General features: G+C 72.4%; 52 protein-coding genes and 4 pseudogenes (1 of these 56 only partly in view). 22 read left to right on the top strand and 34 right to left on the bottom strand.

Annotated features, from left to right (window positions below; genetic code table 11):
• A protein-coding gene (locus B7P34_RS08040; protein WP_106675119.1) for an NAD(P)/FAD-dependent oxidoreductase crosses the window boundary here: on the bottom strand, positions 1-732 show its 5' portion. 546 nt of this gene lie to the left of the window's left edge; only the first 732 of its 1,278 coding nucleotides appear in the window; the start codon lies at positions 730-732; the stop codon falls past the left edge of the window.
• A 179-nt stretch (positions 733-911) separates the two neighbouring features.
• A complete protein-coding gene (locus B7P34_RS08035) occupies positions 912-2,240 on the bottom strand; it encodes a deoxyguanosinetriphosphate triphosphohydrolase (protein WP_106675118.1) in 1,329 nt (442 codons plus the stop codon).
• 161 nt (positions 2,241-2,401) lie between these two features.
• Here B7P34_RS08035 and B7P34_RS08030 point away from each other — a divergent pair, with 161 nt between their 5' ends.
• Positions 2,402-3,100, top strand: coding sequence for a SanA/YdcF family protein (locus tag B7P34_RS08030; protein WP_223267619.1), 699 nt, complete (start codon positions 2,402-2,404; stop codon positions 3,098-3,100).
• On the opposite strand, the gene B7P34_RS08025 is transcribed toward B7P34_RS08030, so the two are convergent.
• Both B7P34_RS08025 and B7P34_RS08020 read right to left on the bottom strand, forming a co-directional pair.
• Positions 3,097-4,044, bottom strand: a complete 948-nt coding sequence (locus B7P34_RS08025; protein WP_223267618.1) for a trypsin-like serine peptidase — start codon at positions 4,042-4,044, stop codon at positions 3,097-3,099. The genes B7P34_RS08030 and B7P34_RS08025 overlap by 4 nt on opposite strands.
• A 147-nt stretch (positions 4,045-4,191) precedes the next feature.
• Positions 4,192-4,980 carry a sulfite exporter TauE/SafE family protein gene (locus tag B7P34_RS08020; RefSeq protein ID WP_106675117.1) on the bottom strand — a complete coding sequence of 263 codons (789 nt, stop codon included), beginning with the start codon at positions 4,978-4,980 and terminating at the stop codon, positions 4,192-4,194.
• A 208-nt stretch (positions 4,981-5,188) separates the two neighbouring features.
• On the opposite strand from B7P34_RS08020, the gene B7P34_RS08015 reads away from it, so the two are divergent.
• Positions 5,189-5,590, top strand: a complete 402-nt coding sequence (locus B7P34_RS08015) for a nitrite reductase (NAD(P)H) small subunit (RefSeq protein ID WP_106675116.1) — start codon at positions 5,189-5,191, stop codon at positions 5,588-5,590.
• A 137-nt stretch (positions 5,591-5,727) separates the two neighbouring features.
• Positions 5,728-6,657, top strand: coding sequence for an oxidoreductase (locus B7P34_RS08010; RefSeq protein WP_106675115.1), 930 nt, complete (start codon positions 5,728-5,730; stop codon positions 6,655-6,657).
• Between the two features lie 8 nt (positions 6,658-6,665).
• On the opposite strand, the gene B7P34_RS08005 is transcribed toward B7P34_RS08010, so the two are convergent.
• Positions 6,666-7,241: a hypothetical protein gene (locus B7P34_RS08005; RefSeq protein ID WP_223267617.1), complete on the bottom strand. Its 576-nt coding sequence runs from the start codon at positions 7,239-7,241 to the stop codon at positions 6,666-6,668.
• A 220-nt stretch (positions 7,242-7,461) separates the two neighbouring features.
• On the opposite strand from B7P34_RS08005, the gene B7P34_RS08000 reads away from it, so the two are divergent.
• The 4 genes from B7P34_RS08000 to B7P34_RS07985 all read left to right on the top strand — a co-directional run bounded on the left by B7P34_RS08000 (position 7,462) and on the right by B7P34_RS07985 (position 12,460).
• Positions 7,462-9,360, top strand: coding sequence for an APC family permease (locus B7P34_RS08000; protein WP_106675114.1), 1,899 nt, complete (start codon positions 7,462-7,464; stop codon positions 9,358-9,360).
• A 73-nt stretch (positions 9,361-9,433) separates the two neighbouring features.
• The gene (locus B7P34_RS07995; protein ID WP_106675113.1) at positions 9,434-10,681 is read left to right on the top strand and encodes an ABC transporter substrate-binding protein; all 1,248 of its coding nucleotides are present in this window, start codon (positions 9,434-9,436) and stop codon (positions 10,679-10,681) included.
• Position 10,682: 1 nt separating this feature from the next.
• Positions 10,683-11,600, top strand: a complete 918-nt coding sequence (locus tag B7P34_RS07990) for a carbohydrate ABC transporter permease (protein ID WP_106675112.1) — start codon at positions 10,683-10,685, stop codon at positions 11,598-11,600.
• 14 nt (positions 11,601-11,614) lie between these two features.
• Positions 11,615-12,460 (top strand): carbohydrate ABC transporter permease, encoded by an 846-nt coding sequence (locus tag B7P34_RS07985; RefSeq protein WP_223267616.1) that lies wholly within the window; start codon positions 11,615-11,617, stop codon positions 12,458-12,460.
• Positions 12,461-12,525: 65 nt separating this feature from the next.
• Here B7P34_RS07985 and B7P34_RS07980 read toward each other — a convergent pair whose 3' ends face one another.
• From B7P34_RS07980 to dusB, 3 genes are all read right to left on the bottom strand, one after another.
• Entirely contained in the window at positions 12,526-13,320 is a 795-nt protein-coding gene (locus B7P34_RS07980; protein ID WP_223267615.1) for an ArsR/SmtB family transcription factor, read from the bottom strand.
• 971 nt (positions 13,321-14,291) lie between these two features.
• Entirely contained in the window at positions 14,292-17,009 is a 2,718-nt protein-coding gene (gene ppdK, locus B7P34_RS07975) for a pyruvate, phosphate dikinase (protein ID WP_106675110.1), read from the bottom strand.
• 390 nt (positions 17,010-17,399) lie between these two features.
• Positions 17,400-18,542 (bottom strand): tRNA dihydrouridine synthase DusB, encoded by a 1,143-nt coding sequence (gene dusB, locus B7P34_RS07970; RefSeq protein WP_106675109.1) that lies wholly within the window; start codon positions 18,540-18,542, stop codon positions 17,400-17,402.
• Positions 18,543-18,642: 100 nt separating this feature from the next.
• Between dusB and B7P34_RS07965 the strand changes: the two genes are divergently transcribed.
• On the top strand, positions 18,643-20,070 hold the full coding sequence (locus tag B7P34_RS07965; protein ID WP_106675108.1) for an MFS transporter: 1,428 nt from the start codon (positions 18,643-18,645) through the stop codon (positions 20,068-20,070).
• Complete coding sequence (locus B7P34_RS39290; protein ID WP_106675107.1) at positions 20,067-20,504, top strand: MarR family winged helix-turn-helix transcriptional regulator; 438 nt, start codon at positions 20,067-20,069, stop codon at positions 20,502-20,504. Before B7P34_RS07965 ends, B7P34_RS39290 begins: the two co-directional genes overlap by 4 nt.
• 69 nt (positions 20,505-20,573) lie before the next feature.
• On the opposite strand, the gene B7P34_RS07955 is transcribed toward B7P34_RS39290, so the two are convergent.
• A complete protein-coding gene (locus B7P34_RS07955) occupies positions 20,574-21,494 on the bottom strand; it encodes a helix-turn-helix transcriptional regulator (protein ID WP_106675106.1) in 921 nt (306 codons plus the stop codon).
• Positions 21,495-21,595: 101 nt separating this feature from the next.
• On the opposite strand from B7P34_RS07955, the gene B7P34_RS07950 reads away from it, so the two are divergent.
• From B7P34_RS07950 to B7P34_RS07940, 3 genes are all read left to right on the top strand, one after another.
• Positions 21,596-23,056, top strand: coding sequence for an MFS transporter (locus B7P34_RS07950; RefSeq protein ID WP_223267614.1), 1,461 nt, complete (start codon positions 21,596-21,598; stop codon positions 23,054-23,056).
• Between the two features lie 184 nt (positions 23,057-23,240).
• Positions 23,241-24,245: an aldo/keto reductase gene (locus B7P34_RS07945; protein WP_106675104.1), complete on the top strand. Its 1,005-nt coding sequence runs from the start codon at positions 23,241-23,243 to the stop codon at positions 24,243-24,245.
• A 506-nt stretch (positions 24,246-24,751) separates the two neighbouring features.
• Positions 24,752-25,339, top strand: a complete 588-nt coding sequence (locus B7P34_RS07940) for a TetR/AcrR family transcriptional regulator (protein ID WP_106675103.1) — start codon at positions 24,752-24,754, stop codon at positions 25,337-25,339.
• Between the two features lie 14 nt (positions 25,340-25,353).
• On the opposite strand, the gene B7P34_RS07935 is transcribed toward B7P34_RS07940, so the two are convergent.
• The 3 genes from B7P34_RS07935 to B7P34_RS07925 form a co-directional block, all read right to left on the bottom strand.
• Positions 25,354-25,989 (bottom strand): response regulator, encoded by a 636-nt coding sequence (locus B7P34_RS07935; protein WP_223267613.1) that lies wholly within the window; start codon positions 25,987-25,989, stop codon positions 25,354-25,356.
• Positions 25,986-27,245, bottom strand: coding sequence for a sensor histidine kinase (locus tag B7P34_RS07930; RefSeq protein WP_106675101.1), 1,260 nt, complete (start codon positions 27,243-27,245; stop codon positions 25,986-25,988). The genes B7P34_RS07935 and B7P34_RS07930 overlap by 4 nt, the downstream gene beginning before the upstream one ends.
• A 151-nt stretch (positions 27,246-27,396) precedes the next feature.
• Entirely contained in the window at positions 27,397-28,764 is a 1,368-nt protein-coding gene (locus B7P34_RS07925) for a glycine--tRNA ligase (RefSeq protein ID WP_223267626.1), read from the bottom strand.
• Between the two features lie 202 nt (positions 28,765-28,966).
• Between B7P34_RS07925 and B7P34_RS07920 the strand changes: the two genes are divergently transcribed.
• The 4 genes from B7P34_RS07920 to B7P34_RS07905 all read left to right on the top strand — a co-directional run bounded on the left by B7P34_RS07920 (position 28,967) and on the right by B7P34_RS07905 (position 32,147).
• Positions 28,967-29,953 (top strand): metal ABC transporter substrate-binding protein, encoded by a 987-nt coding sequence (locus B7P34_RS07920; RefSeq protein WP_106675099.1) that lies wholly within the window; start codon positions 28,967-28,969, stop codon positions 29,951-29,953.
• Positions 29,954-29,973: 20 nt separating this feature from the next.
• A complete protein-coding gene (locus tag B7P34_RS07915; RefSeq protein WP_106675098.1) occupies positions 29,974-30,741 on the top strand; it encodes a metal ABC transporter ATP-binding protein in 768 nt (255 codons plus the stop codon).
• A complete protein-coding gene (locus tag B7P34_RS07910; RefSeq protein ID WP_106675097.1) occupies positions 30,741-31,631 on the top strand; it encodes a metal ABC transporter permease in 891 nt (296 codons plus the stop codon). The genes B7P34_RS07915 and B7P34_RS07910 overlap by 1 nt, the downstream gene beginning before the upstream one ends.
• Positions 31,632-31,736: 105 nt before the next feature.
• Entirely contained in the window at positions 31,737-32,147 is a 411-nt protein-coding gene (locus tag B7P34_RS07905) for a Fur family transcriptional regulator (protein ID WP_030368877.1), read from the top strand.
• Positions 32,148-32,216: 69 nt separating this feature from the next.
• Here the strand turns inward: B7P34_RS07905 and B7P34_RS07900 are convergent, their stop codons facing one another.
• The 3 genes from B7P34_RS07900 to B7P34_RS37365 are packed head-to-tail and all read right to left on the bottom strand — an operon-like array spanning position 32,217 to position 33,948.
• Positions 32,217-33,044 (bottom strand): isoprenyl transferase, encoded by an 828-nt coding sequence (locus tag B7P34_RS07900; protein WP_106675096.1) that lies wholly within the window; start codon positions 33,042-33,044, stop codon positions 32,217-32,219.
• A gap of 29 nt (positions 33,045-33,073) precedes the next feature.
• Positions 33,074-33,820 (bottom strand): DNA repair protein RecO, encoded by a 747-nt coding sequence (recO, locus tag B7P34_RS07895; protein ID WP_106675095.1) that lies wholly within the window; start codon positions 33,818-33,820, stop codon positions 33,074-33,076.
• The gene (locus tag B7P34_RS37365) at positions 33,817-33,948 is read right to left on the bottom strand and encodes a recombination protein O N-terminal domain-containing protein (protein WP_189382569.1); all 132 of its coding nucleotides are present in this window, start codon (positions 33,946-33,948) and stop codon (positions 33,817-33,819) included. Before B7P34_RS37365 ends, recO begins: the two co-directional genes overlap by 4 nt.
• Positions 33,949-34,047: 99 nt before the next feature.
• Here B7P34_RS37365 and B7P34_RS07890 point away from each other — a divergent pair, with 99 nt between their 5' ends.
• Entirely contained in the window at positions 34,048-35,175 is a 1,128-nt protein-coding gene (locus tag B7P34_RS07890) for a hypothetical protein (RefSeq protein ID WP_106675094.1), read from the top strand.
• Positions 35,176-35,204: 29 nt separating this feature from the next.
• On the opposite strand, the gene B7P34_RS07885 is transcribed toward B7P34_RS07890, so the two are convergent.
• Positions 35,205-35,903, bottom strand: coding sequence for a TerB family tellurite resistance protein (locus B7P34_RS07885; protein ID WP_223267612.1), 699 nt, complete (start codon positions 35,901-35,903; stop codon positions 35,205-35,207).
• Between the two features lie 236 nt (positions 35,904-36,139).
• Positions 36,140-37,834: a 2-isopropylmalate synthase gene (gene leuA / locus B7P34_RS07880; RefSeq protein ID WP_223267625.1), complete on the bottom strand. Its 1,695-nt coding sequence runs from the start codon at positions 37,832-37,834 to the stop codon at positions 36,140-36,142.
• Between the two features lie 372 nt (positions 37,835-38,206).
• On the opposite strand from leuA, the gene B7P34_RS07875 reads away from it, so the two are divergent.
• Together B7P34_RS07875 and B7P34_RS07870 are read left to right on the top strand one after the other, a co-directional pair.
• Positions 38,207-39,268, top strand: coding sequence for a M4 family metallopeptidase (locus tag B7P34_RS07875; RefSeq protein ID WP_106675092.1), 1,062 nt, complete (start codon positions 38,207-38,209; stop codon positions 39,266-39,268).
• A gap of 29 nt (positions 39,269-39,297) precedes the next feature.
• Positions 39,298-39,570, top strand: coding sequence for a protealysin inhibitor emfourin (locus B7P34_RS07870; RefSeq protein WP_106675091.1), 273 nt, complete (start codon positions 39,298-39,300; stop codon positions 39,568-39,570).
• A gap of 66 nt (positions 39,571-39,636) precedes the next feature.
• Here B7P34_RS07870 and B7P34_RS07865 read toward each other — a convergent pair.
• The 6 genes and pseudogenes from B7P34_RS07865 to B7P34_RS38320 form a co-directional block, all read right to left on the bottom strand.
• A pseudogene (locus B7P34_RS07865) lies at positions 39,637-39,792 on the bottom strand (KH domain-containing protein); the annotation flags it as partial.
• Between the two features lie 85 nt (positions 39,793-39,877).
• On the bottom strand, positions 39,878-40,819 hold the full coding sequence (gene era / locus B7P34_RS07860) for a GTPase Era (protein ID WP_106675090.1): 942 nt from the start codon (positions 40,817-40,819) through the stop codon (positions 39,878-39,880).
• 133 nt (positions 40,820-40,952) lie between these two features.
• Positions 40,953-41,303 (bottom strand): cytidine deaminase, encoded by a 351-nt coding sequence (locus B7P34_RS07855; protein WP_106675089.1) that lies wholly within the window; start codon positions 41,301-41,303, stop codon positions 40,953-40,955.
• Positions 41,304-41,386: 83 nt separating this feature from the next.
• Positions 41,387-41,785 (bottom strand): MmyB family transcriptional regulator, encoded by a 399-nt coding sequence (locus tag B7P34_RS37360; protein ID WP_223267624.1) that lies wholly within the window; start codon positions 41,783-41,785, stop codon positions 41,387-41,389.
• A 108-nt stretch (positions 41,786-41,893) separates the two neighbouring features.
• Entirely contained in the window at positions 41,894-42,193 is a 300-nt protein-coding gene (locus tag B7P34_RS38325; RefSeq protein ID WP_223267611.1) for a zinc ribbon domain-containing protein, read from the bottom strand.
• A 40-nt stretch (positions 42,194-42,233) separates the two neighbouring features.
• Positions 42,234-42,629: a transposase gene (locus tag B7P34_RS38320; protein WP_223267610.1), complete on the bottom strand. Its 396-nt coding sequence runs from the start codon at positions 42,627-42,629 to the stop codon at positions 42,234-42,236.
• A 511-nt stretch (positions 42,630-43,140) separates the two neighbouring features.
• Between B7P34_RS38320 and B7P34_RS07840 the strand changes: the two genes are divergently transcribed.
• Entirely contained in the window at positions 43,141-43,812 is a 672-nt protein-coding gene (locus tag B7P34_RS07840) for an MFS transporter (RefSeq protein WP_286157455.1), read from the top strand.
• A gap of 68 nt (positions 43,813-43,880) precedes the next feature.
• On the opposite strand, the gene B7P34_RS07835 is transcribed toward B7P34_RS07840, so the two are convergent.
• The 7 genes and pseudogenes from B7P34_RS07835 to B7P34_RS07815 form a co-directional block, all read right to left on the bottom strand.
• Positions 43,881-44,918 carry an alpha/beta hydrolase gene (locus B7P34_RS07835; RefSeq protein WP_223267609.1) on the bottom strand — a complete coding sequence of 346 codons (1,038 nt, stop codon included), beginning with the start codon at positions 44,916-44,918 and terminating at the stop codon, positions 43,881-43,883.
• 237 nt (positions 44,919-45,155) lie between these two features.
• Positions 45,156-46,451 (bottom strand): hemolysin family protein, encoded by a 1,296-nt coding sequence (locus tag B7P34_RS07830; protein WP_106675086.1) that lies wholly within the window; start codon positions 46,449-46,451, stop codon positions 45,156-45,158.
• Complete coding sequence (gene ybeY / locus B7P34_RS07825) at positions 46,448-46,945, bottom strand: rRNA maturation RNase YbeY (protein ID WP_106675085.1); 498 nt, start codon at positions 46,943-46,945, stop codon at positions 46,448-46,450. Before ybeY ends, B7P34_RS07830 begins: the two co-directional genes overlap by 4 nt.
• 7 nt (positions 46,946-46,952) lie before the next feature.
• A pseudogene (locus B7P34_RS38315) lies at positions 46,953-47,255 on the bottom strand (PhoH family protein); the annotation flags it as partial.
• Positions 47,256-47,522: 267 nt separating this feature from the next.
• Positions 47,523-47,771, bottom strand: a pseudogene (locus tag B7P34_RS38310) (LAGLIDADG family homing endonuclease); the annotation flags it as partial.
• Between the two features lie 564 nt (positions 47,772-48,335).
• A pseudogene (locus tag B7P34_RS38305) lies at positions 48,336-49,040 on the bottom strand (PhoH family protein); the annotation flags it as partial.
• 170 nt (positions 49,041-49,210) lie between these two features.
• Positions 49,211-50,398, bottom strand: a complete 1,188-nt coding sequence (locus B7P34_RS07815) for a carbohydrate kinase family protein (RefSeq protein ID WP_106675083.1) — start codon at positions 50,396-50,398, stop codon at positions 49,211-49,213.
• A 70-nt stretch (positions 50,399-50,468) separates the two neighbouring features.
• Between B7P34_RS07815 and B7P34_RS07810 the strand changes: the two genes are divergently transcribed.
• Both B7P34_RS07810 and B7P34_RS07805 read left to right on the top strand, forming a co-directional pair.
• Positions 50,469-51,836 carry a 6-phospho-beta-glucosidase gene (locus tag B7P34_RS07810; protein ID WP_106675082.1) on the top strand — a complete coding sequence of 456 codons (1,368 nt, stop codon included), beginning with the start codon at positions 50,469-50,471 and terminating at the stop codon, positions 51,834-51,836.
• 72 nt (positions 51,837-51,908) lie between these two features.
• Positions 51,909-52,712, top strand: coding sequence for an HAD family acid phosphatase (locus B7P34_RS07805; RefSeq protein WP_106675081.1), 804 nt, complete (start codon positions 51,909-51,911; stop codon positions 52,710-52,712).
• A gap of 133 nt (positions 52,713-52,845) precedes the next feature.
• Here the strand turns inward: B7P34_RS07805 and B7P34_RS07800 are convergent, their stop codons facing one another.
• The 4 genes from B7P34_RS07800 to B7P34_RS07785 form a co-directional block, all read right to left on the bottom strand.
• Positions 52,846-53,754 (bottom strand): ribonuclease Z, encoded by a 909-nt coding sequence (locus B7P34_RS07800; protein ID WP_106675080.1) that lies wholly within the window; start codon positions 53,752-53,754, stop codon positions 52,846-52,848.
• Between the two features lie 10 nt (positions 53,755-53,764).
• Positions 53,765-54,121: a histidine triad nucleotide-binding protein gene (locus B7P34_RS07795; RefSeq protein ID WP_106675079.1), complete on the bottom strand. Its 357-nt coding sequence runs from the start codon at positions 54,119-54,121 to the stop codon at positions 53,765-53,767.
• 61 nt (positions 54,122-54,182) lie between these two features.
• Positions 54,183-55,337 carry a tetratricopeptide repeat protein gene (locus B7P34_RS07790; protein ID WP_106675078.1) on the bottom strand — a complete coding sequence of 385 codons (1,155 nt, stop codon included), beginning with the start codon at positions 55,335-55,337 and terminating at the stop codon, positions 54,183-54,185.
• A gap of 2 nt (positions 55,338-55,339) precedes the next feature.
• On the bottom strand, positions 55,340-56,427 hold a 1,088-nt coding region (locus tag B7P34_RS07785), incomplete at its 5' end, for an ATP-binding protein (RefSeq protein WP_106675077.1).

The following is a 56,427-nucleotide window of genomic DNA, read 5'->3' as shown; positions in this document are numbered from 1 at the left end:
GGCGAGGACGGCGTGGGCGGGGTGCTCCTCGCCGTCGTCGGTGCGGGCGGCCAGCACCATGCCGTCCTGGCCGGTGATCTCGGTGAGGCGGGCGCCGAAGTGGAAGCGGACGCCGTGCTCGCTGTGCAGGTCGGTGAAGAGCTGGCCGAGCTCGGGGCCGAGGACGGGGTGCAGCGGCGTGGGCTCGGGCTCGACGACGGTCACCTCGGCACCGTAGGAACGGGCGGCGGCGGCCACTTCGAGGCCGATCCAGCCCGCGCCGGCGATGACGAGGTGGCCGTTGTCGCGGCCGAGGGAGGCGAGGACGCCGCGCAGCCGCTCGGCGTGGGCGAGGCGGCGCAGGTGGTGGACGCCGGCGAGGCCGGTGCCGGGGATGTCGAGGCGGCGGGGCTCGGCGCCGGTGGCGAGCAGCAGCTTGTCGTAGTGGACGCGGGTGCCGTCGCCGAGGCGGACGGAGCGGTTCGCGCGGTCGAGGTGGACGGCGGGCTGGCCGAGGTGCAGCTCGATGTCGGCCTGGGCGTACCAGGCGGGTTCGTGGACGAAGACGCTGTCGCGGTCCTCCTTGCCCGTGAGGTAGCCCTTGGAGAGCGGCGGGCGCTCGTAGGGGTGTTCGCGCTCGTCGCAGATGAGGATCACCCGGCCGGTGAAGCCCTCCGCGCGGAGGGTCTCCGCGGCCTTCGCCCCGGCCAGGCCCCCTCCGACGATGACGAACGTCTGGTTCGCGTCGACCACTTGCTGCCTCCTCGCTGCCACGCGCTGCGTCTGCAGTGCGTCTGCGGTGAACCGCCCCCGGCCGGAATCGGCCCGTGCAGAGGTTGCCGCACGGGGCCCGCCGCCGGAAGAGGGACTACCCCGGACGGGTCAGTACCCGCAAGGTGTGGGGGAAGTCCTCGGATCCTGTGGACATTCGGTCACCCTTCTGACACACGGCGCCCTTCGGTGAGGCGGGCGAGCAGGGAGCGCGCGGAGACATCGGTCAGGGCGGCGATCTGGTCGACGACGGCGCGCTGGCGGCCGGCGTCGTCCGTGGCGGCGGCGTAGAGGGTGCGGAACTGCGGGTCGAGGCCGTCGGGGGCGCGGGCGGCCAGGGCCGCGGCGAGCTCGGCGATGACGACGCGCTGCTCGGCGCGGAGCTTCTCCTGGTCCTCGCGCTGCATCACGTAGCGGTCGGCGACGGCCTTCAAGACGGCGCATTCGAGACGGGTTTCGCGGGGGACGACGAGCTCGGCGCCGTAGCGGGTGAGCCGGCCGGGGCCGTGGGCGGCGCGGGTGGCGGTCTCGGCGGCCAGGCAGAAGCGGCCGATGAGCTGGCTGGTGGCGTCCTTGAGGCGGGCCTGGGCCACGGCCGAGCCGTCGTAGCCGTGCGGCCACCACTCCTGCTCCAGGAGCCGGTCGAGGGCCTCGGCGAGCTCGTCGGGCGCGGCGCCGGGGGCGTAGCGGCCGGCGGCGACGGCGAAGACGTCCTGCCGCTCGGGGGCGGCGAGCAGCGCGTTGGGGTCGAGGTGGCCGGCGTGCAGGCCGTCCTCGACGTCGTGGACGGAGTAGGCGACGTCGTCGGCCCAGTCCATGACCTGGGCCTCGAAGCTCTGCCGCCCCTCGGGGGCGCCCTGCCGCAGCCAGGTGAAGACGGGCAGGTCGTCCGCGTAGACGCCGAACTTGCGGGAGGCCGGGTCGGTGGGGTGGCCGCCGCGCGGCCAGGGGTACTTGGTGGCGGCGTCGAGGGCGGCCCGGGTGAGGTTGAGGCCGACGCTGACGAGCTCGCCGCTGCCGTCGCCCGCGGGCACGAACCGCTTGGGTTCGAGGCGGGTGAGCAGGCGCAGGGACTGGGCGTTGCCCTCGAATCCGCCGCACAGGCCCGCGACTTCGTTGAGCGCCTCCTCGCCGTTGTGGCCGAACGGGGGGTGGCCGAGGTCGTGCGCGAGGCAGGCGGCCTCGACGAGGTCGGGGTCGCAGCCGAGGGCCGCGCCGAGCTCCCGGCCGACCTGGGCGCACTCCAGGGAGTGGGTGAGGCGGGTGCGGGGGCTGGCGTCCCAGGCCTGGGAGCTGACGCCGGGCGTGACGACCTGGGTCTTGCCGGCGAGCCGGCGCAGGGCGGCGGAGTGCAGCACGCGGGCCCGGTCGCGCTGGAAGGCGGTGCGCCCCGGGCGTTTGTCGGGCTCGGGGGCCCAGCGCTCCAGGTCCTGCTCGTCGTATCCGGCGATGGGGGGGCGCTCGCCCGCGGTGCGTGCCGTTCCGTTCATACTCCTGACGGTAACCGCCGGGTCTGACAGCAGCGACGGCGCGGACGGCCGCGGGTCACGGTTCCGGACGCGGCGCGGAGCGCACGTCCCTGAGCTGCGGGAGCCGGGAACCGGCCGGGTGTCCGGCGCGTTCTTACCGGTCGACGGGGAGGGTGATCGACATGATGCGGGGCCGCGTGCTGCGGATGCGGGTACGGCTGCCGCGGACGCGTCGGGAGCGACGGCGGCTGCTGTGGGCCGCCGTGGTCGGCTGCGTGCTCGGGCTGCTGCCGGCGACGTGGGTGTACGCGGCGGCGGAGCCGCGGATGCGGACCGCCCGGGACGTGCCTGCCGCCCCGGTCGCCATGGTCTTCGGCGCGGGCCTGTGGGACGGCAAGCCGTCCCCGTATCTGGCGCACCGCCTCGACGCGGCGGTCGAGCTGTACCGGGCGGGCAAGGTCCGGGTGGTGCTGGTCACCGGCGACAACAGCCGCGAGGAGTACGACGAGCCGGACGCGATGCGGGCGTATCTGACGGAGCGCGGGGTCCCGGAGGACCGCGTCGTGACCGACTACGCGGGCTTCGACACGTGGGACTCGTGCACGCGCGCCGTGCGCGTCTTCGGCGTGAAGAAGGCGGTGCTCATCACGCAGGGCTTCCACGTCCGGCGGGCGCTGGCGCTGTGCGGGGCGGCGGGGATCGACGCGTACGGGGTAGGGGTGGCCGCCAAGCACGACGTGACCTGGTACGCGGGGGGTGCGCGGGAGGTGTTCGCGTCGGGGAAGGCGGCGCTGGACGCGCTCGTGCGGCCCGGGCCGCGGTTCCTGGGGCCGCACGAGCCGGGCATCGAGCAGGCGCTGGCGGACGAGCCGGCGCGCTAGCCGCGCTCGGGCTGCCGGTCGTTTATGGCGTCCAGATAGAGCTTGAAGATCTCGTCGTCGTTGACCGGGCTGTACGAGATCCGCGCGCTCTCGTCGCCGTCCGGGCCGCCGCCGTTGAGGCCGCCCAGCACGCCCACGAGGTCGCCGGTGCGCGTGCGCTCGTCGAAGTGCGTGAGCCACGGGCTGCCCGAGGTGCCCGAGACGAAGCCGTCGCAGCGCATCCGCAGCTGGTTGCGGTCTTCGAGGCGGGCGGTCATGGCGGTGCAGCGGATGGCCTTGTCGGCCGGGTCGTCGTCCGCGTCGGGGTAGCCGATGACGGTGACCCGGTTGACGTAGCCGGGCGTGCGGACCAGCCGGTTGGCGCCGGTGACGCGCTCGATCTGGCGGCCTCGGCCGTCGGCCTTGACGGTGGCGAACGCGAAGTCCAGGTCGGAGCCCGCGCCCGTGTCGCTGCGGCGGGGGTCGGCGTAGACGCGGTCCACGGGCCACACCCCGTACGGCTGCTTGCCCGCCCCGGCCCGGTAGTCGGGCACGAACGCGGCGTCGTCGCCGATGGAGCAGTGCCCGGCCGTGATGATCAGATTCCCTTTGGGGCTGTGCACCACGCTGGCGGTGCAGTGGTGGTCGCGCATGTCCTCGCCGACGGAGAAGAGCATGCCCACGGACGGCACCCCGTCGAAGTGGCGGGCGCTGCCGGTGATGCGCTGCGCGTCGGGCACGGCGTCGCCGTTCTCGCCGTCGGACCCGTCCCGCGCCGACTGCTCCATCCGCGTCGGGCCCCAGAACCGCCGGGCCTCCTCGCTGGACCAGCTGCCCTCCCGGCCGTGGCCACCGGCCCCGCGCGGCACGGCCGCCGCGAGGGTGACGACATAGAGCCCCGCGAGCACGGCCCGGACCCACCGGGCCCGGCCCCACCGGGAGAAACGCACGAGAACCCCCACCACGTCAGGAAGGTAGTGGTCAGGCTAGCCCCATTCGCGGGCGCACCGGTTCGCGCCGGGCCTATTTAAGGGATTTCTTATGCAAGCGCCAGCCGTTCGGGGCAGCCGCGCGCCTTTGCGCAGCTCAGGCACGCCGGACGGCCCGGGCGGTCAGCCGCCCCACTGGTCGTAGCCCAGCTTGCACACCAGTGACAGGACCACCACGACGAGCACCGCCCGGACGAAGCCGCTGCCCCGCTTCAGGGCCATGCGGGCGCCCAGCGCGCCGCCGGTGAGGTTGAACAGCGCCATGGGGGCGGCGATCTGCCAGATCACGGCGTGCTGGAAGGAGAAGGTGACGAGCGCGCCCACGTTGGTGCACACGTTGACGATCTTGGAGGTGCCGGAGGCCGTCACCAGGTCCATGTGCAGGATCGCGGCGAGGGCGAGCACGAGGAACGTGCCGGTGCCGGGGCCCATCAGGCCGTCGTAGAAGCCGATGCCGAGGCCCGCGACGGCGATCGCGGCGAGGGTGCGGCGGCGCGAGACCGGCCCGGCGTCGGGGAGCGCGCCCGTGCCGAAGGAGGGGCGCAGCAGCACGAAGGCCAGCACGGCCACCAGGATCGCCATGATCAGGGGGCGCAGGACGGCGCTGCTGATGGCGGAGGCGAAGAAGGCCCCCGCGAAGGAGCCGCCGAGCGCGGCGAGGCCGATGCGCAGGGCGGTGCGCCGGTTGACCGGTGCGCGGCGGGTGTAGGTGACGGCGGCCGCCGCGGTGCCGCAGATGGCGACGGCCTTGTTGGTGCCGATGGCGTGCGGGACGGGTACGTGCGGCAGGGCCACCATCAGCGCGGGGAGCTGCAGGAGGCCGCCGCCGCCCACCACGGCGTCGACCCACCCCGCCGCGGCCGCGGCGAGGCAGAGCACGAGCAGCGTCGTCAGCGATATGTCGGTGGTCACCCCGGCGATCGTACGGGCTCCGCCCAACTCGCTTGCGGAAGACGGCGGCAGGCCGTGCCGAAGCCGGACACACAGCGGTCACAGGTGTGGTGAAAACGTGTGCCACGGTGGCGACAGACGGCGGCGGCTGTGCCACAGTGCTGGACGCTCCGCAGCCCGGCCCGCTCCCCCACCGTCCCTGTCCGCTCTCCCGAAGGGACCTCCCGCGATGACCGTCGCTCCCGAGCAGCTCCCGCCCGCGCCCGCCTCCGCGCCCGCGCCCGCACGCGCCTCCGTGCCCGCTTCCCTGCGCGTCGAGGCGCTCCTCGGGCGCCGCTGGCACGCCCTCTGCGAGCTGGGCGATCTGACGCCCGGGCGCGGGGTGGCGGTGCTGCTGCCGGACGGCCAGCAGGCCGCCGTCTTCGTCGACCGGGCGGGACGCGCGTACGCCATAGGCAATCAGGACCCGTTCAGCGGGGCGTTCGTCCTCGCGCGGGGCCCGCTGGGGTCGGCGGGCGGGCGGCCGTACGTCACCTCGCCGCCGGCCGGGCGGCGGTTCGACCTGACGGACGGCCGGTGCCTGGACGACGCCGCCGTGTCGGTCCCGGCGTATACGGTCCGGCTGCGCTGAGCGGGGGCGCCCCGCGCGCGGGCCACCGTATCGGGCGAATGCCCGCCCGGCACCCGCACCCCCTCGCCTACGCTGGGACCGAAGAGGGCTACTGACGCGTATGTGCCGGGTGCGGACCGCAGAGGAGCGCAGCAGACGTGACTGGATGGAACGCGAGCGAGATCCCCGACCAGAGCGGCCGCACGGCGGTGGTCACGGGCGCCAACAGCGGCATCGGCTACGTCACGGCCCGCGAGCTGGCGCGGCGCGGCGCGCGGGTCGTCCTCGCCTGCCGCGACGCGACGCGCGGCAAGGCCGCCGAGGAGCGGGTCCGCGCGGCGGCGCCCGGCGCCGACGTGCAGTTCGCCCCGCTCGACCTCGCGGACCTGTCCTCGGTGCGGGCCTTCGCCGCGGACCTGCCCGGCGACCGGCTGGACCTGCTGATCAACAACGCCGGGGTGATGGCGCTGCCGCAGCGCCGCACGGTCGACGGGTTCGAGATGCAGTTCGGCACGAACCATCTCGGCCATTTCGCGCTGACCGGGCTGCTGCTGCCGCGGCTGCGGGAGGCCGGACACGGCGCGCGGGTCGTCACCGTCTCCAGCGGGCTGCACGTCCTGGGCACGGTCGACCCGCGCGACCTCAACATGGAGCACCGCTACCGCCGCTGGATCGCGTACGGCCGCTCCAAGAGCGCCAACCTGCTGTTCACGCACGAGCTGGCGCAGCGGCTGACGGCGGAGGGCTCGCGCGTCGTCGCCGTCGCCGCGCACCCCGGCTACGCGGCCACGAACCTGCAGACGGCCGGGGCGCGGATGGAGGGCCGGGAGGCCGCCGCGCGCCTCGCCGAGCTGGCCAACCGGCTCTTCGCCCAGAGCCCGGAGGACGGGGCGCGGCCGACGCTGTACGCGGCGACCGCGCAGGACGTGCGGCAGGACGACTACTTCGGTCCGCGCTTCGAGTACCGCAGTTCGGGGACGCCCACGCGGCGGACGGTGCGGGCTCCTTGGACGCGGAACGACCGTGCCGGTGCCGGGCTCTGGGCGGCGTCGGAGAGGCTGACCGGCGTGACGTACGACTGGCTGTAGGCGGGGCCTCACCACTCTTCCAGCAGCCGCCGCGCCCCCTCCCCGTCGATGCGTTCCGCGAGTTCCGCCAGCGGCGCCCCGCCCTCCCGCAGCAGGCCGCTCTCGCGGGCGCGCCGCACGCCCGTGTCCAGCCGGTGCCAGAGCAGCGGGTTGGCGACGAGGACCTCCGGGTCGAACTCCACGCGGTTGCCCCCGGCGTCCCGCAGCACGAGCCGCGGCGTCATGCCGTCCGCGCGGCGCACCTGCGTGAGCAGGTCCGTGCGGACGCGCTTCTCGCCCAGCAGGCCGCGCACGGCGAGCCAGCCGTCGCCGGCGGTGACCTTCTGCGGCAGCAGGACGGCCAGCAGGAGCGCCCCGAGGCCGGTCCAGCAGGCGGCGCGCGGCCCGTCGAGCCCGCCGCGGGCGAGGTCGGCGAGGACGAGGACGCCCGCGAGGGCTGCGCCGCAGTACCAGGCGGCCCGCGCCTCGCGCCGCCAGTCCCGGTCGTGGGCGAGGACCGCACCGCCGGGCGGCTGCGCCTTCGTCCGTGCCGTCTGCGCGACGGGGCCGCCCGCCCGCGCCTTCGAGAGCTGTCGCCGTCCCATGCCCGTGACGCTAGGCCCGTACCAAGGGCGGAACGCCGGGTGTTGACGGGGTGCTGACGCCACTTGGGCCAACCCTTACGCCCCGCTGACGTAACCGGAGCCCGGCCGTCAAGAACGCGTGAAGATCCCTCCGGAACGCGCCAAGAGCCCGCCAAGGACGTGCGCGGGCGCGCGGGACCGGCCGCACGCTGGGCGTCCCAAGCACGGAGGTACGAACAGAATGTCCCTGCTCGCGCACGCGAACCAGCGGCCCGAAGGGGCCGGCGAGGAGCCCCCGGATACCGGCGCCGCGCGGCCGTCCGCCGAGGACCGGCACCGGCTGACCGCCCCTCAGGGGCTCGCGGCCCTCTCGCTGGACGCGATGGCGTCGGTGGCCTACGGGCCCGAGTCGATCGTCCTGGTGCTGGCCGCGGCGGGCGCGTACGGGCTGGGCTTCACGCTCCCCGTCACCTTCGCGATCGCCGCCCTGCTGGCGGTCCTCGTCGCCTCCTACCGGCAGGTCATCGCGGCGTTCCCCGACGGCGGCGGCTCGTACGCGGTCGCCAAGCGGCACCTCGGGCGGCGCACCGCGCTGGTGACCGCGGCCTCCCTGGTGCTGGACTACGTGCTGAACGTGGCGGTGTCGGTCACCGCCGGCGTCGCCGCCCTGACCTCGGCCTTCCCCTCCCTCTACGCGGACCGGCTGTGGATCTGCCTGGGCGTGCTGGCCCTGGTGACGGGGGTGAACCTGCGCGGCATCGTGGAGTCCGCGAAGTGGTTCATGGTGCCGACGGCCGTGTTCGTCGGCTCGGTCCTGACGATGATCGTGGCCGGGCTGCTGCGGGACGCGCCCGCGAGCACCGAGGCCGCCGCCGGGCACGCGTCCGCGCTCGCCGGGAACGCCACGGCCGTGGGCGCCCTGCTGCTCCTGAAGGCCTTCGCCGCCGGCTGCTCCGCCCTCACCGGCGTGGAGGCCGTGGCCAACGCCGTGCCGGCCTTCCGGGCCCCGGCGCAGCGGCGGGCCCAGCGGACGGAGGTCGCGCTGGGCGCCCTGCTGGGCGTCATGCTGATCGGCCTGGCGGTGCTCATCGGCCGCTTCCACCTGCAGCCGGTGGAGGGCGTCACGGTCCTCGCGCAGCTCGCCGACGCCTCGCTCGGCCACAACGGCGCCTTCTACGTGGTGCAGTTCGCGACCGTCGTGCTGCTGGCGCTGGCCGCGAACACGTCCTTCGGCGGGCTGCCCGTCCTGATGGCCCTGCTGGCCCGGGACAACTACCTGCCGCACGTCTTCGGCCTCAAGGCGGACCGGCAGGTGCACCGGCACGGCGTGCTGGCCCTCGCGGCGGTCTCCGCGCTGCTGCTGGTCTTCTCCGGGGGCGACGTCAACACGCTCGTGCCGCTGTTCGCGATCGGGGTGTTCGTGGGCTTCACGATCTGCCAGGTCGGCATGGTGCGGCACTGGCGGCTGGAGCGCTCGGCGGGCTGGCGCGGCAAGGCGCTCCTCAACGGCTCCGGCGCGCTGCTGACGGGCGTGTCGGCGGTCGTGGTCACGGCCACGAAGTTCGAGGAGGGCGCCTGGCTGATCGCCCTGGCGCTGCCGCTGATGGTCCTGGTCTTCGAGGCCGTGCACCGTTCGTACGGGCGGATCGGCGAGCGGCTGGGGCTGGGCCGGGTGCCGGAGGCGCCGCGCCGCTGCCACAGCGTGGTCGTCGTGCCCGTCTCCTCCCTCTCCCGGCTGACCAGCAAGGCCCTGACGGCCGCCGTGTCGCTGGGCGACGAGGTGATCGCGGTGACCGCCGTCCAGCCCGACGCGGAGGGGGCGCGGGCCGCCGAGACGCTGCGGCGCGACTGGGAGCTGTGGAACCCGGGCGTCGACCTCGTCGAACTGCCCGCGCCCACGCGGGCCCTGGGCCGCCCGATCGTCGCCTACGTCCACGAACTCACCGACCGGCACCCCGACAACCGCGTCACGGTCCTCATCCCCGAGGTCGAGCCCGCCCACGTCTGGCAGCGGCTGCTGCAGAACCAGCGCGGCGCGGTCGTGGCCCACGCGGTGCGGCGGGACACGGACGCGGTGATCTGCCGCCTCCGCTTCCGCATCGGCGCGGAACCGGCCCGGAAGACGGACACGCGGCGGTAATGGCCCTGTCGTAATCCTCCCCCATCGTTGATCGTTGGTCCGTACGGTCCCGACCGCGAGGGGGAGAACCGACATGCCGATCAGCCGCAGACTGCTCTTGTCCGGCGGTGCCGCGCTCGCACTGACCGGGTGCGGGTCCGACACGGGGCGCGGCGGGGAGGGTTCGGGACGGCCCCGGCTCTCCCACTGGTACCACCAGTACGGCGAGGCGGGCACGCGGCAGGCGGTGGGCCGGTACGCCGCCGCGTACGAGGGCGCCGACGTGCGGATCGAGTGGCGGCCCGGGAACTACGACCAGCAGACCGCCGCCGCCCTGCTGACGAACTCCGGGCCGGACGTCTTCGAGGTCAACGGCCCGAGCCTGGACCAGATCCGCGGCGGGCAGGTCGCCGACCTCACCGGCCTGCTGGACGGCGTCAAGGACGACTTCGACCGGGCCGTCCTCGCGCCGAAGACCTGGGACGGCCGCGTGTGGGCGATCCCCCAGGTCGTCGACACCCAGCTGCTCTACTACCGCCGCAGCCTGCTGGAGCAGGCCGGAGTGCGGCCGCCGCGCACCCTGGACGAGCTGGTCGACGCCGCGCGCAGCCTCACCCGGGGCACGGTCAAGGGCCTGTTCCTCGGCAACGACGGCGGCGCGGGCGTCCTCGGCGGCACGCCCCTGTACGCGGCGGGCCTCTCGCTCGTCACCGCCGACGGCAGGCCGGGCTTCGACGACCCGGCCGCCGCCCGCACCCTCGGCAAGCTGCACCGGCTCTACGCGGAGAAGTCCCTGCTGCTGGGCGCGCCCGCCGACTGGTCCGACCCGTCCGCCCTCCTCCAGGGGCTGACCGCGATGCAGTGGTCCGGGCTGTGGGCGCTGCCGGTGGTGAAGAAGGCGCTCGGCTACGACTTCGGGGTGCTGCCCTTCCCCGCCGACGGGCCCGCCGGCAGACCGGCCGTGCCCGTCGGCGCGTACGGCGCGGCCGTCAGCACGCGCAGCGGGCGACAGGAGGCGGCGAAGGCGTACGTGAAGTGGCTGTGGGTCGACCGCAGCGACTACCAGGAGGACTTCGCGCTGTCCTACGGCTTCCACATCCCGGCCCGCCGCTCCCTGGCCGCGAAGGCGGGCAAGCTCAAGGAGGGCGCGGCGGCCGAGGCCGTGCGGTTCACCGCCGACCACGGCTACGCCCAGCCGCTGCTGTGGACGGTCGCCGCGCAGACCGCGTACCAGGACGGGCTCAGCCGGATCATCAAGGAGGGCGCCGACCCGGAGCGCGAGGTGCGGGCGGCGGTGCGGCGGACCGCGGAGGAGCTGAAGCGCGCCGGGAAGAAGGCCTGACGTGGCGGCGTACGGCGCGGTGCGCCGGCGGCGGCAGGCCCTGTGGTTCTGGGTCTTCACCGGCCCCTTCGTGCTGGGCCTCGTCCTCTTCACGTACGTGCCGCTGGGCTGGAGCGTGTGGCTCAGCTTCTTCGACGCGCACAACACCGTCTCCCCCACGGACTTCACCGGCCTGGACAACTACCGGCAGGTGCTCGGGGACCCCGCGTTCCGCTCCGCGCTGGGCACGTTCGCGCTGTTCACGGCCTTCATCGTGCCCGCCACGTACGCCCTGTCACTGGGGCTCGCGCTGGCCGTGAGCCGGCTGCGGCGGGCGCAGGCGTTCTTCCGGTCGGTGTTCTTCCTGCCGACGGCGTGCAGCTACGTGGTCGCCGCGCTGGTGTGGAAGCTGTCGGTGTTCAACGGGGTGCGGTTCGGGCTGGCCAACACGGTGCTGGGCTGGTTCGGCGCCGAGCCGGTGGCGTGGCTGTCGGTCACCGACCCGCCCTGGTACTGGCTGGTCGTGGTGACCGTCCGGCTGTGGCTCCAGGCGGGCTTCTACATGGTGCTGTTCCTCGCCGGCCTGCAGCGGATCCCGCCGCAGCTGTACGAGGCGGCCGCCGTCGACGGGGCGCGGCCGGGGTGGCAGACGTTCCGGCACATCACCTTCCCGGCGCTGCGGGCGACGTCGGTGGCGGTGGTGCTGCTCCTCGTCATCAACGCCTTCCAGGCGTTCGACGAGTTCTACAACCTGCTGTCGGACGCGCGCGGCTACCCGCCGTACGCCAGGCCGCCGCTCGTGTACCTCTACTACACGGCGCTCGGGCAGGGGCAGAACCTCGGGGTGGGCAGCGCGGGCGCGGTGGTGCTGGCGCTGGTGATCGCGGTGGTGACGGTGGTGCAGTCGCGGTGGTCGGGGCTGGGCAGGCGGGAGGCGTGAGGCGGATGGGAGCCGTGAGACAGACGGACGATGCCCTCGTACGGGCCGGGCGGGCGCTGCGGCTGGTGCTGCTGATCGCGCTCGCCGTGCTGTTCCTGATCCCCTTCTACCTGCTCGTGCGGAACGGGCTCGCCGCGGAGGCGGACATCACCTCGCCGGACTGGACGTTCTTCCCGTCCGAGCTGCACTGGTCGAACGTGCGGGAGCTGTTCGCCGACCCGGACGTGCCGATGGCGCACGCCCTGCTGAACTCCACGCTGATCGCGGTGGCGACGACGCTCGGCACGGTGCTGCTCGCCTCGCTCGCGGGCTACGGCCTGGCCCGGATCCCCTACCGGTACGCGGGCGCCGTCCTCACCGCGGTCCTGGGCACGCTGCTGGTGCCGGCGGCGGTCACCTTCGTGCCGTCGTTCGTGCTGGTGTCGTCGCTGGGCTGGGTCTCCAGCCTGCGCGGCCTGATCGTGCCGACGCTCTTCAGCGCCTTCGCGTGCTTCGTCTTCCGGCAGTACTTCCTGGGCTTCCCGCGGGAGCTGGAGGACGCGGCGCAGGTGGACGGCCTCGGGCCGTGGCGGACGTACTGGCTCGTGGTCGTGCCGAACGCGCGGCCGGTGTTCGCCGCGGTCGGCACGATCGTGTTCATCGGGGCGTGGAACTCGTTCCTGTGGCCCCTGGTCATCGGCCAGGACCGCGATGCCTGGACCGTACAGGTGGCCCTGTCCACCTTCACGACGGCCCAGGCCGTCAACCTCCACGAGCTGTTCGTGGCAGCGGCAGTGTCGGTAGCGCCACTGCTCCTGGTCTTCCTGGTGCTGCAGCGGTACATCGTCGCGGGGGTCGAACGCTCCGGGATCGACGGCTGAGGCGGCGAGCGCCCGCCCGCCCCCGGCTGGGGGTCCGGGGGCCCGCGGCGGCAGCCGCTGATGTCTCAGCCCCCGGGAGACTGCAGCATCGTGGCGGGGGTGGAGCGCTCGGGGATCGACGGCTGAGGCGGCCTCGGCGCCAGTTGGGTCGTCTTGTGGCCGCCGCGCAGGAGGGCCGCGCCCAGGGGCGTCAGGGTGTGCATCACCGCACTGCCGTTGCGCAGCGTCAGGACCAGGCCCGCCTCGCGCAGCACGCCCGCGTGCTGGCTGGCGGAGGCCGCGGACACGCCGACGCGGCGGGCGAGTTCGCTGGTGGTGCAGCCGCCGCCGATGGAGCCGAGGACCGCCGAGCGGGTGTGCCCGACGAGCTTGCCGAGGGAGCGCGGCGCGGTCTGCACGGCGGGCGCGGACTCCGACATGTGCCGGGCGGGGTAGACGAGGACCGGGGTGAGCTCGGGGTCCTGGTACGTGACGGGCGTGCGGCGGCAGAAGAAGGAGGGAACCAGCAGCAGCCCCCGGCCGTTGAGGTGGACGTCGCGGTCGACGGGGTAGTCGGCTTCCAGGACGGGCGCGCGCCAGCGCATCATCGGCGGCAGTGAGGAGAGGAGCGCGTCCGCGCCGCCGTCCAGCAGGGCCCGGCCGCGCACGGCCCGGTCGGCCTCGATCTGGGCCTGGATGTGCTGCCAGTAGGGTGCTATCGCGGCCTCGTGGTAGGCCTGGAGCGCGCCGGTGAGCTTGGCGAAGGCACGCTCGTCGCCCTCGGCCATGGATCGTATCCAAGCGGGGAGCGTCCGGGCCGTGGAGAGCCGGCCGAGCTCGCGGTGCACCCGCTCGCCCGGCGTCTCGCGCAGGGCCTGCATGCCGGAGTCGAGTCCGAGTACCCCTTCGGGGGGCGTGAGGAAGTCCGGAAAATACCCGCGGGATGGCACCAGCGGGGCGAGAAGCCGAGTTTCACCATTCAACCTGGCGCGGGTTTCCGAGCGCCAATCCCCGAAGATCGACTCGCCTTGTTTGTCCCGGAGCCGGTGGAGGCTCAATACGGTTTCCCAGAGTGCGTCCGGGTCTCCGGCCAGGCGCAACCGGGCCAGATCGAGTCCAGTGAAATGGACGCGCAGCACCAAACCCCCACATGAGACATCCGCAACCACCCCCCGCTCACTGAGTATGCACACCGATACGAGCTGTTACCACGCCCTTTTGGCCACAGTTGAAAGGACTCGCGGGGAACGTGGGGGAAGCGAAATGCTATTCACGCACTCGGGGCCGCGCCCCGCTCGTTCCCGTGGGGGGTGGCGAGCGAAAAAGCGGCCGCTGAGTATGCGAGTTGCCGCCCGAGCCGATGCGGGCGGCAACAACTCCCGGTGGGGGAGTAAAGAGGGGCGGCGCTCCCGCACGAGCGCCGCCCCTCCGCCCTGCCCGGCACAGGGAAGCCACAGGTCGGGCACATCTCGGGCGCAGGATCACCACAGGAAGACCACGTACCGGTAACCCCGGCGTCATGTGCCGGAGACACTGCCGTACCACCTCGCGCCTCACGGGCCCCAGCGGAGCGGCGTTTTCCGGCCAACGGGGTTCCGGATGAAGGGCCTTGGTCCGTACCGGACGGTCCGTGCGAGAAGGGCGCCCCCGTACGAAGAGGCGCCGGCGCGAAGGGGCGGCCCCCACGCGAAGGGCACCCATGCGAAGGGCGCCCACGCGAAGAGGCGGCCCCCCGCACGGGTGCCGCCCCTTCCAGGTGCTGGAGCCGCCGCCGGGGCTGAGGGTCGGGGTCGCCCGGGCGGCGGCTCCGCCGCGCCGGCCCGGTTCGTGCCGGGCCGGTGCGGCAGCCGCATCAGCGGCTGTCCGAGCCCCCCTTGCCGAGCGCGGCCGCGCGGCCGGCCTCCAGGCGTGCGACGGGGATGCGGAAGGGGGAGCAGGAGACGTAGTCCAGGCCCACCTCGTGGAAGAAGTGCACCGAGTCGGGGTCGCCGCCGTGCTCGCCGCAGACGCCGAGCTTGAGGTCGGGGCGAGTGGCCCGGCCGGCCTCGGCGGCGGCCCGTACGAGCGAGCCCACGCCGTCCCGGTCGATGGTCTCGAAGGGGCTGACGCCGAAGATGCCCTTCTCCAGGTACGCGGTGAAGAAGCTCGCCTCGACGTCGTCGCGGGAGAAGCCCCACACGGTCTGGGTGAGGTCGTTGGTGCCGAAGGAGAAGAACTCGGCGGCCTCGGCGATCTGACCGGCCGTGAGCGCGGCGCGCGGCAGCTCGATCATGGTGCCGAGGGTGAGCCCCAGGTCGGTGCCGGTGGCCTGCTCGACCTCGGCGATGACCCGCTCGGCCTCCTCGCGGACGATCTCCAGCTCCTGGACGGTGCCCACCAGCGGGATCATGATCTCGGCGTGCGGGTCGCCGCCCGCGTTCCGCCGCTCGGCCGCGGCCTCGGCGATGGCCCGCACCTGCATGGCGAACAGGCCCGGGATGACGAGGCCGAGGCGGACGCCGCGCAGACCCAGCATCGGGTTCTGCTCGTGGAGCTTGTGCACGGCCTGCAGCAGGCGCAGCTCGTTCTCGTGCGGCTCGTGACGGGCCTCGGCGAGCGCGACCCGCACCGACAGGTCGGTGATGTCGGGCAGGAACTCGTGCAGCGGCGGGTCGAGGAGGCGCACGGTGACGGGCAGCCCGTCCATGGCCTCGAAGAGCTCCACGAAGTCGGACTTCTGCAGCGGCAGCAGGGCCTTGAGGGCCTCGTCGCGCTCGTCCTCGTGGTCGGCCAGGATCAGCCGCTCGACCATCTCGCGGCGCTCGCCGAGGAACATGTGCTCGGTGCGGCACAGGCCGATGCCCTGGGCGCCGAAGCGGCGGGCGCGGGCGGCGTCCTCGGCGTTGTCGGCGTTGGCGCGGACCTGCAGCCGGCGCCCGCCGTCCGCGTAGGTCATCACGCGGTGCACGGCCTTGACGAGTTCGTCGGCGTCCTCCGCGGCGCCGTCCGCGCGGCCCTCGAAGTACTCGACGACCGGGGAGGGCACGACGGGCACCTCGCCGCGGTAGACCTTGCCGGTGGAGCCGTCGATGGAGACGACCTCGCCCTCCTCGATGACGATCCCGCCAGGGGCGGTCATCCGGCGGCGCTTGGTGTCGACCTCCAGCTCCTCCGCGCCGCAGACGCAGGTCTTGCCCATGCCGCGGGCGACGACGGCGGCGTGCGAGGTCTTGCCGCCGCGGGAGGTGAGGATGCCCTCGGAGGCGATCATGCCGTCGAGGTCGTCGGGGTTGGTCTCGCGGCGGATCAGGATGACCTTCTCGCCCGAGCGGGACCACTTCACGGCGGTGTACGAGTCGAAGACGGCCTTGCCGACGGCGGCGCCGGGCGAGGCGGCGATGCCCCGGCCGAGCAGGTCGGTCTTCGCCTTCTCGTCGAAGCGCGGGAACATCAGCTGCGCGAGCTGGGCCCCGGTGACGCGCTGCAGCGCCTCGGCCTCGTCGATCAGGCCCTGGTCGACCAGCTGGGTGGCGATGCGGAAGGCGGCGCCCGCGGTGCGCTTGCCGACGCGGGTCTGCAGCATCCACAGCTTGCCGCGCTCGATGGTGAACTCGATGTCGCACAGGTCCTTGTAGTGCGTTTCGAGCGTCTCCATGATCTGCATCAGCTGGGCGTAGGACGCCTTGTCGATGCGCTCCAGGTCGGCGAGCGGCACGGTGTTGCGGATGCCCGCGACGACGTCCTCGCCCTGGGCGTTCTGCAGGTAGTCGCCGTAGACGCCCTGGTGGCCGCTGGCGGGGTCGCGGGTGAAGGCGACGCCGGTGCCGGAGTCGGGGCCGAGGTTGCCGAAGACCATGGAGCAGATGTTGACGGCGGTGCCGAGGTCGCCGGGGATGCGCTCCTGGCGGCGGTAGAGCTTGGCGCGGTCGCCGTTCCACGAGTCGAAGACCGCCCGGATGGCGAGGTCCATCTGCTCGCGCGGCTCCTGCGGGAAGTCCCGGCCGGTCTCCTTGGCGACGGTGGCCTTGAAGTCCTCGACCAGGCGCTTGAGGTCCGCGGCGTCGAGATCGACGTCCGTGGTGACGCCCTTGGCGCGCTTGGCCTCGTCGAGCGCCTCCTCGAAGAGCTCGCCGTCGACGCCGAGCACGGTCTTGCCGAACATCTGGATGAGGCGCCGGTAGGAGTCCCAGGCGAAGCGCTCGTCGCCGGCCTGGGCGGCGAGGCCGGCCACGGAGGCGTCGGAGAGCCCGATGTTGAGGACGGTGTCCATCATGCCGGGCATGGAGAACTTGGCGCCCGACCGGACCGAGACCAGCAGCGGGTCGTCCGCCTGCCCCAGCTTCTTGCCCATCCGCTTCTCGAGGGCCTCGAGGTGGGCCGAGACCTCGTCGCGCAGGGCCGTGGGCTCGCTGCCGCTGTCGAGGTAGACCTTGCAGGCTTCGGTGGTGATGGTGAAGCCGGGGGGAACGGGCAGGCCGAGGTTGGTCATCTCGGCGAGGTTGGCGCCCTTCCCGCCGAGCAGGTCCTTCAGGTCCTTGTTGCCCTCGGTGAAGTCGTAGACGAACTTCTGCTGACTGGTGGTTTCCGGCACGGGACTCGACTCCTCACTGGGGTCCCCCCGTACACAGTTGGGGGAAGGCGTGCTCAAACGTGCTGACGGCGGGGAGCGTACCCAGATCGAAGGCTTATAGGGAGGTCCACCCCCCGGCCATATGGGCGTAACCGCCTGTCAGCCAGCAGATCGAAAGTCACGCCCCGGTAAAGGGTCCGGAAGCCGGTTGTTCGACTTCTGAAGACAGAATGACAAACAGAAGTCGCGGCATCACGGAGCGTCGACCGAATGGCGGATGCGGGGTCAAGTCGTGAACGCAAGAGGGGTGGCACGCAGTGCCACCCCTCAAGAGATGCACCCCTGTGTATACCGCTCATCTGAGCGAGCCACTGATCAGGGGTGGCGAGAATCACGCCGCCGGACGGCGCATCAGCCGCCGGATGTGTCGAGTTCGGCGTCGGCGCTGACGGCCGCGCAGTCGTACGGATCGTTCAGCCAGCCGTCCGGGAGCACCACGCGGTTGCGGCCGGACGTGCGCCCGCGGGGCCCGTCGGCGCCGATCGGCCAGGACTGGTCCAGGTCGAGCTCGCTCAAGTGAGCGCCGAGCTCGTCCAGGGACGAGGCGATCGCCAGCTTCTTGCGCATGTCCGAGCCGATGGAGAAGCCCTTGGTGTACCAGGCCACGTGCTTGCGGAAGTCGATGACGCCGCGCTCCTCGCTCTCCAGCCACTCGCCGAGGAGCGTCGCGTGGCGCACCATCACGCGGGCCACCTCGCGCATCGTGGGCGCGGCGGGGGCGCCGCCGCCCTCGAAGGCCGTGACGAGGTCGCCGAAGAGCCAGGGGCGCCCGAGGCAGCCGCGGCCGACGACGACGCCGTCGCAGCCGGTCTCGCGCATCATCCGCACGGCGTCCTCGGCCGACCAGATGTCGCCGTTTCCGAGCACGGGGATCTCCGGCACGGTCTCCTTCAGGCGGGCTATGGCCTCCCAGTCGGCGGTGCCGCCGTAATGCTGGGCCGCCGTGCGGCCGTGCAGGGCGATGGCCGTGACGCCCTCCTCGACGGCGATCCGGCCGGCGTCGAGGTAGGTGATGTGCTCGTCGTCGATGCCCTTGCGCATCTTCATGGTGACGGGCAGGGAGCCGGCGTTGCCGACGGCCTCGCGCAGGATCGAGCGGAGCAGGTTGCGCTTGTACGGGAGCGCCGAGCCGCCGCCCTTGCGGGTGACCTTGGGGACGGGGCAGCCGAAGTTGAGGTCGATGTGGTCGGCCAGGTCCTCGTCCACGATCATGCGGACGGCCTTGCCGACGGTGACCGGGTCGACGCCGTAGAGCTGGATCGACCGGGGCTTCTCGGTGCCGTCGAAGTGGATCAGACGCATGGTCTTGGCGTCGCGCTCGACCAGGGCCCGGGTGGTGATCATCTCGCTGACGAACAGCCCCTTGCCGCCCGAGAACTCTCGGCAGAGCGTGCGGAAGGGCGCGTTCGTGATGCCCGCCATGGGGGCGAGGACCACCGGCGGCCACACGGTGTGCGGGCCGATCTGGAGCGGCGTGGCGGCGTCATGCGTCATGGATCCATTGTCGCGTACCGCCACGGAGCATTTAGTTGTACTCTTTAAATCATTGGAGATGTACAACTATCTGTTGTGCGCCCGTACCCCAGGGGGTCCCGTGCCCGAGCTCTCCCGGCGCCGCCGGCTGCTGGTCCTCGCCATCTGCTGCACGAGTCTGCTGATGGTGAGCCTCGACAACACGATCCTGAACGTGGCGCTGCCGTCCATGCGGCGCGACCTGCACACGACGGTCCCCGGCCTGCAGTGGACGATCGACGCCTACACGCTCGTCCTCGCCTCGCTGCTGATGCTCGCCGGCTCGACCGCCGACCGGCTGGGCCGTAAACGCGTCTTCCAGGCCGGGCTGGTGCTCTTCACCGCCGGATCCGTGCTGTGCAGCCTGGCGCCGGGGCTCGGCTGGCTCGTCGTCTTCCGCATGGTGCAGGCCGTGGGCGGCTCGATGCTCAACCCCGTCGCCATGTCGATCATCACCAACACCTTCACCGACCCGCGGGAGCGGGCCCGCGCGATAGGGGTGTGGGGCGGCGTCGTCGGCATCAGCATGGCGGCCGGGCCGGTCATCGGCGGGGCGCTCGTCGAGACCACCGGCTGGCGGGCCATCTTCTGGATCAACCTGCCGGTGGGGCTGGCCGCGCTCGCGATGACCGCCCGGTACGTGCCCGAGTCGCGCGCGCCCCGGCCGCGCCGCCCCGACCCCGTCGGCCAGGTGCTGATGATCGTGCTGCTCGGCTCGCTCACGTACGGGATCATCGAGGGCTCCGCGGCGGGCTGGGGCTCGCCGCTCATCCTCGGCTGCTTCGCCGCCGCCGGCTGCGCCCTGGCCGGGCTCGTCGCCTACGAGCGGCGGCGCGACGAGCCGCTGATCGAGCCGAGGCTCTTCCGGAGCGCGCCCTTCAGCGGGGCCACGGTGGTGGCGGTGTGCGCCTTCGCGGCGCTGGGCGGCTTCCTCTTCCTCAACACGCTCTACCTGCAGGACGACCGGGGCCTGTCCGCGCTGGACGCCGGCCTGTACATGCTGCCCATGGCCCTCATGTGCCTGGTGTTCGCGCCGCTGTCGGGCCGGCTGGTGGGGGCCCGCGGGCCGCGGCTGCCGCTGGTCCTCGCGGGGACGGCGATGACGGCGAGCGGCGTGCTGGTGGCGGCGAGCGGCACGGGCACCTCCGCCGGCTCCTCCGACCTGCTGCTGTTCTCCGCGTACGTCCTCTTCGGCATCGGCTTCGGGCTGGTGAACGCGCCCATCACCAACACGGCCGTCTCCGGCCTGCCGCGCGCCCGGGCCGGCGTCGCGGCCGCCGTCGCCTCGACCAGCCGGCAGGTCGGCAGCTCGCTGGGCGTCGCGGTGATCGGCGCGGCGGTCGCGGCGGGAATGCGGGAGACGGGCTGGTGGATCGTCACGGGCTGCGGCGCGGCCGTGCTCGTGGTCGGTACGATCACCACCGGCCGCTGGGCCGCCCGGACCGCCGAGCGGGCCGCGGCCCGGACCGGCCTCCCCTCCGAGCAGAGCAGGATCCCGGTATCGCCATGACCGCGCACGACGACACCCACGCCGCGACGGCGGAGCGCGCCTGGGGGCAGCTGCGGGAGATCGTCCTCGGCGGCAACGAACGCCGCAAGGAGGTCGTCGACGCCCTCGGCATGAGCTTCTTCCGCATCAAGGCCCTGCGACGCATCGCCCGCGGCCCCCTCACCCTCCGCGAGCTGGCCGAGCAGCTGCTGACGGACCGCCCGTACGCGACGCTGGTCGTGGACGACCTGGCGGCCCGCGGCCTGGTGGAACGCACCGCCAACCCGGCCGACCGCCGCTCGAAGATCGTCTCGGCCACACCGGCGGGCAAGGAGACGGCGGCCCGGGCGGAGCGCATCCTGGGCACGCCGCCGCCGGCCCTGCTGGCGCTGCCGGCGGAGGACCTGGCGGAGCTGGAGCGGATCACCTCGCGGCTGGCGGGCCACGGGTCGTGAGCTACGGGGCGGCCGGGCAGGCCGCCCGGCCGGCGCGGCGGCGCCGGACCGCCCCGGCCCGTGGAACGGCTACGCGCCCCGCGGCGGCCCGCTCCGCGTGAGCGCGTCCAGCCGCTCCAGCCGCTCGCGCGTGACCTCGTCCGCCGGGGTGAGGGTGAGCAGCCGGCCGCCCGGGTGCGGGCCGGTCCACAGGCTGGTGAAGTTGAGGCGGAGCTCGCCCACCGCCGGGTGCCGGTGGCCGCGGACCCGGGGCGACGCGACCGGGGCGACCTCGTGGCGTGCCCACATCATGCGGAACTCCGGCGAGGCCGCCAGCAGCTTGGCCAGGAAGCGCTCCCACGCCGGCTCCCCCAGGTGCTCCGCCATCGAGGCGCGGAACCTGGCCGCCATGGCGCGGGTCGTCTCCTCCCGGTCGCAGAGCGTCGCGCGGACCTCGGCGTTGGTGAACGCGAGCCACATGCAGTTGCGCTCCTCGCGGGGCAGCTTGTCGAGGTCGCACATGAGCGCGCTGTACGTGCGGTTGTAGGCGAGGAGGTCGTACCGCGAGTTCTGGATGACGGCGGGGAACGGCTCCAGCTGCTCCAGCATCATCCGCAGGTCCGCGGAGACCCCCGGGCAGTCGGTCTCCGGCATCGGGTCGACCGCGTTGGCCAGCGCGAAGAGGTGGCTGCGCTCGCTGCGGTCGAGCTGCAGGGCGCGGGCGACGGCGTCCAGGACCTGCGGCGAGACCTTGATGTCGCGGGCCTGCTCCAGCCACGTGTACCAGGTGACGCCCACCGCGGCGAGGTGCGCCACCTCCTCCCGGCGCAGGCCGGGCGTGCGCCGCCGCGGCCCGCGCGGCAGGCCCGCCTGCTCGGGGGAGACGCGCTCGCGGCGGCTGCGCAGGAACGCGGCGAGCTCCCCGCGGCGGACGTCGTCGGCGGTGGGGGCGGGGGAGGCGGGCGCGCGCGGGGCGGCCAGGGCCCGGGGCTCCTGCAGCATCGTGGTCATGCCTCCAGCGTGCGCGAGGCCTGCGGCCTGTTCCAGGTAGTGCCGATACCAGGATAAGGACGCTCTGGTACCGGGCTGGGCGGGCGGCCATCGTCGATCCCGTGAGCGATACCCGAACTACTTCCCCTGCCGCCGAATCCGTTGCGAAGCCCGCCGAGGCCCCTCCCCGGTCCCCCGCCCTCACCCCCCTCGGCCTGTTCACCGTGCTGACCGGCGCGGCGCTGCCGATGATCGACTTCTTTATCGTCAACGTCGCCCTGCCCGCCATCGACCACGACCTGCACGCCGGCCCGGCCCTGCTGGAGATGGTCGTGGGCGGCTACGGGGTCGCCTACGCCGTGCTGCTGGTGCTCGGCGGGCGGCTGGGCGACATGGTGGGCAGGCGCCGGCTGTTCATGTGGGGCACGGCGGCGTTCGGCGTGACGTCGGTGGCGTGCGGACTCGCACCGGGAGCCTGGTGGCTGGTGGCCGCGCGGATCGCGCAGGGCGCGGCGTCCGCGCTGATGCTGCCGCAGGTGCTGGCGACGATCCAGGCCACGACGAGCGGGGCGGGCCGGGCCAGGGCGCTCAGCTTCTACAGCGGCACGTCCGGGATCTCCGCCTCGGTCGGCCAGGTGCTGGGCGGGGTGCTGGTCGCCGCGGACGTGGCGGGCACCGGCTGGCGGTCGATCTTCCTGGTGAACGCGCCGGTCGCGGCGATGGCCCTGGTGCTGGCCGCCCGCGCGGTGCCCGAGACCCGCTCCCCGCGCCCGACGCGGGTGGACGGCCTCGGCACGGTGCTGCTGTCGCTGTCGCTGATCTCCCTGCTGGTGCCGCTGACGGAGGGCCGGGCGACGGGCTGGCCGGTGTGGTCGTGGGTGCTGCTGGCGGTCTTCCCCGTGGCGACGGTGGCGTTCGCCGTCACGGAACGGCGCCTGGAGCGGGCGGGCAAGGACGGGCGGACGCCGCTCGTGCCGCCGTCGCTGCTGCGGGTGCGGTCGGTGCGGACGGGGCTGGCCGTGGTGGTGCCGTTCTCGCTGGGCTGGGGCGGCTTCATGTTCGTCCTCGCGGTGGTGCTCCAGGAGGGGCTGCGGCTGGGCCCGCTGGCGGCGGGGCTGGCACTCGTGCCGATGTGCGTGACGTTCTTCGCGGGCTCGCTGGCCGGACCCCGGCTCTTCAGCCGGTACGGGCGGCGGGCGATCACGGCCGGGGCCCTCATCCAGGGCGTGGGCCTGCTCGGGTTGGCCGCGGCCTTCTACTGGGGCTGGGAGGGGCGGGACGTCTGGGGCCCGTGCGCGGCGATGGCCGTCCAGGGCCTGGGCCAGGGCCTGCTGCTGCCGCTGACGCTGCGCACGGTGCTGAGCGAGGTGCCGGTGGCGCAGGCGGGCGTGGGCGGCGGGGTCATGGTCACCACGCAGCAGTCGTTCATGGCGCTGGGCGTGGCCACGCTCGGGTCACTGTTCCTGACGCTGTCGGAGTCGCTGGGGATGCGGGACGCGCTCGCCGTGACGCTGGGGGTGCAGGTGGTGGCGGTGGCGGTGGCGGCGCTGCTCACGCTGCGGATGCCGCGCGTGGAGGCCTGAGCGGGGCCCGGACCGGTGGGGCCCGGACCGGCGAGCCGACACGGGGATGGACTGACGGATATTGAAATCTGTCAGTCCATGTGTCACTCTTCAAGGGAGCCGCAATCCTGCTTACCCGCTCACGGGTGGATTGCCCCGCTATTTCGCGTTTCCACCTCCCCGCCTCCCTTCCGAAGGAGCTCCCGTGCAGCACCGCACCCTCGGCACCACCGGCCCCCGGGTCTCCGCGCTCGGCCTCGGCGCGATGGGCATGTCCGCCCTCTACGGCGAAGCCGACCGCGCCGAGTCCATCGCCACGATCCACGCCGCCCTCGACGCCGGCGTCACCCTGATCGACACCGGCGACTTCTACGGCATGGGCCACAACGAACTGCTCATCGGCGAGGCCCTGCGCACCGCCGGCGAGCCGGCCCGCGCCAAGGCGCTCACCAGCGTCAAGTTCGGCGCCCTGCGCGACCCGGACGGCGGCTGGTCCGGCTACGACGGCCGCCCCGCCGCCGTGAAGAACTTCGCCGCGTACTCACTGCAGCGGCTGGGGGTCGACCACATCGACATCTACCGCATCGCCCGCGTCGACCCCGACGTGCCGATCGAGGAGACCGTCGGCGCCATCGCCGAGCTCGTCCAGGCCGGCCACGTGCGCCACATCGGCCTCTCCGAGGTGGGCGCCGACACCCTGCGCCGGGCCGCGGCCGTCGCGCCCATCTCCGACCTGCAGATCGAGTACTCGCTGATCTCCCGCGGCATCGAGGACCGGATCCTGCCCACCGCGCGCGAGCTCGGCATCGGCGTCACCGCGTACGGCGTGCTCTCGCGCGGCCTGATCAGCGGCCACTTCGAGCGCGACCGGCAGCTCGGCGCGGGCGACTTCCGCGGCATGAGCCCCCGCTTCCAGGGCGAGAACCTCCAGCGCAACCTCGACCTCGTCGACGCGCTGCGCAAGGTCGCCGAGGGCAAGGGCGCGTCCGTCGCGCAGACCGCCATCGCCTGGGTCCTCGCCCAGGGCGAGGACATCGTCCCCCTCGTCGGCGCCCGCCGCCGCGACCGCCTCACGGAGGCGCTCGGCGCGCTCGACCTCACCCTGGACGCGGCCGACCTCGCCGCGATCGAGGAGGCGGTCCCCGCCGGCGCGGCCGCGGGTGCCCGCTACCCGGACTCGCAGATGGCCCACCTCGACAGCGAACGGTGAGCCCTACGGGCGGTTCCGCCGACCTACGTCCCGAGCCGGGTCACCTCCGGTGGGGGTGGGGAGAGGCGCGGCCTCTCCACGCCCCCCGGCCCGACGCCAGCCCGGCACCGCCGGGATCCACCACGGTGGTTGCGCGCCAGGGCGGCGGAAGGGAGCCGCGCCCCACGCTCCCTGCCGGCCCGGCAAAAAATCCCGCCGCAACGGCGAGAACCCGGACGGCGCGACCCGGCGGTGCCATGCCGCCCCGACCCGAGGCCCGGTCCGGCACCGCCGGTCACCTCCGGTGGGGGTTGCGCGCCACGGCGGCGGTGGGGAGAGGCGCGGCCTCTCCACGCTCCCCGGCCCGAGGCCGGCCCGGCGGCGGAATGGGGAGGCGCCGCGCCTGCCGCCAGGCACAACGTGGTGGAACGGCCGGAGGGGGCGGCCCCCACCGGGGACCGGCCCGGTACCGTCCATATGGGCGCATCACCGGGACCGCCCGCCCCCGTCGAAAGGTACGAGCCCGTATGCCGCCCGAGCCGCTGACTCCCGAGCGCATTCTCGAAGCCACCGAGGACGTGCTGCGCCGCTACGGCCCCGCCAAGGCCACCGTGGTCGACGTCGCCCGGGCTCTGGGCGTCAGTCACGGGAGCGTCTACCGGCACTTCGGCAGCAAGGCCGCCCTGCGGGAGGCCGTCACGCAGCGCTGGCTGGACCTGTCGCACGCGGAGCTGTCGGCCGTCGCGGGCGCGGAGGGCCCCGCCGGGCCGCGCCTGCGCGCGTGGCTGGCGGCGCTGTTCGCCGCGAAGCGGCGCAAGGCGGGGGACGACCCGGAGCTGTTCGCCACGTACATGGTGCTCGTGGGCGAGAACAGCGCCACCGTCGACCGGCACATCGAGACGATGATCGGCCAGCTCGCGCAGATCATCGAAAGCGGCATCCGCAGCGGAGAGTTCGCGGAGCCGGGAAGCGGCGCCGCGGCCACGGCCCGCGCCCTCTGGGACGCCACGAACCGCTTCCACGACCCGGCGTACGCCGCGGACTGGTCGCTCCCGGGGATCGACGCCGCGTTCGACGCGGTGTGCGATCTGCTGCTGCGCGGCCTGCAGGGCTAGACCGGGCGGACCCGTCAGCCCACGCCCAGGAACCGCAGCACCGCCAGCACCCGCCGGTGGTCCGCGTCCGCCTTCGGCAGGTCCAGCTTCGCCAGGATCGAGTTGATGTGCTTGGCCACGGCGCTCTCGCTGACGACCAGCGCCTGCGCGATGCCCGCGTTGGACCGCCCGGACGCCATCAGCTCCAGCACGTCCCGCTCGCGCGGCGTGAGCCGGTCGAGCGGATCGCTGTGCCGGCGCAGCAGCAGCTGTGAGACGACCTGTGGGTCGAGCGCGGTGCCGCCGCCCGCGACACGCCGCAGCGCGTCGATGAACTCCTCCACGTCGGCGACGCGTTCCTTGAGCAGGTAGCCGACGCCGCGCGTGTCGCCGGAGAGCAGGTCGGCGGCGTAGCGCTCCTCCACGTACTGGGAGAGCAGCAGCACGGCCGTGTCCGGCCACTGCTTGCGGATGACAAGTGCGGCTCGTACGCCCTCGTCGGTGAAGCCGGGCGGCATGCGGACGTCGAGGACGACCAGGCCGGGCCGGTGCTCCTCCACCGCGGCCAGCACCGCTTCCGCGTCGCCGGTCTCCGCGACCACGTCGAATCCGGCCGTCTCCAGGACCTTCACCAGGCCGATCCGGAGCAGGACGGAATCTTCGGCGATCACGGCGCGCACGGCAGCTCCACGGTGACTACGGTCGGGCCCCCCGCGGGGCTGCTGATCGAGAACGTGCCGTCGACCGACGCGACCCGCTTGGCCAGCCCCGCCAGCCCGGTGCCGCCTTCGGGGGCGGCTCCGCCCACGCCGTCGTCGGTGACGACGACAAGAAGTATGCCCCCGCGCGTTTCGACGCGGACATCGGCCCGGCCCGCGCGCGCGTGCTTGACGACGTTGGCGAGCGCTTCGGAGACGACGAAGTAGGCGACGGCCTCGACCGCGGGGGCGGGCCGGACAGGCAGGTGGACCGTCAGCCCGACGGGCAGGGGCGCGCGTTCGGCGATGCCGGACAGCGCGGCGTCGAGGCCGCGGTCCTCCAGCACGGCGGGGTGCAGGCCGCGGACGAGGTTGCTGAGTTCGGCGATGGCCTCCTTGGCCTCGCGGTGCGCCTCGTCGATGACCTTGCGGGCGTCGTCGGGCAGGTCCTTGAGCGTCACCTTGGCCAGCCCCAGGTTGACCGCCATCGACACGAGCCGCTGCTGCGCGCCGTCGTGGAGGTCGCGTTCGATGCGGCGGCGTTCGGCGTCGGCGGCGTCCAGGACGCCGGCGCGGCTCTCGGTGACCTCCTCGACGCGCATCTGGAGGAGTTCGGCGCGGCTGGGGCCGAGCCGGGCGGTGGCGGTGCGGGTGTCGAGCCGGGTGAGCGCGCGGGAGAGCCAGGCCGCGCCGTACAGCCCGGCGAGGCCGGTGGCGGTCACGTAGACGGCCTGGGTGGTGTAGCCGAGGTGTTCGACGCGCGTCTCGGGGGGCAGCGCCCAGATCCAGACGTAGACGCCGGCGGCGACGCCGGCCGCGGCCCACAGCAGGAGCGTGAGCGCGCCGGCCAGGGCGATCAGGGGGCCGGCCAGCAGGTGGTACCCGATCTGCCGCCAGGTCGCGGGGGTCCGCAGCCACTGCCGGGCGCGGTCCGTCCGCGACGCGCCGGCCACGGCGGGGAGCCGGGGGATGGCCACGCCCAGGCGGGTGCGGAAGCGGGCGGTCTGCGCCGCGGTCAGCACGGGCGTGGCCAGGGCGACGGCGCTGAGCGGCACGAGCACGGCGACGATCACGCTGAGCGCCTCGGTGGGCCCGCCGTTCAGCCACGGCACCGCGAGGACGAGCAGGGGGGCGAGCTGCACGAGGATGCCGGTCGTCAGGAAGGCGACGGCCCGGCCCACGCCGTCGAAGGGTTTGCGCAGGACCCGGGCCACGCTGGTGATTCGCATGCCCAAACGGTAAGGCCGCAGGTCAGGGCCGTTCCATGGCGCTGCTTTCCGTTCTCGGGGTGGTGCTGTCACCACCCCGAGAACGGGAACGGGGACGGCCCCGGCCCCCGCCGAGCGGGGACCGGGGCCGTCGGGCCGTGACGGGCGGTCGTCAGCAGCCGAGCAGACGGGAGCCCAGGTAGCCCTCGATCTGGTCGAGGGAGACCCGCTCCTGCTTCATGGTGTCGCGCTCGCGCACGGTCACCGCGTTGTCCTCGAGCGTGTCGAAGTCGACCGTGACGCAGAACGGCGTGCCGATCTCGTCCTGGCGGCGGTAGCGGCGGCCGATCGCGCCCGCGTCGTCGAACTCGATGTTCCAGTTCTTGCGCAGGTCCGTCGCGAGGCCCTTGGCCTTCGGGGAGAGCTGCGGGTTGCGGGACAGCGGCAGGACGGCGACCTTGACCGGGGCCAGGCGCGGGTCGAGGCGCATGACGACACGCTTCTCCATGACGCCCTTGGCGTTGGGGGCCTCGTCCTCGTTGTACGCGTCGAGCATGAAGGCGAGCATGGCGCGGTTGAGGCCGGCCGCCGGCTCGATGACGTACGGGAACCAGCGCTCGCCGGCTTCCTGGTCGAAGAAGGTGAGGTCCTGGCCGGAGGCCTGGGAGTGGGCCTTCAGGTCGTAGTCCGTGCGGTTGGCGATGCCCTCCAGCTCGGAGAACTCGGTGCCGCCGAAGTTGAAGCGGTACTCGATGTCAGTGGTGCGCTTCGAGTAGTGGGAGAGCTTCTCCGCGGCGTGCTCGTACCACCGCATGTTCTCCTCGCGCATGCCGAGGCCGGTGTACCAGCTCCAGCGCTGCTCCATCCAGTACTCGTGCCACTTCTCGTCCTCGCCCGGCTTGACGAAGAACTCCATCTCCATCTGCTCGAACTCGCGGGTGCGGAAGATGAAGTTGCCCGGCGTGATCTCGTTGCGGAAGGACTTGCCGGTCTGGGCGATGCCGAACGGCGGCTTCTTCCGGGAGGTCTGCTGGACCTGGGCGAAGTTGGTGAAGATGCCCTGCGCGGTCTCGGGGCGCAGGTAGCTGACCGAACCGGAGTCCTGGGTCGGGCCCAGGTGGGTGGAGAGCAGGCCGGAGAACAGCTTGGGCTCGGTGAAGGCGCCCTTGTTGCCGCAGTTGGCGCAGTTGATGTCGGCGAGGCCGTTCTCGGGCAGCTTGCCGTGCTTGGCCTCGTACGCCTCCTCCAGGTGGTCCGCGCGGTAGCGCTTGTGGCAGGAGGTGCACTCGGTCAGCGGGTCCGTGAAGGTCGCGACGTGGCCGGACGCCTCCCAGACCTCGCGGGCCAGGATCACCGACGAGTCGAGACCGACGACGTCGTCGCGCGAGGTGACCATGGAGCGCCACCACTGGCGCTTGATGTTCTCCTTGAGCTCCACACCGAGCGGACCGTAGTCCCAGGCGGCACGCTGTCCGCCATAGATCTCACTGCACGGATAGACGAAGCCACGGCGCTTGCTCAGGCTGACGATGGTGTCGATCTTGTCGGCGGCCACGGTGCTCTCTTCATTGCGACGACGAACAGCGAATGATTCAGGTTACCGGCGCTGCACCCCCTCTCATCAAATCGGCTCTGGCCTTGGCTTGACCACGCCGTTCCGCGATCACCCGCGGGCCCCTTTTTGGGCCTCTTTGAACGCCTCTTGTTGACAATCGTTTCCATCTTTGTTGAAAATGACTGTCATGAACGTAAGTCGTCCGCTCCGTGCCCGCGCTCCCCGAATACGCACCGCCGCCGTCGCCACGGCCGCCGCTCTGGGGCTGCTCGGCCTCTCCGCCTGCTCCTCCGCCGACGGCGCGGGCAAGGCGGCGGACGGCAAGCTCGCCGTGGTGGCGTCGTTCTACCCGATGCAGTACCTCGCCGAGCAGATCGGCGGCGACCACGTCAGCGTGACCAGCCTGACCAAGCCCGGCGTCGAGCCGCACGACCTGGAGCTCAAGCCCCGGCAGATCGGCTCCCTCGCCGACGCGGGCGCCATCGTCTACCTCAAGGGCCTCCAGCCCGCCGTCGACGAGGCGATCAAGCAGTCGAAGAACGAGCACGCCGTGGACGTGGCCTCCCTCACCGCGCTGGAGCAGCACGGCACCGAGGTCGACGGCCACCACCACACCACGGGCGACAACCACTCGCACTCCGAGCACGAGGGCGGCTCCGACCCCCACATCTGGCTCGACCCGGTGAAGTACGCCGAGGCCGCCAAGGGCGTCGCGAAGACCCTCGCGGAGGCGGACCCGGAGCACAAGGGCGACTATGAGAAGAACGCCGCCGCCCTGGCGAAGAAGCTCGGCGCCCTCGACGCGAAGTTCAGGGACGGCCTGAAGAACCGCGCCTCGGACACCTTCATCACCACCCACGCGGCCTTCGGCTACCTGGCGGAGCGCTACGGCCTCACCGAGGAGTCCATCAGTGGCCTCGACCCCGAGTCGGAGCCCAGCGCCGCCCGCATCAAGGACCTGCACGCGCTCGCGGAGGAGCACCACGTCTCGACGATCTTCTTCGAGACGCTCGCCAACCCGGCGACCGCGAAGACGCTGGCCAAGGACCTGAAGCTGAAGACCGACGTCCTGGACCCCATCGAGGGCATCACGGACGACTCCAGGGGCCACGACTACGTCGAGGTCATGGAGGCCAACCTGGCCGCCCTGCAGAAGGCGCTGGGCACCAAGTGAGCGCCCGGGAGGAGATCACCATGGAGCAGCCCGTCATAGCCCTGCGGGGCGGCGTCGCGAGCCTCGGCGGCCGCCCCGTGCTGCGCGGCGTGGACCTGGCCGTGCGCCCCGGCGAGGTCGTCGCCCTGCTCGGCGCCAACGGCTCGGGCAAGTCCACCGCCGTGCGCAGCATCGTCGGCCAGGTGCCGCTCACCGGCGGCGAGCTGGAGCTGTTCGGCACCCCGCAGCGCCGCTTCCGCGACTGGGCCCGCGTGGGCTACGTCCCGCAGCGCACCACCGCCGCCGGCGGGGTGCCCGCGACCGTCCGCGAGGTCGTCTCGTCCGGGCGGCTCGCCCGCACCCGGTTCGGGATGATGCGCAGGGCCGACAAGGAGGCGGTCATACGCGCCCTGGAGCTCGTCGGCATGGCGGACCGGCTCGGCGACCCGGTGGACGCGCTCTCCGGCGGCCAGCACCAGCGGGTGCTCATCGCCCGCGCCCTGGCCGGCGAACCCGAACTGCTGATCATGGACGAGCCGATGGCCGGCGTGGACCTCGCGAGCCAGGAGGTGCTCGCCGAAGCCCTGCGCGCCCAGGTCGCCCGCGGCGCGACCGTCCTGCTCGTGCTGCACGAGCTCGGCCCGCTGGAGCCGCTCATCGACCGCGCGGTCGTCCTCCGCGACGGCTGCGTCGTCCACGACGGGCCCCCGCCGGAGGCCGTGGGCCAGCACGCGCTCCCCGGCCACGACCACGTACACCCGCACGCCGGACCGGCTGCGGAACCGATTCGGACAGGGTTGCTGACCTGATGGACATCCTCGACCTCGCCTTCATGCAGCGGGCGCTGCTCGCGGCGCTCCTCGTCGGCGTCACCGCGCCCGCCATCGGCACCTACCTCGTCCAGCGCCGCCAGGCCCTCATGGGCGACGGCCTCGGCCACGTCGCCCTCACCGGCGTCGGCCTCGGCTTCCTGCTGAACGAAAGCCCCGTGTGGATGGCCACCGCGGTGTGCATCGCGGGCGCCGTCGTCATGGAGCTGATCCGCTGGTACGGGCGGACGCGCGGCGACATCGCGCTGGCCATGCTCTTCTACGGCGGCATGGCCGGCGGCGTGATGCTGATGAACCTCTCCGACAGCGGCTCCAGCGCCAACCTGAGCAGCTATCTCTTCGGGTCGATCGCCACGGTCTCGGAGGAGGACCTCGTCGCGATCTGCATCCTGGCCGCCTTTGTGATCCTCACCACGGTCGGGCTGCGCCGCCAGCTCTTCGCCATCTGCCAGGACGAGGAGTTCGCGCGCGTCACCGGGCTGCCGGTGCGGATGCTGAACCTGCTCGTGGCCGTCACCGCCGCCGTCACCGTCACCGTCGCCATGCGCGTCGTGGGCCTGCTGCTCGTCAGCGCCCTGATGGTGATCCCGGTGGCCGCCTCGCAGCAGATCGCCCGCAGCTTCAAGGCGACCTTCGCCCTGGCGGTCGGCATCGGCGTCACCGTGACGGTGTCCGGCACCGCCACGTCCTACTACGCCGACGTGCCGTCCGGCGCGACCATCGTGCTCTTCGCCATCGGCCTGTTCGTCGTCCTCACGGCGCTCGCCACGCCCCTGGCGAAGCGGCGGGCGGGGAGGACGGCGGCCGCGGAGGAGTGCACCCTGGAGGCGCCCGGGGAGCGCACGGCGGCGGACGACGTCAGGGTCTGACGCCCGCCGGGGCCCGTCGGGGCTTGCCCACCCGCTCTCGCGGACTGGCACAATTGCCGTGCGACATGTGCGGATGGGTGTTCATGCGAGCTGGAGGAGGCAACTGTGGCGACGGCGGGTCCCCCCGTACGCGGCCGGTCCACCAAGCAGCGGGCAGCGGTGGCGGCCGCGCTCGACGAGGTGGACGAGTTCCGTAGCGCGCAAGAGCTCCACGACATGCTCAAGCACCGCGGTGCCTCGGTCGGCCTGACCACGGTCTACCGCACGCTGCAGTCCCTCGCCGACGCGGGCGAGGTCGACGTGCTGCGCACCAGCGAGGGCGAGGCGGTCTACCGCCGCTGCTCCAGCGGGCACCACCACCACCTGGTCTGCCGGCTGTGCGGCAAGGCCGTCGAGGTGGAGGGCCCCGCCGTAGAGAAGTGGGCCGACTCCATCGCGGAGGAGCACGGCTTCGTGGACGTCGCGCACACGATCGAGATCTTCGGCACCTGCGGGGACTGCGCGGCGAAGCGCTGACGCACGCATGGGAAGGGCCCCGGGCATCGCCCGGGGCCCTTCGCGCGTGCTACTCCGAAGTCACGCGCGCTACTCCGAAGCGCCGCCGTCCTCCACGGCGTTCGGGATCGCGCCGCCGAACCGGCGGTCCCGCTGCGCGAACTCCAGGCAGGCGTTCCACAGGTGGCGGCGGTCGAAGTCCGGCCACAGCACGTCCTGGAAGACCATCTCGGCGTACGCGCTCTGCCAGATCAGGTAGTTGGAGGTGCGCTGCTCGCCGGAGGGCCGCAGGAAGAGGTCCACGTCCGGCATGTCCGGGTAGTAGAGGTACTTCGCGAAGGTCTTCTCGGTGACCTTGGACGGGTCGAGGCGGCCCGCCCGCACGTCCTCCGCCATCGCCTGCGCCGCGTCCGCGATCTCCGCGCGCCCGCCGTAGTTCATGCAGAAGTACAGCGTGAGCTTGTCGTTGTCCTTGGTCTGCTCCTGGGCGATCTGGAGCTCCTTGGCCACCGAGCGCCACAGCTTGGGCATGCGGCCCACCCAGCGCACCCGGATGCCGAGCTCGTCGAGCTGGTCGCGGGTCTTGCGGATGAAGTCGCGGTTGAAGTTCATCAGGAAGCGCACCTCGTCCGGCGAGCGCCGCCAGTTCTCGGTGGAGAAGGCGTAGAGGGAGATGCTCCCGACGCCCATCTCGATCGCGCCCTGCAGCACGTCCAGCACCCGCTCGGCGCCGACCTTGTGGCCCTCGGTGCGCGGCAGGCCGCGCTCCTTGGCCCAGCGGCCGTTGCCGTCCATGACGATCGCCACGTGCTCGGGGACCAGCTCACCGGGGATCTTCGGCGGCCGCGCCCCGGTCGGGTGCGGGTCGGGTGTGCGGTACTCGCGTCGGGAACGGCCCAGAATCCCGCGTCGTGCCATGCGTGCCACTACTCCTTGGTCCCTTTTCCCTATTTCTCGACATACCGGAGCGAGCGGAGGCCCCGCTCCAGGTGCCAGTGCAGATATGCCGCGACCAGGCCGCTGCCTTCTCTGACGTGGCGCGGCTCGCAGGCGTCCGCCGTAGCCCAGTCGCCGGTCAGCAGCGCACCGAGCAGCCCGATCGCCTCCGAGGAGGGTACGACGCTTCCGGGCACCCGGCACTCACCGCAGACCACACCGCCCGCGGCCACCGAGAAGAACCGGTTCGGACCGGGCATTCCGCACCGGGCGCAGGCGCCGAAGCTGGGCGCGTAGCCGTTGACGGCGAGGGAGCGCAGCAGGAAGGCGTCCAGGACGAGGCCCGGGGCGTGCTCGCCCGCGGCGAGCACGCGCAGCCCGCCGACGAGCAGCAAGTACTGCTGGACGGCCGGTTCGCCCTCGTGGTCGGTGAACCGCTCGGCGGTCTCCAGCATGGCGGTGCCGGCGGTGTAGCGGGCGTAGTCGGTGACGATGGAGCCGCCGTACGCGGCGATGGTCTCGCTCTGCGTGCACAGCGGCAGGCTGCGCCCGACGAGCTCGCTCCCCCGCGCGAAGAACTGCACGTCGACGTGCGAGAACGGCTCAAGGCGCGCCCCGAACTTCGACTTGGTCCGCCGCACGCCCCGGGCCACGGCCCGCACCCGCCCGTGCCCGCGCGTGAGGAGGGTGATGATGCGATCGGCCTCGCCCAGCTTTTGCGTGCGCAGCACGATGCCGTCGTCGCGGAAAAGACTCATCGCGCACCCCCACGGGTTTCCGGCCGGGGGTCCGGGGGTTGCCCCCCGGGAGAAAGCAGCATGATGCGATCGGCCTCGCCCAGCTTTTGCGTGCGCAGCACGATGCCGTCGTCGCGGAAGAGGCTCATAGGGCTATTCTCCCGTACCCACGAGGGCGTCAGCGCCCGCGCCTGACGAGGGCACAATGTGAGCGCCATGTCGATCTTCCTCCCCCCAGTGAGTACCCGGTGACCTCCTCCCGCCGCCGGCGCCGCAGGCGCCGCCATCCCGTCCGTTCCGCCGCCGCCGCGAGCCTCGTGTGCGTGCTCGCCGCGCTCTTCCTGCTGTTCGTCACCGTGCCCGGCAAGCGCGCCGACAGCCGGGCCTTCGCGACGGCGTCCGCGTGCGTGGGCGACGAGCCGGCCCTGGAGTGCCGCAAGACGATCGAGGGCACGGTGAAGGGCACGGAGACCGTGCCCCGGGGCAAGACGACGCACTACTGGCTCACCATCACCGGCCGCGGCGGCGACACCCACCGCGCCGAGATGAACGGCCCGGCCTCGGTCTTCGGCAGGGTCAAACCGGGCGACCCGGTGAAGGCGACCTACTGGCGGGGCAAGATCCGCTTCGTCGACTTCCGCGGCACCGTGCAGCTCACCGCCGACCAGCCGAAGGACGCCTACCGCCTGCCGTTCGCCTGCGGCATGGGGCTGCTCGCGCTGGGCGGCACCTTCGCCTGGCTCACCTACTGGATGGTCCGGCAGGTCGGCCGCCACCCCGCCCGCTACGCCTGGCAGGCCACCGTGCTGCCGTGCGCCGGCGTCCTGACCGGAATCGTCGCCTTCCTCGCCCCCATGGTCACGGACACGATGCCGACCGCCCTGGTGCTGACCGGGGCGGGCACGGTGCCGGTCGTCCTGGGCGCCCTGTGGCGCATCAGGGTGCGCCGCCGGCAGTCGGAGGAGTTCGAGATCGCCCCGGTCGTGCCGGAGCGGGAGGAGTGCGTCGAGGGCGGCGTCGCGGCGCGCACCCCGTACCGCGGCGAGCTCATCGGCGCGTACCTGGTGGTGGGCCCCGGCCTGCTGGCGGTGACCCCCGACCCGGAGGGCCGCGCCCTGCGCAGGGTCCTGCCGCGCACGCTGGTCGTCGAGCGCGTCCGCGTGCCGTACTGGTCGGACCCGTCGGGCGTCACCGCGGAGACCCGCGGCTGGCGGAAGGCGCTCCGCCAGGTGGTCCTCGTCTGCCGCGACGGCGACGACGAGGTGCTCATCGGCGTGCAGCGCAAGCACGTGCCGTGGGTGCTGGGCGCGCTGCAGGGGCCGGCGGCGCCCGGGGAGCCGCAGGCGCCCGCCACCGCCTCGGAGAGCCGGGCGTAGCGCCGCGGACAGGGGGTGCGGGGCCGCCGCTACGAAGGGGTCCGCGCCGCGGCCAGCAGCCGGTCCGTGTCCTCCGGGGGGAGCATGAGGGCGCGGCCCACCGTGGCGAGGACCTCGCGCTCGGCGGGCCGGTAGGGCCCGTCGGCCAGGGCGATGCGGGCGCCCTGCAGCAGGATCGATTCGCGGCCCGCGGGCGCGAGGTGGGGGGCGAGGGGCTCCAGGGCCTCGTGGAGCTCGATGGCCAGCGCCGTGCCCCGGGGGTCGAAGCCGTCCCGGCCGGCGTAGGGCGAGGGGGTGCCCAGGTCCGTGCCGTACGCCCCGGGGAGGCGGCCCGTGTCGGCGGCGAGGGCCTCGATCAGGGTGATCAGCTGTTCCTCGCTGCAGTCCACGAAGCCCGCCGCCCGGACGGCGCCCACGGCGGCTCTTCGGACCGTGCGGGCCTCGGTGCCGCCCGCGGCGAGGACGGCGAGCGCGACGGTGTGCACGGCGTCGCGCAGCATCGCCGAGAAGCGGGTGGTGGTGGGGTGGTCGAGGACGTCCGTGCCGTAGCGGGCGCGGCACGCGGAGCACTCCACGACCGGCCCGACGGGGCCGCGCGGCAGCAGCGGCAGGCCGAAGGCGACGAGGCGGCGGCGCCCGGTGCGGCGGCGGTAGTTACGGTCGCCGCCGCAGCCGGGGCAGTAGAACTCGCCGTCGCCGACCGTGCGCCACACGGTGCGTACGCCCACCACACACCGGTCCCGGCCGGGTCGGCCCTGCGCGTGCATCACGGCGCACACCTCCATAACCGCACGGCCTCGTCGCCGCGTTGACGTGATGTTAGCCACATCGATGATGCGACGTCAGTACCCCGTGCGCAGACGACGGGCGTCATACGGGGGATCTCGCCACGAGGCCACCGGATACGGTGGTTTCGCCCCGGAGCGCTTGACGGCGGGCCGTCCCGGGGCGCGGTACCGCCCGCTCAGGCCCGGTAGGCCCGGTTCACCGCCGAGACCACGGCCTTGATCGACGCACGCGTGGTGTTCGGGTCGATGCCGATCCCCCACAGCACCTTTCCGTCGATCACACATTCGATGTACGAGGCCGCCCGCGCGCTGGCCCCCTCGCTCATGGTGTGCTCGGTGTAGTCGAGCAGGCGGGCGTCGACCCCGGTGGCCCCCAGCGCGTCGAAGAACGCCGAGATCGGGCCGTTGCCCGTACCGGTCAGGACCGTGTCCACGCCGTCCACGACCGCCTCGACGGTCAGCGCGTCCGTGCCCTCGCTGGTCGTGGAGGCCTGGGCGCTGCGCAGGGCGATCCGGCCCCACGGGTCGGCGTCCGTGGGCAGGTACTCGTCCTGGAAGACCGCCCAGATCTCCTGCGGGGTGACCTCGCCGCCCTCGGCGTCGGTCCGGGCCTGGATGATCTTCGAGAACTCGATCTGCATCCGGCGCGGCAGGTCCAGCTTGTGGTCGTTCTTCAGGACGTACGCGATGCCGCCCTTGCCGGACTGCGAGTTCACCCGGATGACGGCCTCGTAGGACCGGCCGACGTCCTTGGGGTCGATCGGCAGGTACGGCACCGCCCACTCGATGTCGTCCACGGTCTTCCCCGCGGCTGCCGCGTCGGCCGCCATCGCCTCGAAGCCCTTCTTGATGGCGTCCTGGTGGGAGCCGGAGAAGGCGGTGTAGACCAGGTCGCCCGCGTACGGGTGGCGCGGGTGGACCTCCATCTGGTTGCAGTACTCGGCGGTGCGCCGCACCTCGTCGATCTGCGAGAAGTCGATCATCGGGTCGACGCCCTGGGAGAACAGGTTCATGCCCAGGGTGACCAGGTCGACGTTGCCGGTGCGCTCGCCCTGGCCGAACAGGCAGCCCTCGATCCGGTCGGCCCCGGCCATGATCGCCAGCTCGGCGGCGGCGACGGCGGTGCCCCGGTCGTTGTGCGGGTGCACGGACAGGCAGACGTGCTCGCGGCGGGACAGGTGCCGGGACATCCACTCGAAGCGGTCGGCGTGGGTGGAGGGCGTGGAGCGCTCGACGGTGGCCGGCAGGTTCAGGATGATCTCGCGGCCGTCCTCGGGCTGCCAGACGTCCATGACGCCCTCGCAGACCTCCAGGGCGAAGTCCAGCTCGGTGTCGGTGAAGATCTCCGGGCTGTACTGGAAGCCGAAGACCGTCTCGTCGCCGAGGATCTTGTCGGCGTACTCCACGACCAGGCGCGTGCCGTCGACGGCGATCTGCCTGACCTGCTCGCGCGAGCCGCGGAAGACGACCCGCCGGAAGACCGGGGCGGTGGCGTTGTAGAGGTGCACCGTGGCGCGGCGGGCACCGCGCAGGGACTCCACCGTGCGCTCGATCAGCTCCTCGCGGGCCTGGGTGAGGACGGAGATCGTCACGTCCTCCGGGATCGCGTCCTCCTCGATGATCGAGCGGACGAACTCGAAGTCGGTGGCGCCGGAGGACGGGAAGCCGACCTCGATCTCCTTGTAGCCCATGCGGACCAGCAGGTCGAACATCTCGCGCTTGCGGGCCGGCGACATCGGGTCGATCAGGGCCTGGTTGCCGTCGCGCAGGTCGGTGGAGAGCCAGCGGGGCGCCTTGGTGATCCGCCGGTCCGGCCAGGTGCGGTCGGGGATCTCCACGGCCTCGTAGGGGCGGTACTTGTGCACCGGCATCCCGGAAGGGCGCTGGGTGACCGTGGCGGCGGTCAGGGGGGTGGGACGGCCGACGGAAGCGGGGGTCGTCTCAGGCATCTGCGGGGGCTCCTCGTATGTCCTTCTGGGACCTTGGGAACGGCCGACGGGCGGGTCACCGGGTGACCGCAACGCCTCACTCCGCGGGGAGGGGGTCGGCCGATCGACTACAGGCCCTCGCCGCGGCAGCTAAGAAGAAGCAGCCCGAAACGCATGATGCACAGCACCGTAGCCGAGCCGGACGGGATGCGGTACGGGCGTTCCAGCATGCGGGACACGGAACGGTGCCACTCGATTGTGTTAATCGGTGCGCCGGGGCCTGACAAGGCCGGGGGCCGCTGCCAGATTCGGGCCATGACTACCCAGAACCACGGGATCTTCTGCGGCATCGTCCCGCCGCACGTGCTCGACCGCCTGGCCCAGTCCGAGGACCCCCGGCACCACGAACCCGCGCGCAGCACCCTGGAGCACGACGGCGCCCTGCGCACCCGCCGCCGGGTCACCGCGCTGCAGACGACCGCGGCCCCCTCGGCGGGCACCCCTTCCGACAGCCCGCGGCGGACGATCTACGACGCCCAGCACCGGGCCACCCAGCCCGGCAAGAAGGTCCACTCCGAGGGCGAGGCCCCCTCGAAGGACGCGACGGTCAACCGGGCCAACGCCGGGCTCGGCGCCACCTTCGAGCTCTACCTCAAGGTCTACGGCCGGCACTCCATCGACGACGCGGGCCTGCCCCTGGACGCCACGGTCCACTACGGCCAGGGCTACAACAACGCGTTCTGGGACGGCAGCCAGATGGTCTTCGGGGACGGCGACGGGGACATCTTCCTCGACTTCACCATCCCGGTGGACGTCATCGGCCACGAGCTCACCCACGGTGTCACCCAGCACACGGCCAACCTGGAGTACTACGGCCAGTCCGGGGCGCTGAACGAGTCCGTCTCGGACGTCTTCGGCTCGCTGATCAAGCAGTACGCCCTGGGGCAGACCACCGACCAGGCCGACTGGCTGATCGGCCAGGGCCTGCTGGGGCCCGGCATCGACCACGGCGTGGCCCTGCGCTCCATGAAGGCCCCCGGCACGGCCTACGACGACGACGTCCTCGGCAAGGACCCGCAGCCCGCGACGATGGACGACTACGTCCGCACCTCGCGCGACAACGGCGGCGTGCACATCAACTCGGGCATCCCCAACCGGGCCTTCTACCTCGTGGCCGGCGCGCTCGGCGGGCACGCCTGGGAGCGGGCCGGGAAGGTCTGGTACGCGACGCTGACCGGCGGGCAGCTGGCGTCGGACGCCCAGTTCGCGGACTTCGCCCGGCTGACGGCGGCGACGGCGCGGACGCTCTACGGCGAAGGCGACGAGGTCCAGGCCGTCCTCAAGGCGTGGTCGCAGGTGGGCGTACCCACCTCGTAAGGGCCGCCCGCCGGGGCGAGAATGGCGCCATGCGGATCGTCATCACCCGGACCGGCGGGTTCGCCGGCATCGAGCGGAGGGCCGAGCTGGACACGAACGGCCGGCCCGACGCGACCCACGTACAGGCCCTGGCCCACCGCGCGCTCGCCGCGTCGCCCGCCGAGGCGGCGGCCGTGCGGGGGGTGCCGGACGGCTTCCGCTACGAGATCGACGTGGACGGCCGCACGGTCCACTGCGCGGACCCGCACGTCAGCCACGACCAGCGCGAACTGATCAGGCTGGTCCTCAGGGAGGGCGCGTAGCCGGCGGTCTTCACAAGCCACCGCGGCGAGGGTCCGGCGGAATGTGCGGCTACCGGACCCGTACGTCTAAAAACCAAGCTTCCGTAGCTGCTTCGGGTCGCGCTGCCAGTCCTTGGCGACCTTCACGTGCAGGTCGAGGTAGACCGGGGTACCGAGGAGCGCCTCGATGTGCTTGCGGGACTTCATGCCCACCTCCTTGAGACGGGCCCCCTTCGAGCCGATACCCCTCTTTCTCGGCCGCCCTCGCGGGCGCTTCGCTGGCTTCGGACGGCGCCGCCGATCTCCGGCCGCCGGTGCCCGCCCCCCGCTAGAACCCCAGCTTGCGGAGCTGCTTCGGGTCGCGCTGCCAGTCCTTGGCGACCTTCACGTGCAGGTCGAGGTAGACCGGGGTACCGAGGAGCGCCTCGATGTGCTTGCGGGACTTCATGCCCACCTCCTTGAGGCGGGCCCCCTTCGGGCCGATGATGATGCCCTTCTGGCTGGGGCGCTCGATGTAGACGTTCGCGTGGATGTCCAGCAGCGGCTTGTCCGCCGGCCGGTCCTCCCGCGGCAGCATCTCCTCGACCACGACGGCGATGGAGTGCGGCAGCTCGTCCCGCACGCCCTCCAGCGCGGCCTCGCGGATCAGCTCGGCCACCATGACCTGCTCGGGCTCGTCGGTCAGGTCGCCCTCGGGGTAGAGCGGCGGGCTCTCCGGCAGCATCGGCACCAGCAGGTCGGCCAGCAGGCCCACCTGCTTGTCGCCGACGGCCGACACCGGGATGATCTCCCGCCACTCGATGCCGAGCTCCTCGCCCAGCTTCTGGATGGCGATCAGCTGCTCGGCGAGCGCCTTGGAGTCGACCAGGTCGGTCTTGGTGACGATCGCGACCTTGGGGGTCTTCTTGATCCCGGCCAGCTCGGTCGCGATGAAGCGGTCGCCCGGGCCGAGCTTCTGGTCGGCGGGCAGGCAGAAGCCGATGACGTCGACCTCGGCCCACGTGGTGCGGACCACGTCGTTGAGCCGCTCGCCCAGGAGCGTGCGGGGCTTGTGCAGGCCGGGGGTGTCGACCAGCACGAGCTGGGCGTCGGGCCGGTGCACGATGCCGCGCACGGTGTGGCGCGTGGTCTGCGGACGGTTGGAGGTGATCGCGACCTTCGTCCCCACCAGTGCGTTGGTCAGGGTCGACTTGCCCGCGTTGGGGCGGCCGACGAAGCACGCGAAGCCCGCGCGGTGGGGGGCCCGGGAGGGGGACGAGGCGTTATCCATACCGGCCATTCTCCCCGATCGCCGGGGACACGCCGACCAGCGGCCGGCCGATCAAGCCCGGTCCGCGCCCGGGGCCGGCGCGCGTCCGGCGCGGAACCGGGGCCCGGAGGCGGCGCCCCCGGGCCGCGCCGGCTCAGCCGGCGGTGATCGTACTGCGCAGCGCGCCGTCCGGCCCCGCGAGGAACACCGGGGCCGCGGCCCCGCCCAGATCCCGTACGGCGGCCCGGTCCTCGTCGGAGACGGCACCCGCCTCGGAGACGACGGCCGCGGCCTCCAGGGACTTCGCGCCGCTCGCGACGGCCATGGCGACCGCGGTCCGCAGCGCGCTGAGCCGCAGCGAGTCGAGCGCGACCGTGCCGGCCACGTACGTCCGGCCCGTCTCGTCCCGTACGGCGGCGCCCTCGGGCACGGCGTTGCGGGCGCGCGCGGAGCGGGCCAGCGTGATGATCTTCCGGTCTTCGGGGTCCAGCGTGGTCTCCGTCATACCGGGGAGCATAGAGAGCCCGGGGGCGGCGGTCCGTGCCGGGATCACCCCGGCCCGGACGGCTCGCCGACGGTCCCGGGGGCTCAGCCCGCGACCGAGTACATCCCGCCGCGCCGGGCCTCCGGCGAGACCAGCCACTCCAGCTTCGCGGCCGTGCCCGTGTCCGCCACCGGGTTGTGCATGACGATGGTCAGGTCGGGCCTGGCCGGCACGCGCAGCTGCGTGCTCTCCAGGTACAGCGCCCCGGCCACCGGGTGGTCGAACTCCTTGACGAGCTGCCCGCCCGCCTGCACGTCGCCCTGCGCCCACAGCTCCACGAACTCGGGGCTCGCCGCGGACACCTCCGCCGCGATCTCCTGGAACCCCTCGTCGTCCGGGCGCTCCGAGCACGCGGCGCGGTACTGGGCGACGAGCAGCCGGGCGTTCTGCTCCCAGTTGGCCGTGCGGCTGCGGTAGGCGGGGTCGGTGAAGAAGTCGACCAGGACCAGGTTCCAGTACGGGTCCTTGACTCCTCCCCCTCGTAAACGAGGGGGATTCCTAGCTCACGTCGCCTGGCCCCCGGCGGGGGTGCAGGTCTTACACGATCAGCACTAGCCGGGTTGCAGACCAGCCCGGACCAGCATCACGCGCGCGGAGTTCTTGTCCCTGGGTGAGACGGCGCCACACGCGGTGCAGGCATACGTTCGTTCGGAAAGAGGTAGGCGGTGCTTGGTTCTCGCTCCGCACTGTGCGCAGTCCATCGTGGTGTGCGCGGGATGCACCAGGTGGACAATGCGCCCGTGCTTGCGGGCCATCTCCACCAAGGCTTTCTTCGTGGCGCCGATCGCCGCGTCAGCGGCCTTGCGGGCCATGGCCGACTTCGCCAGGAACTTCGGCTTGAAGTCCTCCACCGCCAAAACATCGTGGTCACGGACAACCCTCTTGGCCCACTTAACGGGCGGTGTCGGTCCGCTGGGCGGCCACCTTACGGTGCAGCTTCACAGTCTGCCGCTTCGCCTCGCGGTAGCCCTTCGATCCAGCCTGTCCCTTGGGCGGCCGACGCCGGGCCATCATCCGCTGATACTTCGCCAGCTTCTGCGCTGCGGTCTTCCCGTGCTGCGGGTGGGGCAGGTCATGGGCATCGGATGTCGTGGTCGCGGTCTCCTTGACACCCCAGTCGATCCCGATCACGCGCCCGGTGACGGGAAGTTCCCCGGCCACCGTGGCGACGACGAACGACGCCCACCAGTGGCCCACCGCGTCGCGGTACACGCGCACGCTCGACGGACCGGCGGGGAGTTCCCGCGACCACACCGGGCGTACGACGATCCCGCCCGCAAGGTGCAAACGGCCGTCCTTGAGACGGAACCCCGTTTGGTGTATTCGAGGGTGGGCAGCGCCTCGCGCTTCTTCTTGTACTTCGGCATCCCGGCCCGCTGCCGCATCGGCAACCGTGCCTTGATGTCCTTCAGCGCCTTGGCGCGGGACTTGCCGAAGTCGCGTATCAACTGCTGCTGCGGCACACACGCGCCCTCGGCCAGCCACGGTGTACGGGCGCGAGCCTCGGTCAGCATCGCCGCAAGCTGCACCGGGCCACACGTCGTCTTCTCGCCGGTTGCCCTGTTGTGCGCATGCACGGCCCTGGACTTGGCCACCGACTCATTCCAGACCCAGCGGCACCGGTCCCACTCGGCTTCGAGCGACCGCCGCGCCGTGGACGACAAGCGCACACGGTAGGTGTACCGGGCATGCCCGGCCACCTCCGTAATCGCTCCTGCCGTCATGCACCCAAACCTATCCGGGGAGACTGACAGTTGAGCCCGATTGCTCACTTTGGCGCCCCTCACCCGCGCTTTTGGTGTACGCCGTTCCGCCCCGGCGGCGAAACGGCCTTCCCTGCCCCGCTCACACGGGAGCTTCGTTCCCTCCCCCGGCTGAAGCCGGGGGTATCCGCGAAGGAGAACCGACCACCGTCGTCTTCCTGCTCACGCTCTACCTGCAGGAGGTGCTGGAGCTGTCGGCGTTCCGCACCGGGCTCGTCTTCGGCGTGCAGGGGCTCTTCGCCGTGGCCGCCGGCCTCACCGCGTCGAAGGTCATCGCCCGCTTCGGCGCCCGCACCACGCTCCTGGCCGGTCTGGCGGTCCAGGCCGTGTTCACGGCCGCGCTGCTCGCGCTGGGGCGGGACTCCTCCGGCGCGTGGCTGGCCCTGGTGGCGGCGAGCATCGCCTGTGTCGGGCACCTGTGGGCGATCGTCGCCTACGGGGTGACGGCGACGTCGGGCCTGCCGGACACCGAGCAGGGCCTGGCCACGGGTCTGGTGACCAGCTCGCAGCAGGTCGGGCTCACGATCGGGATCCCGCTGCTGAGCGCGGTGGCCTCGGCCCGGAGCGCGGCGCTCTCCGAGGGCGGCTCGGGCTTCGCGGCGGCCACGCTGGGCGGCGTCCGGCTGGGGCTGGGGGTGGACGCCCTGATCGTCGCGGTGGTGGCGGCGGCGGTCGCGGTGGGCCTGCGGAAGCGGCGCGCGGCCTGAGAACGCACGTGGAGGGGGCGGGCCGGGGATTCCGGCCCGCCCCCTCCACGTGCGGGGGGAACGGGTGATCAGGAGGAGGGCGTCGGCCCCTCCATCTGGTCACTGATCCACTTCGTGGGCTCCGCCATGTTGGAGAGGTACGTGCCGGCGTTGTGGGTGCCGCCCGGTATCTCCCAGAGCTTGGTGTGGACGGGACCCTTGCCGTACGTGGCCATGAACTTCTTCACGTCCGCGATCATCTTGGCGTTCTCCTTGGTCCCGTACTGGAAGGCGATGTAGACGTCGGGCCCCTTCGTGGCCGCCAGCTGCTTGGCCAGCACCTCGGGGTTGTTCTCCGCCTTCTCCTTCTCGTGGCCGCGCCACAGCGGCGAGTCGGGCACGATGTCCGGGCCGTTGGCGATCGCGGTCTTGAACTTGTCGGGGTGCTTCAGCACGGACTTCAGGCTCGCGAAGCCGCCGGTGGAGGAGCCCATGTAGCTCCAGCCGTCGCGCGACTTGATCGTGCGGAAGTTGGCCTTCATCAGGTCCGGGACGTCCTCGGTCAGCCAGGTGCCCATCTTCGGCTGATCCGGGATGTCGCTGCCGTCCCAGTAGATGCCCTTGTCGTCCGGGCCGGGGTTGAGGATGGGCATGGCCAGCAGGAAGGGCTTGCTCTTGCCCTGCTGGTACCACGTGGAGATGCTCTTCTCCAGCGAGTACGACTCCGTCGAGGTCTTGCTCTGCTTGAACTCGCCCACCGACCAGTAGTTGCTGTCGTTGCCCGGGCCGCCGGGCAGGGCGATCATGACGGGGAAGCCGCTGGAGGCGAACTTCGGGTCGTCGGTGTACTCCTTGGGCGCCCACACCCACACCTTGCCCTTGAACCCGGACTTCTTGCCGTCCAGGGTGACGACGCTGACGTGCGTGCCGTCGGAGAGCGTCTTGACGTTCTTGAAGGACGCCTGCGGGCCCGTGGGCATCAGCGTCTTCGCGTCGCCGCCCTTGCCGCCCTCCCCGCCACCGGCCTGGCCGTAGCTGACGGGGTCGCCCTTGTCGGTGAACGGCGGGATCTCGAAGTAGCTCATCACCGGCCAGGCGATCAGCCCCAGCGTGGCTACGGACGCCACCGCAACGAGCCATCGTCGGGCACGGCGAGCACGGTTGCGGCCGCGGGACTGGTAGGCCCCGGTGGAGGGATTCGTCATCGTGGTGCTCCGGCAGACAAAGGCGGTCAGTTCTGTGCCTGCAGATGAAGGAACCAGGGCCGAAGGTTCCGGAATCGTCCCCTCAACCCGCTCCTGATACGAAATGCTCACAAAGCCCCCCGCGGGAACGCGGGGGGCTTCGCGAGCGGGGCTACGGGGTCAGCGGACCGGTTCGACCAGGACCGTCACGATGCGGTTCCGCCGGCCCGCGGACGCCTCCGCCGTCAGGCGCAGGCCCGTGAGGCCGCCCGGCTCGGCCAGGCCGTAGTCCGCGAGGTCCACCTCGGCGACGGCGCCCGCGATCGGCACCCGGCCCAGGGACTTCGCCAGCAGGCCGCCCACCGTCTCGACGTCCTCGTCGTCGAGCTCGCCGAGGCCGTAGAGCTCGCCCAGATCGCCCAGGTCGAGCCGTGCGGTCACGCGGTAGCGGCCCTCGCCGAGCTCCTCCACCGGCGGCAGCTCGCGGTCGTACTCGTCGGTGATCTCGCCGACGATCTCCTCCAGGATGTCCTCGATGGTGACGATGCCGGCGGTGCCGCCGTACTCGTCGATCGCGACGGCGCAGTGGTTGCGCTGCTGCTGCATCTCGCGCAGCAGGTCGCCGGCGTTCTTGGTGTCGGGCACGAAGACGGCGGGCCGCATCGCGGTCGACACCAGCTCGGACTCCGCGTCCCGGCTGATGTGCGTCTTGCGGACGAGGTCCTTGAGGTAGACGACGCCCACGATGTCGTCCTCGCTCTCGCCGGTGACCGGGATCCGGGAGAAGCCGGAGCGCAGGGCGAGGGTGAGGGCCTGGCGGATGGTCTTGCCGCGCTCGATGACGACGAGGTCGGTGCGCGGCACCATCACCTCGCGGACCAGGGTGTCGCCGAGCTCGAAGACGGAGTGGACCATGCGCCGCTCCTCGTCCTCGATGAGCGACTCCTTCTCGGCGAGGTCGACCATGGCCCGCAGCTCGGCCTCGGAGGCGAAGGGGCCCTTGCGGAAGCCCTTGCCGGGCGTGAGGGCGTTGCCCAGCAGGATCAGCAGCTGCGGCACCGGGCCCATGATCCGGGCCAGCGGCAGCAGCACGTAGGCGGCGGCCGTGGCCGTGCCCAGCGGGTGCTGCCGGCCGATGGTGCGCGGGGAGACGCCGACGGCCACGTACGAGACGAGGACCATCACGGCGATGGCGACGGTCAGCGCCTGCCAGGTCTGCTCGAAGCCCTGCAGGCAGACGTACGTGACGAGCACGCCGGCCGCCATCTCGCAGGCGACGCGGACCAGCAGCGCCACGTTGAGGTAGCGGGTGGGGTCGGCGGCGACCGCCATCAGCCGGGCGCTGCCCCGCCGCCCGGACCGGACGGCCTCCTCGGCGCGGAACCGGGTGGTCCGCGCGAGGCCGGCCTCGGCGCAGGCGGCGAGCCAGGCGACGACGAGGAGCAGGACCGCGACCGCGATCAGGCGCCCGGTCACGTGATCGTCGGGGCCGGGGAGGGCCCCTCGATCCCGCGCTCGGCGCGCCAGCCGTCGACGATGGCGGCCTGGAGGCCGAACATCTCGGCCTTCTCGTCGGGCTCCTCGTGGTCGTAGCCCAGCAGGTGGAGGACGCCGTGGACCGTGAGCAGCTGGAGCTCCTCGTCCATGGAGTGCCCGGTGGGCGCGTCCTCGCCCTGCTTCTTGGCGACCTCGGGGCACAGCACGATGTCGCCGAGGAGGCCCTGCGGGGGCTCGTCGTCGTCCTTGGCCGGGGGACGGAGCTCGTCCATCGGGAAGGACATCACGTCGGTGGGCCCGGGCAGGTCCATCCACTGGATGTGGAGCTGCTCCATGGCTTCGGCGTCGACAACGATGACCGAGAGTTCGGAGAGCGGGTGGATGCGCATCCGGGCGAGGGCGTAGCGGGCGATGTCGAGGATCGCCTGCTCGTCGATGTCCGTGCCGGATTCGTTGTTGACGTCGATTGCCATCGTGTTCTTACCGGGGGGTGCTTTCGTTTCGGCTGTCGTACTGCTCGTACGCGTCGACAATACGGCCGACGAGCTTGTGCCGGACGACGTCGTTGCTGGTGAGCATCGAGAAATGGACGTCGTCCACCCCTTCGAGGATCTCCCGGACCTGGCGCAGGCCGCTCTTCGTGCCGCCGGGGAGATCGATCTGGGTGATGTCACCCGTGATGACGATCTTGGAGTCGAAGCCGAGCCGGGTCAGGAACATCTTCATCTGCTCGGGGCTCGTGTTCTGGGCCTCGTCCAGGATGATGAAGGCGTCGTTGAGGGTGTTGTGTGTCAGTAGGTAGTCCTGCGTGACGTACAGCGAGTCCTCTGCCGCGACCTGGATGCAGACGGCCTCCTCCCGGCCTGCGGGCTCGATGCTGTCAATGAAGCGCATCGGGCGGCCACCGCCTCCCGCTGCACGATACTTCTCGGCCTTACGGGCGAGACGGAACGGCTCGATGCCCTCGGGGAGCCGGATGTCGACGATGTGCGCGTCGTGGCGGTGCTCCACATCGCGGCCCCTCGACCTCCCCGGCTTCCTGCCGTCGGCGCCCCGGCGACGGGTGTACGCGACACCCCCCAGCGACTGCACCAGTGCGATCACATCGTCCCTGAGCAGGATCGACGTCGTCGCGTACTGGATGCGGCAGGTACGGGCGGCTTGCGTGACAGGACCGCCATCCGCGTCCAGCAGCCCTTGGAGGACAGCCAGGCGGACCTCGGCGGAGTTGTGGAGGTACTCGTCGGGGATGAACTTCGTGTGCGACCGGCTACCGATCAGGTCCAGGGCGCGCAGCATTCGCGTGACCGGATTCTCCAGCGTGACCACGTCACCCGGAGCCTTTACCCTGCTCAGGGTGTAGTCGGGCCCCTTCTTCCAGCGCACCTCGACGCCGGGCAGAACCGCTTCCAGGGCAGAGGCGAGCTCCGGGTCCTCGGTAGAGAACGAAGGCGTCGTACGGCCCGTGAGGCAGCCGTCGCCGAGCAGCAGGCCCAGAGCGTAGGGATCCATCGGAACGTCACGCTCGGGGAAGCACACAGGTGCGGTCAGCAGCGGCAGCTCGTAGCGGCGGGCGTGCGCCGCGCGGAGATTGCCGATCATCTCCTGGGTTTCCAGGACCCGCCACGGCTTGTCGCGACGCTTGTCCGAGGCGGTACGGACCGTCCATAGATGCTCACCGCAGCACAGCGTCCAGGAACCGTCCTGCGCGGTGACACGGTAGATGTCCTTCTCACCCTGCGGATAGACACCAAGAACCGGAGTCGGCTCACCGTTCGAGCCGATGACCAGGTCACCAACTTGGAGGTCGCCGATGGGGCGCCAGCCGTCCGGGGTCAGGACGTTCGTGAAGCGCGGCTGCGCCCGGCCGCGCATATATGCGAGCGGCGCGACCTCGATCGTCCCCGCGGCCATCAGGCGCGGGATGGAGTCGGGGTCGAGCATGTCGTGCAGCGCGTCGTAGAGCGGGCGCAGGTACGGGTCGATCTTCTCGTAGAGCGTGCCGGGCAGGAAGCCGAGCCGCTCGCCGGCCTCGACCGCGGGACGGGTCAGGATGATCCGGTTGACCTGCTTGGACTGCAGGGCCTGGACGGCCTTGGCCATGGCCAGGTAGGTCTTGCCGGTGCCCGCGGGGCCGATGCCGAAGACGACCGTGTGCTTGTCGATCGCGTCGACGTAGCGCTTCTGGTTGAGCGTCTTGGGGCGGATGGTGCGGCCGCGGCTGGAGAGGATGTTCTGGGTGAGGACCGCTGCCGGGGTTTCGGTCTCGGCCCCCTGCTCCTCGTTCTTGAGCATGGCGATCGAGCGTTCCACCGCGTCCTCCGTCATCGGCGCACCCGTGCGGAGCACCAGCATCATCTCTGCGAACAGACGCTGGACGAGGGCCACTTCCCGCTCGTCGCCCGTCGCGCTGACCTCGTTGCCCCGTACGTGGATGTCCGTCGACGGGAAAGCTCTCTCGATGACCCGCAGGAGGGAGTCACCGGAGCCCAGGACCGTCACCATGGGGTGCTTGGCCGGGACCGTGAACTGCGCCGTCGCCTGCGGTCGTGTGGGTGTCTGAGTCATGGGCCGGCACTCTGGCCTGCTCATCGCCTCTTTTCTGCATTCCGGTGTCCGGAGATCCTTGGAATACCAGGGTACGACGTGGCCTCCGGCGGCCCGAGGGGTTTTCGTGCCCGGGGCCCGGCCCCCGGGCGGCCCGGCGGCGGACGGGCCTCGCGGGGGCCTCCCGGGGCCTACGGACGGCGGAAGCCGAGCGTGGGGACCGCACGGCGCAGGGGCCAGGGGCGGACGGCCGCGGGCAGCAGGCCGTCGAGGAAGGCGTAGCGGCGGCGGACGGCCGGGGCCTGGTCGTCGTAGGAGCGCACGTGCTTCCACCAGGCGGCGATCTCGACCCACCCGGGTGCGGACAGTGACCCTCCGAATTCCTGTACGGACAGGGCGGCCGTCAGCCCGGCGAAGGCGAGCCGGTCGGCGAGCGGCCAGCCGGCCAGGGTGCCCGTGACGAAGCCCGCCACGAAGACGTCGCCGGCGCCGGTGGGGTCGAGCGCCTCGACGGCGATCGCGGGGACCTCGGCGCTCTCCCCCGTGCTGCTGTCGACCGCGAACGCGCCCTTCTCCCCCATGGTGACGACGGCGACCGGCACCTTCTCGGCGAGGGCGCGGGCGGCGGCGCGGGGGCAGTCGGTGCGGGTGTAGCGCATGGCCTCCTCCGCGTTGGGCAGGAAGGCCTCGCAGTGCTCCAGGTCGGCGAGGTCGGCCGGGTCCCAGCGGCCCGTCTCGTCCCAGCCGACGTCGGCGAAGACCCTGCTGCCGCGGGCGGCGGCGCGGGCGATCCACTCCTCCTGGCGGCCGGGCACGAGCAGCGCCACGCAGGCGCGCGAGGCCGGCGGGCACTCGGGGGCGGGCACCCCTCCCCCGTTGCCGGGCGGCGGCGCCTCGTGCCCGTGGGAGACCATCGTCCGCTCGCCCTCGTAGGCCATGGAGACGGTCACGGGCGAGTGCCAGCCGGGCACGGTGCGGGAGAGGCCGAGATCGATCCCTTCCCCTTGGGCGAGCGCCTCCCAGCAGTACTCGCCGTACATGTCGTCGCCGAAGGCCGCGGCGAGGGAGGTGCGCAGGCCCAGCCGGGCCAGGGCGGTGGCCATGTTGGCGATGCCGCCGGGGCTCGACCCCATGCCCCGCGCCCAGGACTCCGTGCCGCGCACGGGCGCCGAGTCCAGGCCCGTGAAGATGATGTCCAGGAAGACCGTTCCGGTGAGGTACACGTCGGTGGGCGGATCGGCGTCCGTACGGACCGCGGCCAGCGGGTCGAGGACGGGAGCCGCGCCCCGGAACCCCTCGAAGCCCTCCGTGCGCTCGCCCGGGCAGTGCCCGTTCCGTAGGTCCTTCCGGGGGGCCGAGTGGGGCGAAGAGGTCGTCATACGCGCTCGCTGCTCCTCTCACGGGTGCGGATCCGGACAGTGTGCCCGATGCTGAGGTACCTTCCGGAACATGAGGCTGACGATTCTCGGCGGTGGCGGGTTCCGGGTGCCTCTGGTGCACCGGGCCCTCCTTGACGACGCGCGGCGCGACACCCCGGGCCGCTGTACGGAACTCGTGCTCTACGACACCGACTCCATGCGCATGAGAGTGATCTCCTCGGTGCTGGCGGCCCAGGCCGAAGGGGTGCCCGGCGCCCCTGCCGTGCGCCTCGCGCACAGCCTGGACGACGCGCTGCGCGGCACCGACTTCGTGTTCTCCGCGATCCGCGTCGGCGGCACGGCCGGCCGGGTGCTGGACGAGCGGATCCCCCTGAGCGAAGGGGTGTTGGGGCAGGAGACGGTCGGCGCCGGCGGGGTCCTGTACGGGCTGCGCACGGTCCTGGTGGCCCTGGAGATCGCGGAACGGGTGGCGGCGGTCGCGCCCCGCGCGTGGGTCATCAACTTCACCAACCCGGCGGGCATGGTGACGGAGGCGATGTCCGCCGTCCTGGGCAGACGGGTGATCGGCATCTGCGACTCCCCCGTGGGGCTGGTGCGGCGGGCCGCGCGTGCCGCCGGAGCCGACCCCGAACGGGTGAGCTTCGACTACGTGGGCCTCAACCACCTGGGCTGGCTGCGGTCGTTGCGCGTCGACGGCACCGACCTGCTGCCGCGCCTGCTGGCGGACGACGCGGCCCTCGGCTCCTTCGAGGAGGGCAAGCTCTTCGGCGCGGACTGGCTGCGCGCCCTGGGCTGCCTGCCCAACGAATACCTCCACTACTACTACTTCCGCCGCGAGACGCTGCGCTCGGTGCTGGAGTCGCCGGAGACCCGCGGCCAGTTCCTCGACGAGCAGCAGAGCGGCTTCTTCGCCCAGGCGGCCGCCGCGCCGGACCGCTCGTACGAGCTGTGGGAGCGCACCCGGCTGCAGCGCGAGTCCACCTACATGGCCGAGAGCCGCGCGGCGAGCGGCGGCTGGCAGCGGGACTCCTGCGACCTGGACGGCGGCGGCTACGACAAGGTGGCGCTCGCGCTGATGGCGGCCATCGCCCGGGACGAGCCGACGCGCCTGATCCTCAACGTGCCCAACGGAACGACCGTCCCCGGGCTGTCCGCGGACGCCATCATCGAGACGGTGTGCGAGGTGACCGGCGAGGGCGCCCGGCCCCTGCCGTGCCCGCCGCTGCGCGAGGACCAGCTGGGGCTGATGCTGCAGCTCAAGGCCGTCGAGCGGGCCACGATCGCGGCGGCGGTGCACGAGGACCGCGACGCGGCCCTGCGCGCCCTCGCCCTGCACCCGCTGGTGGACTCGCCCGCGGTGGCCGCGCGGATCCTGGAGCGGGCCGGGCGTGGGGCCGTTCGGCGTACCGGAGGGGACACATCACCCCTACCCGCGTAGACAGTGCTTGACCTGCACTCGCCAAGGCCCTAGCTTCGCGCTGCACCGCCTTTGCTACTCAGGAGTACACACGTGCAGCTCAGCCTTGCGTCCAAGCGCGCCCGCATCGCCGCGGCCGGCGCCGCACTCGCCGTCGGCGCCGGCCTCTACACGGCCGGCGCCGCCAGCGCCGAGCACTCCGTGCCCCGCACGGACAAGGAGATCCCGAACCTCACCAAGGTGACGGACAAGATCAAGGCCTACTACGGCGACACCGTCGACAAGGACGGCCAGCACTACGCGTCGCCGGACAGCAACTACGCCAAGCAGGTCGCCGACATCGAGAAGAAGGCGAAGGCGCAGCTGGAGAAGGCCGTCCGGAACCAGTCCGGCTCCGGAAAGAAGGGCGCGGCGAAGCCCGCCATCGTCCTGGACGTCGACGACACCACCCTGCTGACCTACAACTACGAGCTCCAGCAGGGCTTCCACTTCACGCCCGAGTCGCAGGACGCCTACCTGAAGTCCACCGACATGGGCCCGGTCTTCGGCATGCCGCAGCTCGTCAACTGGGCGCAGTCCAAGGGCATCACGGTCTTCTACGTCACCGGGCGCGACGAGCACCAGCGCGACTGGAGCGTGCGCAACCTCAAGAACGCCGGCTACAAGCCCGCCGCCGACACCGCGCACTTCTACCTGAAGAACAAGAAGACGCCGCCGGCGTACCTGCCGTGCGGCGCCAAGTGCACCACCGTCGAGTACAAGGCGGGCACGCGCAAGCACATCGAGTCGCAGGGCTACCGCATCATCGGCAACTTCGGCGACCAGTACAGCGACCTGCAGGGCGGGTACGCGCAGCACACGTACAAGCTGCCGAACCCGATGTACTTCCTGCCGTAAGGCCGTGAGGCCGGCGGGGCTTCACCGGTGCTCCGGCCCGGTGCGGCCTCGCCGGTTCCGGCGGAATGCCGACCGCGGACGGGCTGCGGAATGCCGTCCGCGGACGGGCTGCGGAATGCCGTCCGCGGACGGGCTAACGCCGCTTCGGCACCGGGATCCGCATGAGGTCCCGGGCCACCGTGAGCTCACCCTCGAAGCCCGCCGCACGGGCCTGCCGCTCGAAGACCGCCGGGTCGTCGTACCGCTGCGAGAAGTGCGTCAGGACCAAGTGACGGACCCCGGCGCCGGCCGCGACGCGACCGGCCTGACCCGCCGTCAGATGGCCGTGGTCCGCGGCGAGGGCCGCGTCCTCGTCGGTGAACGTGGACTCGATGACGAGCATGTCGCAGCCCTCGGCCAGCTCGTCCACGGCGTCGCACAGCCGCGTGTCCATCACGAACGCGAACCGCTGCCCGCGGCGCACCTCGCTCACCTCGTCCAGGGTGACCCCGCCGACCGCGCCCTCGCGCTGCAGCCGGCCGACGTCCGGCCCGCTGATGCCGTGCGCGGCGAGCCGCTCGGGGAGCATCCGCCGGCCGTCGGGCTCGACCAGGCGGTAGCCGTACGACTCGACGGGGTGCGAGAGCCTGCGCGCCTCCAGGCGGTAGGCGGGCCCCTCGTACAGGACCCCGCCCGTGCCGGAGACGGGCTCCTCGGCGAGCTGCACCGTCTCCCGGTAGGCCGTCGCGTACCGCAGGCGCTCGAAGAAGCGCTTGCCACTGCGCGGGTAGTGCGCGGTGACGGGGTGCGGCACCTGGTCGAGGTTGATGCGCTGGATCACCCCCGCGAGGCCGAGGGAGTGGTCGCCGTGGAAGTGGGTGACGCACAGCCGGTTCAGGTCGTGCGCGGCCACCCCGGCGCGCAGCATCTGCCGCTGCGTGCCCTCGCCGGGGTCGAAGAGCAGGCCCTCGCCGTCCCAGCGCAGCACGTAGCCGTTGTGGTTGCGGTGGCGCGTGGGCACCTGGCTGGCGGTGCCCAGGACGACCAGTTCACGTACGGACAAGGAGCGCTGCCTACCCGGGGGGCCAGTTGAAGCCGCGGCCGCCGAGGACGTGGGCGTGCGCGTGGAAGACGGTCTGGCCCGCGCCGGCGCCGGTGTTGAAGACGATGCGGAAGCCTTTCTCCCCATTCTCCTGCAGGGCCACCTCGCCCGCCTCGCGCAGCACGTCGGCGGCGATCGCGGGCTCGGCCGCGGCGAGAGAGCCCGCGTCCGGGTAGTGCACCTTGGGGATGACCAGGACGTGCACCGGCGCCTGGGGGTTGATGTCGCGGAAGGCGACGGTGGTCTCCGTCTCCTTGACGACGGTCGCGGGCACCTCCCCCTTGACGATCTTGCAGAACAGGCAGTCCGCCTGCGGTTCTCCCGCCACCGGTGGGCTCCTCACGGGTCGTCGGCTCGTCGGCTCGGTCTCGGCTCCTACGGTCCGGATGTTACCGGGCGGCCTCCGATTCCCTCTCGCGGGCGGCCTTCAGCCGCTTCTCCTTCGCCTTCTCGGCGGCGTCGCGCTCGTTCCGCCGCTGGGCGGCCCCGTACCACATGGCGAGCACGACGGGCACGCCGCCGATCCACACGAGCGCCTGCTCGTAGCCGCGGTCCGTCCAGGGCACGGTCACCAGCAGCACCGCGCAGAGCGTCCCCCACAGCGAGTGCAGCACGGCCAGCTTCGCGGCGAAGGCGCGCCGGACCACCGACAGCAGGGTGAGCTGGGCGCCCTTCGGGAGCGTGAAGTACGTGCGCCACACGCACAGCCCCCACCCCACGCACATGAGGAAGAAGAACCACATGCGGGGACCGAGCGGCGCGGGCAGGGAGACCGGGTCGTCACCGGTCGGGAAGGCCCGGGAGGTGACGGCGGCGTAGACGAGGCAGAGCAGGGCGACCCAGCGGGTGCGGCGCACCAGACGCAGGGCGACGTCCTCCAGCTTGGCCGTGATGAACGCGTTCGTGGGGTCGGACCCCAGGGCGGCGGAGTACTCCCTGACCAGCTCCGGCAGCCGGAGCTCGCGGGCCTCGTCCTTGAGCCCGGCGAGCACGGCGCGCGCGTCGGCGTCCTCGGGGGCGAAGCTCAGCACGTCGCGCATCACCTGCTGCGCGCCGGCGTTGTCCGCCATCTCCCGCAGGACGGCGTAGCGGGCGAAGTGCGCGTTCACGGAGTCCGGGCTGACGTGCACGGACTCGTTCGCGGCCGCCAGCGCCCCGTCGAGGTCGCCCGTCGCGCGCAGCGCCGCCGACAGCGATTGGTAGGGCGTCTGGTGGTACGGCGAGATCCGTATCGCCTCGCGGGCCGCGGTGACGGCCTCGTCCGCACGGCCGAGGCGCCACAGCGCCTCGCTGCGGAAGACGTGACCGTCGGTGTGGTCCGGGTTGAGCTGGAGCGCGGCCTCCGCCATGACCAGGACCGCTTGCCACTTCCGCAACCGGAAGAAGCAGCTGGCGGTCAGGGCGTAGGCGTCGGCGTCCTTGTTGGAGACCTCGTTGAGGTACGAGAAGAGGAGGTCACGGGCGTCCTCCGTCCGGCCGACGCTCAGCAGCGCCTCCGCGCGGGCGACGGTCGGGTGCCCGCCGCCGTACGGGGTGTCACTCACGCTCAGAACATCCTCTTCTTCTTGAGGTACGCGAGCAGCTCGTCGTACTGCCCGCCCTCGTTGGCGAACTGGGCGACCCTGCGAGCCGAGTCGAACCACGGGCCGGTCGACGGACGCACCTGGGCGAGGACCGCGAGCAGGTCGTCGGTCTCGATCATGCGGGCCTGGCCGGTGCGGACCGAGTCCATCAGGGCGCGCTCGGCCGCGCTCTCGCACAGGTGGCGCAGGTCCGCGCCGGAGAACCCGTCCGTGCGCTTGACCAGTTTGCGCAGGTCGATGCGGGCCACCGGACGGTCCTTGAGGTGGTGGCGCAGGATCGACTCGCGGGCGGGCTCGTCCGGCGGCAGCACCAGGACCGTGCGGTCGAGGCGGCCGGGGCGGCGCAGGGCGGGGTCGACGTCCCAGGGATGGTTGGTGGCGGCGAGCACGAACAGGCCCTCGTTGGCCTGGGCGTCCACGCCGTCCAGCTCGGTCAGCAGCTGGTTGACCGTGGTGCGCAGGCCGGAGTGGCGGATCTGGCTGCGCTTGGCGCCCAGGGCGTCCAGCTCGTCGAGGAAGAGCACGCAGGGGGCGTTGCGGCGGGCCGTCTCGAAGAGCTCGCGCAGATTGCGCTCGGAGTTGCCGATCCACATGTCGAGGACGTCGGTGATGCTGACCGTCATGAAGCGGGCGCCCAGCTCGCCGGCGACGGCGCGGGCGATGTACGTCTTGCCGCAGCCGGGCGGCCCGTACATCAGCAGCCCGCCGCGCAGGCTCTTGCCGTAGAGCTTGCGGAGCTCGGGGTTGCGCATGGGGGCCAGGAAGGCGGCCTCCAGGCGCTCCTTGACCTGCTCCATGCCGCCGACGTCGGAGAGGGAGAGGCCGGCGGTCTCGACGTCCCAGGCGCTGACGCCGGCAGGGTCGTCGTCGCCGTGGGCGGAGAGGGGGGTGGGCTTACCCTCCGCTGCCTCTGCTTCTGCATCTGCTCCTGCCTCTGTCTCTACGAAGCGGGGAGGGATGACGTCGGAGAGCTCGTCCTCGGCCTGCTTCCAGTCGTAGCGGGGGGCTTCGGCGGGCGTTTCTGCGGGCGGCGGGGCGGGGGCGGCCGGGG

Origin of the sequence: Streptosporangium nondiastaticum (genome assembly GCF_003011965.1) — a bacterium.
GTDB classification, from domain to species: domain Bacteria; phylum Actinomycetota; class Actinomycetes; order Streptomycetales; family Streptomycetaceae; genus Streptomyces; species Streptomyces nondiastaticus.
The sequence above is the reverse complement of the archived record's forward strand: the minus strand, read 5'-3'. Positions and strand labels throughout refer to the sequence as shown.

Coding starts and splice junctions, on each gene's coding strand:
- dusB (WP_106675109.1), bottom strand. CDS start 18,542: ATGACGCATGACGCCGCCACGCCGCTCCAGATCGGCCCGCACACCGTG.
- B7P34_RS07810 (WP_106675082.1), top strand. CDS start 50,469: ATGAGGCTGACGATTCTCGGCGGTGGCGGGTTCCGGGTGCCTCTGGTG.
- B7P34_RS39290 (WP_106675107.1), top strand. CDS start 20,067: ATGACCGCGCACGACGACACCCACGCCGCGACGGCGGAGCGCGCCTGG.
- B7P34_RS07995 (WP_106675113.1), top strand. CDS start 9,434: ATGCCGATCAGCCGCAGACTGCTCTTGTCCGGCGGTGCCGCGCTCGCA.
- B7P34_RS07980 (WP_223267615.1), bottom strand. CDS start 13,320: ATGCAGGCCCTGCGCGAGACGCCGGGCGAGCGGGTGCACCGCGAGCTC.
- recO (WP_106675095.1), bottom strand. CDS start 33,820: ATGAGTCTTTTCCGCGACGACGGCATCGTGCTGCGCACGCAAAAGCTG.
- B7P34_RS07955 (WP_106675106.1), bottom strand. CDS start 21,494: ATGACCACGATGCTGCAGGAGCCCCGGGCCCTGGCCGCCCCGCGCGCG.
- B7P34_RS07910 (WP_106675097.1), top strand. CDS start 30,741: ATGGACATCCTCGACCTCGCCTTCATGCAGCGGGCGCTGCTCGCGGCG.
- B7P34_RS07900 (WP_106675096.1), bottom strand. CDS start 33,044: ATGGCACGACGCGGGATTCTGGGCCGTTCCCGACGCGAGTACCGCACA.
- B7P34_RS07930 (WP_106675101.1), bottom strand. CDS start 27,245: ATGCGAATCACCAGCGTGGCCCGGGTCCTGCGCAAACCCTTCGACGGC.
- B7P34_RS07855 (WP_106675089.1), bottom strand. CDS start 41,303: ATGACGGAGACCACGCTGGACCCCGAAGACCGGAAGATCATCACGCTG.
- ybeY (WP_106675085.1), bottom strand. CDS start 46,945: ATGGCAATCGACGTCAACAACGAATCCGGCACGGACATCGACGAGCAG.
- B7P34_RS07875 (WP_106675092.1), top strand. CDS start 38,207: ATGACTACCCAGAACCACGGGATCTTCTGCGGCATCGTCCCGCCGCAC.
- B7P34_RS08030 (WP_223267619.1), top strand. CDS start 2,402: ATGATGCGGGGCCGCGTGCTGCGGATGCGGGTACGGCTGCCGCGGACG.
- B7P34_RS07815 (WP_106675083.1), bottom strand. CDS start 50,398: ATGACGACCTCTTCGCCCCACTCGGCCCCCCGGAAGGACCTACGGAAC.
- leuA (WP_223267625.1), bottom strand. CDS start 37,834: ATGCCGGTGCACAAGTACCGCCCCTACGAGGCCGTGGAGATCCCCGAC.
- B7P34_RS07870 (WP_106675091.1), top strand. CDS start 39,298: ATGCGGATCGTCATCACCCGGACCGGCGGGTTCGCCGGCATCGAGCGG.
- era (WP_106675090.1), bottom strand. CDS start 40,819: ATGGATAACGCCTCGTCCCCCTCCCGGGCCCCCCACCGCGCGGGCTTC.
- B7P34_RS08005 (WP_223267617.1), bottom strand. CDS start 7,241: ATGGGACGGCGACAGCTCTCGAAGGCGCGGGCGGGCGGCCCCGTCGCG.
- B7P34_RS08035 (WP_106675118.1), bottom strand. CDS start 2,240: ATGAACGGAACGGCACGCACCGCGGGCGAGCGCCCCCCCATCGCCGGA.
- B7P34_RS08000 (WP_106675114.1), top strand. CDS start 7,462: ATGTCCCTGCTCGCGCACGCGAACCAGCGGCCCGAAGGGGCCGGCGAG.
- B7P34_RS07920 (WP_106675099.1), top strand. CDS start 28,967: ATGAACGTAAGTCGTCCGCTCCGTGCCCGCGCTCCCCGAATACGCACC.
- B7P34_RS07940 (WP_106675103.1), top strand. CDS start 24,752: ATGCCGCCCGAGCCGCTGACTCCCGAGCGCATTCTCGAAGCCACCGAG.
- B7P34_RS37365 (WP_189382569.1), bottom strand. CDS start 33,948: ATGAGCCTCTTCCGCGACGACGGCATCGTGCTGCGCACGCAAAAGCTG.
- B7P34_RS07915 (WP_106675098.1), top strand. CDS start 29,974: ATGGAGCAGCCCGTCATAGCCCTGCGGGGCGGCGTCGCGAGCCTCGGC.
- B7P34_RS08015 (WP_106675116.1), top strand. CDS start 5,189: ATGACCGTCGCTCCCGAGCAGCTCCCGCCCGCGCCCGCCTCCGCGCCC.